This is a genomic window from Actinomadura pelletieri DSM 43383, assembly GCF_003634705.1.
Taxonomy (GTDB): Bacteria; Actinomycetota; Actinomycetes; order Streptosporangiales; family Streptosporangiaceae; genus Spirillospora; species Spirillospora pelletieri.
Window position 1 is genome coordinate 227,052 of sequence record NZ_RBWU01000002.1, and the last position, 55,811, is coordinate 282,862.

The 55,811-nt window shown below is 71.1% G+C and carries 56 protein-coding genes and 1 pseudogene (2 of these 57 cut by a window edge); 33 read left to right on the top strand and 24 right to left on the bottom strand.

Features of this window, described 5'->3' with window-relative positions; genetic code table 11:
• Positions 1–123, top strand: the final stretch of a protein-coding gene (locus BZB76_RS07815) for a thymidine phosphorylase (RefSeq protein WP_121433643.1). The gene continues 1,146 nt to the left of window position 1, outside the view; the window shows 123 of its 1,269 coding nt (coding positions 1,147–1,269); the start codon falls outside the window, past its left edge; its stop codon occupies positions 121–123.
• On the opposite strand, the gene BZB76_RS07820 is transcribed toward BZB76_RS07815, so the two are convergent.
• Positions 120–863, bottom strand: coding sequence for a siderophore-interacting protein (locus BZB76_RS07820; RefSeq protein WP_121433644.1), 744 nt, complete (start codon positions 861–863; stop codon positions 120–122). The two genes, BZB76_RS07815 and BZB76_RS07820, sit on opposite strands and share 4 nt — an antisense overlap.
• Positions 864–953: 90 nt before the next feature.
• Here BZB76_RS07820 and BZB76_RS07825 point away from each other — a divergent pair, with 90 nt between their 5' ends.
• Complete coding sequence (locus BZB76_RS07825) at positions 954–1,664, top strand: TetR/AcrR family transcriptional regulator (protein ID WP_121433645.1); 711 nt, start codon at positions 954–956, stop codon at positions 1,662–1,664.
• A 65-nt stretch (positions 1,665–1,729) separates the two neighbouring features.
• On the opposite strand, the gene BZB76_RS07830 is transcribed toward BZB76_RS07825, so the two are convergent.
• Both BZB76_RS07830 and BZB76_RS07835 read right to left on the bottom strand, forming a co-directional pair.
• Positions 1,730–2,362, bottom strand: coding sequence for a DUF4360 domain-containing protein (locus BZB76_RS07830; RefSeq protein WP_121433646.1), 633 nt, complete (start codon positions 2,360–2,362; stop codon positions 1,730–1,732).
• A gap of 131 nt (positions 2,363–2,493) precedes the next feature.
• Positions 2,494–3,381, bottom strand: a complete 888-nt coding sequence (locus BZB76_RS07835) for a MerR family transcriptional regulator (protein ID WP_121433647.1) — start codon at positions 3,379–3,381, stop codon at positions 2,494–2,496.
• Positions 3,382–3,577: 196 nt separating this feature from the next.
• On the opposite strand from BZB76_RS07835, the gene crcB (BZB76_RS07840) reads away from it, so the two are divergent.
• Both crcB (BZB76_RS07840) and crcB (BZB76_RS07845) read left to right on the top strand, forming a co-directional pair.
• Positions 3,578–4,048, top strand: coding sequence for a fluoride efflux transporter CrcB (gene crcB / locus BZB76_RS07840; protein WP_246006816.1), 471 nt, complete (start codon positions 3,578–3,580; stop codon positions 4,046–4,048).
• Entirely contained in the window at positions 4,045–4,419 is a 375-nt protein-coding gene (gene crcB, locus BZB76_RS07845) for a fluoride efflux transporter CrcB (protein WP_121433648.1), read from the top strand. Before crcB (BZB76_RS07840) ends, crcB (BZB76_RS07845) begins: the two co-directional genes overlap by 4 nt.
• 1 nt (position 4,420) lies before the next feature.
• On the opposite strand, the gene BZB76_RS07850 is transcribed toward crcB (BZB76_RS07845), so the two are convergent.
• On the bottom strand, positions 4,421–5,269 hold the full coding sequence (locus BZB76_RS07850; protein ID WP_121433649.1) for an SCO6745 family protein: 849 nt from the start codon (positions 5,267–5,269) through the stop codon (positions 4,421–4,423).
• Positions 5,270–5,379: 110 nt separating this feature from the next.
• Here BZB76_RS07850 and BZB76_RS07855 point away from each other — a divergent pair, with 110 nt between their 5' ends.
• Entirely contained in the window at positions 5,380–6,123 is a 744-nt protein-coding gene (locus BZB76_RS07855) for a TioE family transcriptional regulator (protein WP_211342893.1), read from the top strand.
• Between the two features lie 147 nt (positions 6,124–6,270).
• Positions 6,271–6,741, top strand: a complete 471-nt coding sequence (locus tag BZB76_RS07860; protein WP_246006817.1) for a BP74-related protein — start codon at positions 6,271–6,273, stop codon at positions 6,739–6,741.
• Positions 6,742–6,896: 155 nt separating this feature from the next.
• Here BZB76_RS07860 and BZB76_RS35205 read toward each other — a convergent pair whose 3' ends face one another.
• Complete coding sequence (locus BZB76_RS35205) at positions 6,897–7,043, bottom strand: hypothetical protein (protein ID WP_211342894.1); 147 nt, start codon at positions 7,041–7,043, stop codon at positions 6,897–6,899.
• Between the two features lie 15 nt (positions 7,044–7,058).
• Positions 7,059–7,601 carry a GNAT family N-acetyltransferase gene (locus BZB76_RS07865; RefSeq protein WP_121433652.1) on the bottom strand — a complete coding sequence of 181 codons (543 nt, stop codon included), beginning with the start codon at positions 7,599–7,601 and terminating at the stop codon, positions 7,059–7,061.
• A 167-nt stretch (positions 7,602–7,768) separates the two neighbouring features.
• Here BZB76_RS07865 and BZB76_RS07870 point away from each other — a divergent pair, with 167 nt between their 5' ends.
• On the top strand, positions 7,769–8,125 hold the full coding sequence (locus BZB76_RS07870; protein ID WP_121433653.1) for a cupin domain-containing protein: 357 nt from the start codon (positions 7,769–7,771) through the stop codon (positions 8,123–8,125).
• Positions 8,126–8,175: 50 nt separating this feature from the next.
• Here the strand turns inward: BZB76_RS07870 and BZB76_RS07875 are convergent, their stop codons facing one another.
• From BZB76_RS07875 to BZB76_RS07885, 3 genes are all read right to left on the bottom strand, one after another.
• Complete coding sequence (locus tag BZB76_RS07875; RefSeq protein WP_121433654.1) at positions 8,176–8,604, bottom strand: hypothetical protein; 429 nt, start codon at positions 8,602–8,604, stop codon at positions 8,176–8,178.
• A gap of 516 nt (positions 8,605–9,120) precedes the next feature.
• Positions 9,121–9,768, bottom strand: coding sequence for a maltokinase N-terminal cap-like domain-containing protein (locus tag BZB76_RS07880; protein ID WP_121433655.1), 648 nt, complete (start codon positions 9,766–9,768; stop codon positions 9,121–9,123).
• A gap of 44 nt (positions 9,769–9,812) precedes the next feature.
• Positions 9,813–10,580, bottom strand: a complete 768-nt coding sequence (locus tag BZB76_RS07885) for a TetR/AcrR family transcriptional regulator (RefSeq protein WP_211342895.1) — start codon at positions 10,578–10,580, stop codon at positions 9,813–9,815.
• Between the two features lie 142 nt (positions 10,581–10,722).
• On the opposite strand from BZB76_RS07885, the gene BZB76_RS07890 reads away from it, so the two are divergent.
• The 4 genes from BZB76_RS07890 to BZB76_RS07905 all read left to right on the top strand — a co-directional run bounded on the left by BZB76_RS07890 (position 10,723) and on the right by BZB76_RS07905 (position 14,316).
• Positions 10,723–11,703, top strand: a complete 981-nt coding sequence (locus tag BZB76_RS07890) for an ATP-binding cassette domain-containing protein (protein WP_121433657.1) — start codon at positions 10,723–10,725, stop codon at positions 11,701–11,703.
• Positions 11,700–12,530: an ABC transporter permease gene (locus BZB76_RS07895; RefSeq protein WP_121433658.1), complete on the top strand. Its 831-nt coding sequence runs from the start codon at positions 11,700–11,702 to the stop codon at positions 12,528–12,530. Before BZB76_RS07890 ends, BZB76_RS07895 begins: the two co-directional genes overlap by 4 nt.
• A gap of 78 nt (positions 12,531–12,608) precedes the next feature.
• Positions 12,609–13,700 carry an adenosine deaminase gene (locus BZB76_RS07900; protein WP_121433659.1) on the top strand — a complete coding sequence of 364 codons (1,092 nt, stop codon included), beginning with the start codon at positions 12,609–12,611 and terminating at the stop codon, positions 13,698–13,700.
• A 7-nt stretch (positions 13,701–13,707) separates the two neighbouring features.
• Positions 13,708–14,316 (top strand): PH domain-containing protein, encoded by a 609-nt coding sequence (locus BZB76_RS07905; protein WP_121433660.1) that lies wholly within the window; start codon positions 13,708–13,710, stop codon positions 14,314–14,316.
• Here the strand turns inward: BZB76_RS07905 and BZB76_RS07910 are convergent.
• The 3 genes from BZB76_RS07910 to BZB76_RS07920 are packed head-to-tail and all read right to left on the bottom strand — an operon-like array spanning position 14,288 to position 17,219.
• Positions 14,288–15,940: a phospho-sugar mutase gene (locus BZB76_RS07910; protein ID WP_121433661.1), complete on the bottom strand. Its 1,653-nt coding sequence runs from the start codon at positions 15,938–15,940 to the stop codon at positions 14,288–14,290. The two genes, BZB76_RS07905 and BZB76_RS07910, sit on opposite strands and share 29 nt — an antisense overlap.
• Positions 15,937–16,737, bottom strand: a complete 801-nt coding sequence (locus BZB76_RS07915; protein WP_121433662.1) for a purine-nucleoside phosphorylase — start codon at positions 16,735–16,737, stop codon at positions 15,937–15,939. The genes BZB76_RS07910 and BZB76_RS07915 overlap by 4 nt, the downstream gene beginning before the upstream one ends.
• A 29-nt stretch (positions 16,738–16,766) precedes the next feature.
• Complete coding sequence (locus tag BZB76_RS07920; protein ID WP_211342896.1) at positions 16,767–17,219, bottom strand: gamma-glutamylcyclotransferase family protein; 453 nt, start codon at positions 17,217–17,219, stop codon at positions 16,767–16,769.
• A gap of 121 nt (positions 17,220–17,340) precedes the next feature.
• Between BZB76_RS07920 and BZB76_RS07925 the strand changes: the two genes are divergently transcribed.
• The gene (locus BZB76_RS07925) at positions 17,341–18,726 is read left to right on the top strand and encodes an NAD(P)H-quinone dehydrogenase (RefSeq protein ID WP_121434554.1); all 1,386 of its coding nucleotides are present in this window, start codon (positions 17,341–17,343) and stop codon (positions 18,724–18,726) included.
• Here the strand turns inward: BZB76_RS07925 and BZB76_RS07930 are convergent.
• Both BZB76_RS07930 and BZB76_RS07935 read right to left on the bottom strand, forming a co-directional pair.
• Complete coding sequence (locus tag BZB76_RS07930; RefSeq protein WP_121433663.1) at positions 18,723–20,006, bottom strand: ArsB/NhaD family transporter; 1,284 nt, start codon at positions 20,004–20,006, stop codon at positions 18,723–18,725. The genes BZB76_RS07925 and BZB76_RS07930 overlap by 4 nt on opposite strands.
• A 43-nt stretch (positions 20,007–20,049) precedes the next feature.
• Positions 20,050–20,511, bottom strand: a complete 462-nt coding sequence (locus BZB76_RS07935; protein ID WP_121433664.1) for a CBS domain-containing protein — start codon at positions 20,509–20,511, stop codon at positions 20,050–20,052.
• Between the two features lie 312 nt (positions 20,512–20,823).
• Here BZB76_RS07935 and BZB76_RS07940 point away from each other — a divergent pair, with 312 nt between their 5' ends.
• On the top strand, positions 20,824–21,483 hold the full coding sequence (locus tag BZB76_RS07940; RefSeq protein WP_121433665.1) for a response regulator: 660 nt from the start codon (positions 20,824–20,826) through the stop codon (positions 21,481–21,483).
• Between the two features lie 116 nt (positions 21,484–21,599).
• Here the strand turns inward: BZB76_RS07940 and BZB76_RS07945 are convergent, their stop codons facing one another.
• On the bottom strand, positions 21,600–22,583 hold the full coding sequence (locus BZB76_RS07945) for a sensor histidine kinase (protein ID WP_170180544.1): 984 nt from the start codon (positions 22,581–22,583) through the stop codon (positions 21,600–21,602).
• A 167-nt stretch (positions 22,584–22,750) separates the two neighbouring features.
• Between BZB76_RS07945 and BZB76_RS34630 the strand changes: the two genes are divergently transcribed.
• Positions 22,751–23,383, top strand: coding sequence for an SPFH domain-containing protein (locus tag BZB76_RS34630; RefSeq protein WP_170180545.1), 633 nt, complete (start codon positions 22,751–22,753; stop codon positions 23,381–23,383).
• On the opposite strand, the gene BZB76_RS34635 is transcribed toward BZB76_RS34630, so the two are convergent.
• The 4 genes from BZB76_RS34635 to BZB76_RS07965 all read right to left on the bottom strand — a co-directional run bounded on the left by BZB76_RS34635 (position 23,266) and on the right by BZB76_RS07965 (position 32,255).
• The gene (locus BZB76_RS34635; RefSeq protein WP_170180546.1) at positions 23,266–24,642 is read right to left on the bottom strand and encodes a hypothetical protein; all 1,377 of its coding nucleotides are present in this window, start codon (positions 24,640–24,642) and stop codon (positions 23,266–23,268) included. The genes BZB76_RS34630 and BZB76_RS34635 overlap by 118 nt on opposite strands.
• Positions 24,643–24,726: 84 nt before the next feature.
• Positions 24,727–26,490, bottom strand: a complete 1,764-nt coding sequence (locus BZB76_RS07955) for an acetyl/propionyl/methylcrotonyl-CoA carboxylase subunit alpha (RefSeq protein ID WP_121433667.1) — start codon at positions 26,488–26,490, stop codon at positions 24,727–24,729.
• A gap of 490 nt (positions 26,491–26,980) precedes the next feature.
• Positions 26,981–31,279 (bottom strand): FtsK/SpoIIIE domain-containing protein, encoded by a 4,299-nt coding sequence (locus tag BZB76_RS07960; RefSeq protein WP_121433668.1) that lies wholly within the window; start codon positions 31,277–31,279, stop codon positions 26,981–26,983.
• Positions 31,280–31,313: 34 nt separating this feature from the next.
• Positions 31,314–32,255: an NAD-dependent epimerase/dehydratase family protein gene (locus BZB76_RS07965; RefSeq protein WP_121433669.1), complete on the bottom strand. Its 942-nt coding sequence runs from the start codon at positions 32,253–32,255 to the stop codon at positions 31,314–31,316.
• Between the two features lie 117 nt (positions 32,256–32,372).
• On the opposite strand from BZB76_RS07965, the gene BZB76_RS07970 reads away from it, so the two are divergent.
• The 11 genes from BZB76_RS07970 to BZB76_RS36330 all read left to right on the top strand — a co-directional run bounded on the left by BZB76_RS07970 (position 32,373) and on the right by BZB76_RS36330 (position 42,988).
• Positions 32,373–33,137, top strand: coding sequence for a TetR/AcrR family transcriptional regulator (locus tag BZB76_RS07970; protein ID WP_121433670.1), 765 nt, complete (start codon positions 32,373–32,375; stop codon positions 33,135–33,137).
• Positions 33,138–33,300: 163 nt separating this feature from the next.
• Positions 33,301–34,236, top strand: coding sequence for a hypothetical protein (locus tag BZB76_RS07975; protein ID WP_211342897.1), 936 nt, complete (start codon positions 33,301–33,303; stop codon positions 34,234–34,236).
• Positions 34,237–34,238: 2 nt separating this feature from the next.
• Positions 34,239–35,129, top strand: a complete 891-nt coding sequence (locus tag BZB76_RS07980; protein ID WP_121433671.1) for a hypothetical protein — start codon at positions 34,239–34,241, stop codon at positions 35,127–35,129.
• Positions 35,130–36,428: a TadA family conjugal transfer-associated ATPase gene (locus BZB76_RS07985; RefSeq protein WP_121433672.1), complete on the top strand. Its 1,299-nt coding sequence runs from the start codon at positions 35,130–35,132 to the stop codon at positions 36,426–36,428. It begins immediately after the preceding gene.
• The gene (locus tag BZB76_RS07990; protein ID WP_121433673.1) at positions 36,428–37,369 is read left to right on the top strand and encodes a type II secretion system F family protein; all 942 of its coding nucleotides are present in this window, start codon (positions 36,428–36,430) and stop codon (positions 37,367–37,369) included. The genes BZB76_RS07985 and BZB76_RS07990 overlap by 1 nt, the downstream gene beginning before the upstream one ends.
• A gap of 5 nt (positions 37,370–37,374) precedes the next feature.
• Complete coding sequence (locus BZB76_RS07995; protein WP_121433674.1) at positions 37,375–38,292, top strand: type II secretion system F family protein; 918 nt, start codon at positions 37,375–37,377, stop codon at positions 38,290–38,292.
• 45 nt (positions 38,293–38,337) lie between these two features.
• Complete coding sequence (locus BZB76_RS08000) at positions 38,338–38,559, top strand: Flp family type IVb pilin (protein WP_121433675.1); 222 nt, start codon at positions 38,338–38,340, stop codon at positions 38,557–38,559.
• Between the two features lie 29 nt (positions 38,560–38,588).
• A complete protein-coding gene (locus BZB76_RS08005; protein ID WP_246006818.1) occupies positions 38,589–38,981 on the top strand; it encodes a TadE family protein in 393 nt (130 codons plus the stop codon).
• Entirely contained in the window at positions 38,978–39,409 is a 432-nt protein-coding gene (locus tag BZB76_RS08010; protein ID WP_246006819.1) for a TadE family protein, read from the top strand. Before BZB76_RS08005 ends, BZB76_RS08010 begins: the two co-directional genes overlap by 4 nt.
• On the top strand, positions 39,406–39,831 hold the full coding sequence (locus BZB76_RS08015) for a TadE/TadG family type IV pilus assembly protein (protein ID WP_121433677.1): 426 nt from the start codon (positions 39,406–39,408) through the stop codon (positions 39,829–39,831). Before BZB76_RS08010 ends, BZB76_RS08015 begins: the two co-directional genes overlap by 4 nt.
• Positions 39,821–42,988 (top strand): BTAD domain-containing putative transcriptional regulator, encoded by a 3,168-nt coding sequence (locus BZB76_RS36330; protein ID WP_281273855.1) that lies wholly within the window; start codon positions 39,821–39,823, stop codon positions 42,986–42,988. Before BZB76_RS08015 ends, BZB76_RS36330 begins: the two co-directional genes overlap by 11 nt.
• A gap of 10 nt (positions 42,989–42,998) precedes the next feature.
• On the opposite strand, the gene BZB76_RS08025 is transcribed toward BZB76_RS36330, so the two are convergent.
• The 4 genes from BZB76_RS08025 to BZB76_RS08040 form a co-directional block, all read right to left on the bottom strand.
• Complete coding sequence (locus BZB76_RS08025) at positions 42,999–44,123, bottom strand: YncE family protein (protein ID WP_147449368.1); 1,125 nt, start codon at positions 44,121–44,123, stop codon at positions 42,999–43,001.
• A gap of 392 nt (positions 44,124–44,515) precedes the next feature.
• On the bottom strand, positions 44,516–45,577 hold the full coding sequence (locus BZB76_RS08030; RefSeq protein WP_121433679.1) for an NYN domain-containing protein: 1,062 nt from the start codon (positions 45,575–45,577) through the stop codon (positions 44,516–44,518).
• A gap of 55 nt (positions 45,578–45,632) precedes the next feature.
• Positions 45,633–45,893, bottom strand: a complete 261-nt coding sequence (locus tag BZB76_RS08035; protein ID WP_121433680.1) for an acyl-CoA carboxylase subunit epsilon — start codon at positions 45,891–45,893, stop codon at positions 45,633–45,635.
• Between the two features lie 16 nt (positions 45,894–45,909).
• A complete protein-coding gene (locus BZB76_RS08040) occupies positions 45,910–47,502 on the bottom strand; it encodes an acyl-CoA carboxylase subunit beta (protein ID WP_121433681.1) in 1,593 nt (530 codons plus the stop codon).
• A gap of 65 nt (positions 47,503–47,567) precedes the next feature.
• Here BZB76_RS08040 and BZB76_RS08045 point away from each other — a divergent pair, with 65 nt between their 5' ends.
• From BZB76_RS08045 to BZB76_RS08055, 4 genes are all read left to right on the top strand, one after another.
• The gene (locus BZB76_RS08045; RefSeq protein ID WP_121433682.1) at positions 47,568–50,165 is read left to right on the top strand and encodes a phosphoenolpyruvate carboxylase; all 2,598 of its coding nucleotides are present in this window, start codon (positions 47,568–47,570) and stop codon (positions 50,163–50,165) included.
• Between the two features lie 40 nt (positions 50,166–50,205).
• Positions 50,206–50,394 (top strand): hypothetical protein, encoded by a 189-nt coding sequence (locus BZB76_RS35210; protein WP_211342898.1) that lies wholly within the window; start codon positions 50,206–50,208, stop codon positions 50,392–50,394.
• Between the two features lie 135 nt (positions 50,395–50,529).
• Positions 50,530–51,255, top strand: coding sequence for a DUF899 family protein (locus BZB76_RS08050; protein ID WP_121433683.1), 726 nt, complete (start codon positions 50,530–50,532; stop codon positions 51,253–51,255).
• Positions 51,252–52,661 (top strand): MFS transporter, encoded by a 1,410-nt coding sequence (locus BZB76_RS08055; RefSeq protein WP_211342899.1) that lies wholly within the window; start codon positions 51,252–51,254, stop codon positions 52,659–52,661. Before BZB76_RS08050 ends, BZB76_RS08055 begins: the two co-directional genes overlap by 4 nt.
• 32 nt (positions 52,662–52,693) lie before the next feature.
• On the opposite strand, the gene BZB76_RS08060 is transcribed toward BZB76_RS08055, so the two are convergent.
• Positions 52,694–53,467 (bottom strand): enoyl-CoA hydratase/isomerase family protein, encoded by a 774-nt coding sequence (locus tag BZB76_RS08060; RefSeq protein ID WP_121433684.1) that lies wholly within the window; start codon positions 53,465–53,467, stop codon positions 52,694–52,696.
• Between the two features lie 557 nt (positions 53,468–54,024).
• Between BZB76_RS08060 and BZB76_RS34170 the strand changes: the two genes are divergently transcribed.
• From BZB76_RS34170 to BZB76_RS08080, 4 genes and pseudogenes are all read left to right on the top strand, one after another.
• Positions 54,025–54,303 (top strand): hypothetical protein, encoded by a 279-nt coding sequence (locus BZB76_RS34170; RefSeq protein WP_147449369.1) that lies wholly within the window; start codon positions 54,025–54,027, stop codon positions 54,301–54,303.
• Positions 54,304–54,386: 83 nt separating this feature from the next.
• Positions 54,387–54,728 (top strand): annotated as a pseudogene (locus BZB76_RS36645) (ATP-binding cassette domain-containing protein); the annotation flags it as partial.
• Between the two features lie 124 nt (positions 54,729–54,852).
• A complete protein-coding gene (locus BZB76_RS35770; protein ID WP_246006820.1) occupies positions 54,853–55,071 on the top strand; it encodes a P-loop NTPase family protein in 219 nt (72 codons plus the stop codon).
• Positions 55,071–55,811, top strand: the 5' portion of a protein-coding gene (locus BZB76_RS08080) for a permease (RefSeq protein ID WP_121433686.1). Its footprint extends 1,419 nt past the window's final position; 741 of the gene's 2,160 nt are visible here — the first part of the coding sequence; its start codon is at positions 55,071–55,073; the stop codon falls past the right edge of the window. The genes BZB76_RS35770 and BZB76_RS08080 overlap by 1 nt, the downstream gene beginning before the upstream one ends.

The window sequence follows — 55,811 nt, forward strand, 5'->3', positions numbered from 1 at the left end:
CTACTGACCCTGCACACCGACGACGAGACCCGCCTACCCCGCGCCCTCGAATCCCTGAACGGCGCCTACAAGATCACCACCGGGAAGCCGACCCTCCTCCCCCTGATCATCGACCGTGTCTAGTGCAGGCCGCGCTTACCGGGCGCCCAGAATGGTTTGACCTTGATCGACGTCCGGGGCCATCCCCGGTCCCGCACCAGATGATCGCGGACCAGCTGGCACGTTCGAGCCTCCCCGGCCACATAGGCGGCCCCCGGGCCCTCGGGGAGGTCGAGCCGTGACACGGCGTCCAGCATGACCGTGGACGCCGTCGCGGGCCGCCCCTCGCGGTGCACGCGGTGCAGCCGGTGCGGTCCGGGCAGCGGCGGGTCGAGCTCGGGGGTCTCGCTCTCCACCACCCCGTAGACCCGCGCGGACGCGTCCAACTCCCGCAGCATCGCCCCGAACGCGACGGACGCGGTCTCCTCCCCGACGAACACGTGGTGATCGGCGTCCCGGACGAAGAAGTCTCCCTGCGGCCACCAGAACGTCACAGCGTCGCCGACCTGGACCGTCCGCGCCCACCGGAGCCCGATGCCGTCGCCGTCGTAGAGGTGCGCGCGAAGCTCCAGCGTCCGCGCGCCCCGGTCGAACTCCCAGATCGTGTAGGTGCGGAGGGTCTCGACCGGGTGGAGCAGCCCGTACATCGACAGCGGGTCGTGGATCTGGATCCGCACGTGCTGACCGGGCGAGTAGGGGAACGTGATCGGCGCCTCGGCGACGAGCCGGATCCGTTTCATCGTCGGCGTGACCTCCCCGACCTCGGTGACCGTCGCTCCGATCGCGTACCGGCCGACCAGGCGGTTCAGCGGGTTACGGGCCATGCTTCCTTACCCCTCATAGATTTTCTTAGAGGTATTAAGGAAACATAGAAGCCATAGACTGTCAACGCCATCGACCCCGAGAGGACGCCCATGAGCACCAGCCGCCGCGACCGGCTCCGGGACGGCACCCTGACGGAGATCCGCGAAGCGGCGCGCACCCTGCTGACCACCCGGGGCACCGCCGCGGTGACGATCAACGCGGTCGCGCGTGAGGTCGGCATGAGCGGCCCGGCTCTCTACCACTACTTCTCCGGCCACCAGGAGCTGGTCCAGGCCGTCACCGCCGACTTCTTCGCCGAACTCGCCGCGGAGATGCGGGCCGCCCGCGACGCCCGGCCCGGTGGCTCGACCTCCGCCCGCATCCTCGCCGCCTGTCGCGCCATGCGCGCCTGGGCGATCGCGCATCCCGCCGAGTTCGGCTGGATCTTCACCAGCCCCGTCCCGTCCTCGGTCACCCGGGCCCCGGACTCCGCCCGCAACCTCGCCGGCCGCGACTTCGAACGCGTTTTCCAGGACGAGATCGCGAAGCTGTGGGAAACGCGTCCGTTTCCCGTCCCGGACGACCTCCCACCCGCGATCCGGAAGCAACTGCGCGCCTACACGGAGAAACTCGGCATCGAGCTACCCGTCGAAGCCGTCTATGTGACGACGTCCTGCTGGATCCGCCTCTACGGCCTCCTGTGCATGGAGGTCCTCAACCAGCTCGACTACATCTACACCGATATGGAATTCCTCTACGAGGAATGCCTCCGCGACCTGTCCGCGACACTCGGTCTCGACTACGAGCCCCCACCCGCCTGACCGGAGCCGGACGGACCCCGGTTCCCGAGCCGCCGCTGCGCAGGAACCGGGGCTCGTGCGCGGGATCATGTGGGGCGGCACCTCTTGTAGAGGATCGGGTGGACCTCTTCACCCGCCATGGTCATGTAACTCGTCCTGGTCTTGTCGGAGGTGCCGAGGCTGACTTGCAACTCCGAGTCGATGATGAAAGAGCGCCGCTCCCCGCACGGACTGAAAACCGGGTCGGAGTCCGGCGGTTGGAATCGCCAGGGGCCGGAGAACGGGCCGTGCAGCGAATGGGTCTTCGGTGTGTTCGGTGTGCCCTGCAGGTGGTTGGACACCGTCAGAACACCGGAGGCATCCGGTTCGAGTTCTGCGTGGCCGCGGTAGTCGACGGCCGGCTTGATGGCGTAGCTGTAGCCCTGTGGAACGAGTACCCGCAGAAGAATTGTGCATCTCCTCCGCTCGGTCGCCGGGTTCGCGCCGCCGACCTCGACGCGTACCTCGTCCCGCTCGAGGGTGAAGCTCTGGTTGTCCGGCGAGATGGTGAGCGACATCGCTCCCGGCGTGCAGTCCGTGCCGCTGACCATCCCGATCTCGATGGTCACACCGTCGGGTGGGGGATCCGCGACTGCGGCACCGGCGCCCGTGGCGGTCAGGGCGGGCAGGGCGAGCGTGACGCCCAGGATGGCGGGCAGGGCGCGTCCGGTGTTCAACATGGCAGCCTTCCAGGTCGGACGTGGGGCACGGCCATGCCGTTTTTTCGGCACGGCCACGAAGATCCTGGCGGGCCCGAGAATCACTGATAGATTATTTCCGAGTCAGCAATTCTGTCAATATTCATTCTATTCTATTGATTTTCATATTTAACTTCGGTGTCCGGTGGGCGGACATGCGTGTCACCCAGGGGCTCGCGGGCGCGTCCGGGGAGCTCGCGGACCGGGCACTGTAGCTCGAACACCTGGAGGCCGTCGGCTGCGCCTTCCATGTGCACCTGCCGGTACACCCCCCAGGACTCCAGACCGCGCTCTTCGAGGACGACGTCGACGGTGAGCCAGGGGTCGAGGGTGTCCCCGGCCGCGCGGTGGTGCGTCACCACGGCACCCCGGTTCTCGGCGGGCACCTCGGCCAGTTCCAGCCCGGCCACCGGGTCGGCGCCCGGGGGGAGCGGTATGCCGACCGCGACGTCGATCTTCGATCCGTCGGGGCGGCCGTGGTAGGTGCGGACGCCACGGCCGACGAGGGGCGTGCCGGCCGCGGACAGGCGCGCGGCGAGCGTCTCGGACAGGGCGCTGACCATCGCGCCGATCTCGCTCGTGTCGTTCACCTCGCCACTGACCTGTGCGAGGCGAAGCGCGGGCAGTGGTCGCAGGTGCAGTGTGCCGGTGACCATGGTCAGCCCTTCCTCGATCGCTCGGAGCCGCCGTTCCACCTCCGCGAGCCGCCGCCGGTCGCGTTGGACGCGCCGTTCCAGCTCCGCCTGGCGCAGACGCAGCATTCCGCGGAGCCGCCCGGCGGAGACCCGGTCGTCCAGCAGGGCGCGGCACTGGTCCAGGGTGAACCCGAGTTCCTTCAGCGCCACAAGACTGTTGACCCGTCCGACCTGCGAGGGGGTGTACCAGCGGTAGCCGGTCGCCGGATCGACCCGTTCGGGCACCACCAGTCCCACGGTGTCGTAGTGCCGCAACATCCGGACCGAGACCCCGGTGCGGCGGGCGAGTTCTCCGATGCTCAACATGACGGCCCCACTTCAGACCATGACACGGTGTCAGGGTCAACCGCCGCCCGCTGCGCACACTCCGACGACGCGCTCCTCGGGGCGAGTTCAGGGCGGTTTGTGCTGGTGGGGGAAATGTTACGGTGGCGGCGGTGGGCCGGAAACGGTCCCTCCTTTGCCGCCGGTGCCGGGCGACGCGCGAGTGGAGGTGCCTCCTGTGACCGAGCCCGTCGACCCCGACGTCGAACCGGCGGTGCCCGCCCAGCGGGTGCGGGCGTCGGTGGTCGCGGCGGTCGCGGCAGGTGGTGGCCTGGGCGCGGCGGCCCGTTACGCGGCGTCGCTGATCTGGCCCACCGGTTCGGACGCCTTCCCGTGGACGACGCTGGGCGTGAACGCGGTCGGCTGCGCGGTCATCGGCGCGTTCATGGTCATCATCAGTGAGGTGTGGGTCGCCCATCGCTTGGTGCGCCCGTTCTTCGGCACCGGAGTGCTCGGCGGTTTCACCACGTTCTCCACCTATGCCGCCGACATTCAACGCCTGCTCGACGGCGGTCATGCCCGAACCGCCCTGGCGTACCTGGCGGGCACGGTTCTGGCCGCGCTGGCGGCGGTGTGGTTCGCGGCGACCGTCACCCGCCGCCTGATCGCTTGGAGACGGCCGGGCCACGTGCGTGGGGGCGTCCGGTGAACTGGTTCCTGATGGTGGCCGGTGGCATGGTCGGGGCCGTGTTGCGTTACCTGACCGACCGGGCGGTCCAGGCCCGGCACGACACCGCCTTTCCCTGGGGCACGTTCACCGCCAACGTGACCGGCTGCCTGGTCATCGGGGTGCTGACCGGCGCCGTCGTCCACGGCGCGGCGTCCGAGGACGTGCGGCTGCTGCTGGGGACGGGTCTGTGCGGGGCGTTGACGACCTACTCGACCTTCTCGTTCGAGACGCTGCGGCTGAGCGAGTCCGGAGAACGGTTCTTCGCCGCCGCCAACGTGATCGTCAGTGTCGTCGCGGGACTGGGCGCGGTGTTCCTCGGCGCCGCACTGGCCGACGCGGTGTGGGCCTGACCTACCGGGCCGGACGGGGGAGACCGATCGGGTTGGGGAAGGGGATGTCACCGTTCTCGGCGACGGCGCGGGCGACGGGCGCGAGCAGCCGGTGGAGGGCGGCCGGGTCGTCCAGCGCCTGGTACGGGGGTGCGGCCAGGGCGTCGGTTCGGCGTTCGATGTCCGCTTTGAGGGTTCGACCCGCGTCGGTGGCGGTCTCCCCGTCCACGAGCCCACGGGCGGCGAGGGCGGCGGACGCCTCGTCCCATTCCTCCTGCGACCAGCCGCGGCTGAACCTCAACAGTTCCCCCGGAGTACCGCTCACGGCACACGCCAGGACGTTGCACTCCAGACCGTTCAGCCCCTCGGCCGTCAGCACCGCGACGTGCCCGTCGCCGCGATGTTCGCGAAGCGCCGTCGCCGACTGCCAGAGCGCCTCCACCGGGTCCTCGGGCGATTCGAGATCGCGGTTGGCGGCGAACAGCACCCGTCCGGCTCCGTCCGCGGCCTCGACGACCGCGCGCAGCTTCGGCGCCGCCTCGGCCGCCACGCCGTCGATGTCCGGCACCGCCCGCCGGAGCGCCTTCGCCGCGGCGACGCCGCGCACCGCCAGGATGCTCTCGGGGGACGCGAAACCCCAGGCGTCCGGTACCGCGCGGCGGACCCGTGCCGGGTGGAATCCATAGAAGGACGCCTCGATCACCGCGGCGGGGACGGGCCCCAGCGGAGCCCCGCGACTGCCGAAGTAGCCCATCCAGAATCCCCTGAGCCCGACCTCCTTGTTCGCGGCCAGGCATTCCGGGGCGAAGTACGTCACCGCGTGCAGGGGTTCGAGGGCCGACCAGAAGTCCCGCGCGATGGATACGTCCATTCCGGCTCCTGTCTCTATGCAGATGTCTCAATCGTGCCATTGGAATTGGGTTGAGACCGAGGCGGGTCGGAAGCCCGTCCGTAAGGTAGAGTCACCGCACGGTGATCACCATGCGACCAGCCGACCTCGCGCGCCGGCACGGGATCTCGACCCAGGCGGTCCGCAACTACGAGCGGGACGGGTTCATCCCGCGGGCCGAGCGCACGCCGAGCGGCTACCGGATCTTCACCGAGGTGCATGCGGCGGCCCTGCGCGCCTACCTCTCGCTCGTCCCCGCCTACGGCTACGCGGCCGCCGGTGAGATCATGCACGCGGTCCACGACGACGAACTCGACCGGGCGCTGACGATCATCGACCGGGGCCATGGCCGGCTGCTCCGCGACCGGGACACCCTCGCCTCGGTGCGCAGCGCCGTCGACCATCTGACCGCGGAGCCCGACGCCCCACCCGAACGACCGACGGGCCCCGAGACATGGATCATCGGCGAGCTGGCCCACCGGCTCGACGTCACCCCGGCGACCCTGCGGAAATGGGAGAGCGTCGGAATCCTGGCCCCGGAACGGGACCCGCGCACCGGCTACCGCGTCTTCCGCCCGAGCGACGTCCGGGACGCCGAGCTGGCCCATCTCCTCAGACGCGGCGGCTACCCCCTGGAGCACATCGCCACCGTCGTCCAGCAGGTCCGGTCGGCGGGCGGCACCGACGCCCTGGCCGCTTCCCTGGACGACTGGCACCGCAAACTGACCGCGCAGGGCCTGGCCATGCTCAACGCGGCCGCGAACCTCAACGACTACCTGACCTTGCTCGACCCGCCGCGAGAAAGCCGAACTCTCCCCGCGTCCGAGAGGTCGTGACCCGAAGCCGCTTACACCATGGGCGGTGCCAACGATAGAAAATTGCCGCAAGCGGACACGAAGAGTAGTCGATCACAAGCTCTGGGTAAGCAGATCTCGGGTCGCACCAGAGCGCCCCACCGAACTCCCACGGAGGGAACTGTGCACGTGTCAACCTCCCGATCCGCGCCGCGTCAGGCGATGTCCCACCTGCGGGTCCTCGCCGGGGCGATCGCCCTGGCGGTCGTCGCGCCGCTGATTCTGCTCGGCGGCGCCCGGCCCGCCGCGGCCGACCCGGTGGCGTACTTCGTCTTCACCGACATCACCCGGCAGGAGGCCGTCGTCCAGCTCACCGACTCGGCCAACATCGAGCACGCACGGGCGCTCGTCAGCGGCCAGACCGCCGACCAGCCGCACATTCTCGGCCGGATCATCAAGCGCACCGCCCCCTACAACCCTCGTTGGAGCTTCCACTACGACCCCGGCACGGTCCGCTTCTTCGACGTCGCCATCGAGGTCTGCGACGCCACCATCCCGTACGTCGAGGACCATCTCGACGAGGCGGGCGGCGCGTTCCTCCCCGGCCTGGTGTGGTGCCCCTGGACGTCCCGCCTGGTGAAGGAGATACCCGCCCCGTGACGCCGCACGGCGCGCTGCCGCGCCGGTGATGTCGCACCCGTCCGCCCGGGGGTCGAGCCCGGCCCCCGGGCACCCGCGGACACTCCGAACCCGGGAAGCTCAGGCGATACGGCGGCGGGCCGGGTCCTTCTGGTCCTGTGGCAGCGCGTCGGCGGTCAGCAGGTGCGGCAAAAGGTCTCGATGCCCGTCACCGCGGCCACCTTCCACGGATTGGCCCGAGGTTTGCCGATATTGACCGATAACAGCTTCACACGGCGACGATACGTACCGACCGGCGCGCCCACGAAGCAGATTTCTCGCATGGCGCCGGCCCACCGTCAGGTGTCGCCGTCAGTAGAGGTGCGGAGTGTGAAGAGGGACAGACGCAGGCGGTAGACGTCACCGGGCAGCGGTCCCTGTTCCCGCCAACCGAGGCTGCGGTAGAGGTGGGCGGCGGGCGCCTGCGCGTGGGTGACCAGCCATGCGGAGTCCCGCCCGCGGACGATGTCCTGCATCAGCCGGCGGCCGATGCCCCGTCCCTGGACGTCGGGATCGACGAACAGTTCGGCGACGGCGAAGGACTCGCCGATGAGTTCGTCGGCACGCTCGGCACCGAACGCGGAGACCACCGCGCGTTCCATGCGGTCGTCCTGCCGGACATTCCGGGTGGGCCAGCCATAGGCCATGCCCACCAGCCGCTCGGCGTCCATGACGGTGATCGCCGTGAAACCGGGCCGAGCGGTCGCATCGGCCAGTTTGTCCGGATAATCGGAAAGCTGCTGTGGCGTCTCCGACCACGGCGGACAGCCGTAGCACCGGCAGTAGAGGTCGATGATCTGCCCGCTGATCGCCATCGCACGCCGACCGTCAAGCCATTCCATCGGAGCCTCCTGCTGCGACCTGATCGCTGATGCAGCAGTATCGCAACAGGGGCGGCCCGGTGGCCGCCAGGGTCCCCGCGCCCGCGGCCCGATCGTGGGCCCGCACGTCTTGACGCAGGTCAGGCCCAGTGCAAGCGTGAAACTGATGGTGAAAAGGGGGACCCATCATGACGGAAATCAAGAGCATCGAGAAGCCGGACGACCGGCGCGACTTCCCCAGGGGGCACCTCGAAGTCGTCAACCTGACCGGGCTGGTGTTCGGTAAGGCGACGTTCGAGCCCGGCTGGCGGTGGACCGAGTCGGTCAAGGACATCGCGGGCACGGACCTCTGCGAGGTCCACCACAACGGCTACTGCGCCGAGGGCCGGATGCGCATCCTCATGCGGGACGGGTCCGAAGGGGAGGTCGGCCCCGGCGACGTGTTCGTCGTGCCACCCGGCCATGACGCGTGGGTCGTCGGCGACGAGCCGTGCGTGGTGTTCGACTTCGCGGGCGGCATCGGCGAGTACGCCAAGTCCGGCTGACGCCGACCGCCTGTGCCGGGGGCGGTGCTCCGCCCCCGGCGCCCGTCAGATCACCACGGACAGACCGGAACTCCGTCGAGTTTGGCCTTGCCCCGGATGTAGACGTTGCTGAGGTATCCGGCAGGGGCGTGCGGGTTGTCCGCGTAGCTCCACCACTCGCTGGAGTAGCCGCCTTCACGGACCAGCTGGCCACGCTTCTGGCAGTAGACGGCGATTTCCTGGCGGGAAACCTTTCTCACGATCCGGGCGCAGTTGGCGACGGACGGGTAGTCATCGCACGCGTCTCCGGGATTCCACCGAATATTGACGTTGCTCGCCCAGACGTACACGCCGTACACGTCGGCGTTCGGGCGCACGGTGCCCGCCTTGGGCTTGACGGGATCGTCGGCGTGGGCCGTTCCGCTCAGCCCGGTGAATCCGGTAGCCATGACGACTCCCGCGGCGGCGATGCCGAAGGCCTTCCTGACATTGAGGGTCATCGGTGTCTCGTCTCCCGTTGTCGGGCTCGCCGGTCATGGCGAGCCCGACCAGCTTCCGGCTTCACCGGGGACGGACACAGGGTGGCAACGGGACATTAAGCGGACGTATTGGCCGAGACAAGAGGCTTCCCGGTCAGCGCGCCGTTGACCAGACCCCCGCACGCACCCGAAGTCAAGGGAAACCCCACCGGCACACCTCACGCCAGAACTCCGGTCTCGTTCCCCGGCACCACCGCCACGCCCGCCCGCCGCCGCATCACCCGGGTCTTGTGCTGAGTGGTGCACGACTAGGCGTGCAGGGCGGCGAAGGGACTGTGGTGCTCGGTGCCGCCTCGGATGCGGTTCAGGTGGCCCCCGGACGTGGCCGTGGTTCGTGCCCGTGGCCTTGGCCGGGTCCGCGCCGCTGTCGCCGTGCGGAGGGGGTCCCGCCGCTACAGCTGACGCCGGGAGCCTCGTTTGGTTATCCGGTGGCGTCCGCATGCCGCGTTGCACTAGTTCATGTCGAGTGATGCTCGACTAGGGGTGTAGGGCGGCGAAGGGGCCGTGGTGTTCGGTGCCGTCGGGTGTGGTCCAGGTGGCGTTGACGTGGGCCGTGGAGTTGGGGGGTTCGTCGTTGCTGAGGACGCGCCTGACGTGGACGGTGAGCGGGCCGTGCGGCTTGGTCTCCAGTAGGGCGTTGGTGCTGTCTTGGTTGTCCTGTACGAAGGTCAACGTGACCATGGTCGAGTGGACGTCGCCGGTGTAGTGGCTGGTCACGGACGGGTCGGGGGTGTCGCTCACGCTCTGTTGCTGTGGCTCGGCGCGGCCCTGGAGAAGGGCGAGTAGTTGTGCCAGCAGGACCGGGTCGTGTGTTCCGTCGTACATCCAGCGGCGCCCGAGGATCCCGTGCTCTGCTGTGCCGATGAGCGCGTTCTCGGAGCCGTCGAGTGGGGCGCCTCGGTAGGTGACCGGTACGTGGTAGGCGACAGGGCGTTCACCGGAGGTGTCGGTGACCACCATGAACTCGATGCCGACCTCGCCGTCCGGGTCGTCGAGGCGGAAGCCTCCGGCCTTGTTCAGGTTGGGGCCGTCCGGAGCGCCCGCGTACCAGGGGCGGGCGGGCAGCCATGCCGCGAGGAGTTCCAGCTTGCCGGGCGTCATGGTGGTGTTGTGGATGACAGCCATGGTGCCGAACCTATCTGGTTGGTTGTTGCCGCAATCGTCGGCACTCACCGCGGTGTGGCGTCCAGGAGGCGCGCGAAGCCGTCATGGAGGCTGTTGAGGCCGAACTCGAAGAGTTCTTCGTAGGTGAAGTCGAAGGTCTTCTCGTCCAGGCTGGCCATGGTCGGGAAGTCGCCGCTGTGTAGGACGGTCTCCAGCGTCGGTGCCTGCTGCGCCCAGAACTCCTCGTTGCTGAGGCCCGTCCGCGCTTCGGCCCGCAACTCGTTGATGTGGCCGCGGACGACGCCGTTCGCGTAGTCGTGCTGGACGGCGATCATCATCATCAACGTCCGGTCGGAGGCGCCGGTGCGGCGCAGGAGACCGAGGACCCGGTCCAGGCCGCGCACGGCGTTGGGTCCGAGGATCGGGCGGCTCTGGTCGACGTACGGATACCAGGGATGGTCGAGGCACAGCCGCCAGTAGCCACGGGCCTCCTCGGTGAGGATCTCGCGCCAGCCCGTCTCGTCGTCGATGTCACACGTCGGATCAGGGACCTCGACGACCCGGTCGAGCATGAGGTCGAGCAGTTCGCTCTTGGCCGGGACGTAGCGGTAGAGCGTCATCGTGCCGACGCCCAGCCGGTTCGCGACGCGGCGCATCGACAGCGCTTCGATCCCCTCGGTGAGGGCGATCTCGTCGGCGACCTCGACGGCGGCCTCGACGATCTGGTCGAGGGTGAGCGCGGGCGGTCGGCCACGGGGAGGCCGGGTGCGGCCGGTCCACAGCAGTCTCAGGCTGAGCCCGAGATCACGGTCGTCGCCGTGCTCCGTCGTCATCATCCGTCCTGATCTACCCGTGTCCGGACTCCCGGCGGGTCGCTTGACAGAACGCTACCGCGTCGCGCGGTAAAGGCCCCGCACCCACTTCGAGTATAGTGTACGCTAATTTGCGTAGGGCATACGCGAAATAGGAGGCGGCATGCCGGAACACGCGATCCTCGCCGAGGGGATCCGCAAGAACTACGGGGAGAAAAAGGCACTCGACGGGTTCGACCTGAAGGTGCCGAAGGGCATGGTCTACGGACTGCTCGGCCCGAACGGGGCGGGAAAGACCACCGCCGTCCGCATCCTGACGACGCTCGTCCGGCTGGACGGCGGCCGTGCCGAGGTCGCCGGGCTGGACGTCGCCACCCAGGCGCGGCAGGTGCGGCGGCGCATCGGGCTCGCCGGACAGCACGCCGCCGTGGACGAGATCCTCACCGGGCGGCAGAACCTGCGCATGTTCGGCCGCCTGTTCCATCTGGGCAAGAAGCGCGCGGCCGAGCGCGCCGAGGAACTGCTGGAGCAGTTCGATCTGCTGGAGGCCGCCGACAAGGGGATCAAGACCTACAGCGGCGGTATGCGCCGCCGCCTCGACCTGGCCGCCAGCATGATCTTCGCGCCGGACGTGCTGTTCCTCGACGAGCCGACCACGGGCCTCGACCCGCGGGGTCGCAACGAGGTGTGGGACGCGGTCCGGTCCCTGGTCGCGCGGGGCACGACCGTCCTGCTGACGACGCAGTACCTGGACGAGGCCGACCAGCTCGCCGGGCGCATCGCCGTGATCGACCGGGGCCGGGTCATCGCCGACGGCCCGCCCGAGTCGCTGAAACGGCTGATCGGCGGCGACCGGATCGAGGTCGTGGTGCGCGACCCCGCGAACCTGTCCGCCGCCGCGGCGGTCGTCGCCCGCGTCGCGTCCGCCGAACCGGAGATCGACGAGACGGCGGGACGGGTGCACGCGCCGGTCGCCGAACGGGTGGCCGCGCTGACCGACGTCGCCCGCACCCTCCAGGACGACGGCATCGCCGTCGAGGACATCGGTCTGCGGCGCCCCACGCTGGACGAGGTGTTCCTGCGCCTCACCGGGCACCGCGCCGACGACGACGAGCCCGCGACGAAGGAGAAGGTGCAAGCGTGAGCGTCGACGCCAAGATCGCCGACGACGAGGGTGTCGGCACCCGGCTCTACTGGGCCGTCGCGGACTCCTGGACCATCGTCCTGCGGGGCCTGACCCACTACGTCCGACAGCCGAGCAACATCGCCTGGCAGCTCGGCTTCCCCATCGTGTCGGTGCTGCTGTTCGGGTACGTCTTCGGCAGCGCGATGTCGGTGCCCGGCGGTGGCGACTACCAAGAGTTCCTGATGCCGGGCATGTTCGGCATGACGATGGCGTTCGGTTTCATGAACACCGCGTACATCGTCGTGTACGACAAGGCGCGGGGCGTCACCGACAGGTTCCGGTCGATGCCGATGGCGCCGTCCGCGGTCGTCACCGGACGCGGCGTCGGCGACCTGTTCGGCGCGTCCCTCGACCTGGTGGTGCTGGGTCTGACGGCGCTGGCGATCGGCTGGCGCTCCAGCGGCGGAGTGGTCCACACCCTCGCCGCCTTCGGGCTCCTGTTGCTGCTGCGCTTCGCGCTGATCTGGATCGGGGTCGTTCTCGGCCTCCTCGTCCCCAACGAGGAGGCGGCCGGGAGCCTGTTCGCGGTCGCGTTCCCCTTCGGAATGATCTCCAGCGCGTTCACGGCGCCGTCCCTGATGCCGGACTGGCTCGGCACGATCGCGCTGTGGAACCCGGTCTCCTCGACGGTGACGGCGTCCCGCGAACTGTTCGGCAACCCGGTCGCGACGGGCGACACCTGGATCGAGCAGCACGCGCTGCTCATGGCGATCGTCTGGCCGGTCGTCATCACGGTGATCTTCCTGCCGCTCGCCGTCCGCCGCTTCCAGCGCCTCAGCCGCTGAGACGCGATGGTCCGCGCCATTCCGACGCCTCCGGCGATGGCGCGGACCTCGCGGGCGGGGCCGGGGTAGGTTCGGGGCATGAACGTTCGGCCGACTCTTGAGGAAATCCGGCGGGCGCCGAAGGTGCTGCTGCACGACCACCTGGACGGCGGCGTGCGGCCCGGAACGGTCGCGGATCTGGCGAGGGAGTCCGGCTACCCGGACCTGCCCACCACGGACCCCGACAACCTGCGGGAATGGTTCGAGGCCGCCGCCGACTCGGGATCCCTGGAGCGGTACCTGGAGACGTTCTCGCACACCGTCGGCGTGATGCAGTCCGTCGAGGCGCTGACGCGGGTCGCCTACGAGTGCGCCGAGGACCTCGCCAACGACGGCATCGTCTACGCGGAGGTCCGGTACGCGCCCGAACAGCATCTCCGCAACGGGCTGTCGCTGGAACAGGTGGTGGAGGCCGTCCTCGACGGGTTCGCGCGCGGCGGCCGGGAGTTCGGCATCAGGGTCGGGACGCTCGTCACCGCGATGCGGCACCAGGCGCGCAGCATGGAGATCGCGGAACTGGCCGTCCGGTACCGGGACGCGGGCGTCGTCGGGTTCGACATCGCGGGCGCCGAGGCCGGATATCCACCGACCCGGCATCTGGACGCGTTCGAGTACCTCCAGCGGGAGAACGCGCACTTCACCATCCACGCGGGGGAGGGGTTCGGGCTCCCGTCGATCTGGCAGGCGATCCAGTGGTGCGGCGCCGACCGCCTCGGCCACGGCGTGCGGATCATCGACGACATCGAGGTGGACGGCGACGGGGCCCGCCTCGGACGCCTCGCCGACTATGTCCGGGACAAGCGAATCCCGCTGGAGATGTGTCCCACGTCCAACATCCAGACGGGCGCGGCGAAGTCGATCGCGGAGCATCCGATCGGGCTGCTGCGGCGGCTCAGCTTCCGCGTCACGGTGAACACCGACAACCGGCTGATGAGCGGCACGAGCCTGTCGGAGGAGTTCGCGAAGCTCGTCGAGGTGTTCGGCTACGGGTGGGACGACCTCCAGTGGTTCACGGTGAACGCGATGAAGTCGGCGTTCGCTCCGTTCACCGACCGGCTCGAACTGATCAACGGCGTGATCAAGCCCGGTTTCGCGCAGCTCAAGTGGAGCGGCACCCGTCCCCTGGCATGATCGGGCCATGACCATTCGTTCCACGGGCGCGCGGGTCGCGGCGTACGCGTGGCTGACGTTCGCCGTCCTCAACCTCGTCGACCTGGTGTTCGGCATCACCGGCGACCCCACGTACTCGCTGACGGTCCTCACCATGGCGATGGTGCTGCTCCTCGGCTCCGGGATCGCCTACACGGTCGGGCTGCGGCCCGCGATCATCGGGGACGACGAGGCGGTCACGATCCGGAACCCGCTACGGGAGACCCGGGCGCCCTGGAGCGCGGTCCGGCGGATCGAGGGCACGAACGCGCTGACGGTTCGGTTCACGGGCCCGGACGGCGCGGAGCTGGAGACCCGGGCCTGGGTGCATCAGACGTCGCCGCGCGCCCAGGCGAAGGCGGAGGCCCGCGCCCGCAAAGAACAGAACCGGGGACCGGGCGTCGACCTGCGGGGCCGGACACCGGCGGGCTTCGCGGCCGAACAGTTGAACGAGATCCGGGAGCGGAACCGCCCGAAGGAGAAGGGCACGGATAAGCCCGCCCGTGGGGCGGTCAGATGGTCGGTACCGGCGGTGGCGTCGCTGGTCGTGCCGCTCGTGGCGGTGATCGTCATCCCGATCGTGGAGGCGATCCGCTGAGGATCGCGGCGACGTCGGTGCGTAGGGCGTCCAGGTCGGTGGTGGCGAGTGCGCGGGCCGTGGTGATGTCGCCTTGGACGGGTGTGACGGTCTCCAGGTAGCACTTGAGTTTGGGTTCGGTTCCGGACGGTCGGACGATGAGGCGTGCCCGTCCGGACAAACGGAACCGCAGTCCCTCGGTCGGGGGGAGGCCGTTGACTCCGTCGGCCAGGTCGTCGAACACTTCGACCGTGCGTCCGCCGAGTCGGGTCGGGGGATCGGTGCGCAGCCGGGTCATCACGGTCGCGAGCTGGGCGGGGTCGGTGGCCCGGATGGACAGTTGTGCGGTGGCGTGCAGTCCGTATCGGCGGGCTTGGTCGTCGAGGAGGTCGAGCAGGGTGCGGTCGTCGCGGCGGGCCTGGGCGGCGATGGCGGCGACCGCGAGTGCGGCGGTGATGCCGTCCTTGTCGTTGACCAGCACCCCCCGGTCGTCACCGACGCTGTAACCCAATGCCTCTTCGTAACCGAAGACCAGCCGGTCGGAAGGCCGGGCGGCTTTCATGATCCATTTGAAGCCGGTGAGGGTCTCGGTGTGGCGGACGCCGTGCGCGGCGGCGATCGAGCGCAGCAGCGACGAGGACACGATCGTGGTGGCCACCAGCCGGTCAGGGCCGGTGGTGTGGTTCAAGATGTGTTCGGCCAGCAGCCCGCCGACCTCGTCCCCGGTCAACACCCGCCACCCTCCGGCGTGGGGGACGGCGACGGCGCAGCGGTCGGCGTCGGGATCGTTGGCGATCACCAGATCCGCCCCCCGCGCCTCAGCGAGCGTGACAGCCAGGTCGAGGGCGCCGGGTTCTTCGGGGTTGGGGAACGCCACGGTCGGAAAGTCCGGATCCGGATCAGCCTGCTCCGGCACGACGATCGGAGCAGCGAACCCGGCGCGTACGAAGGCGGTGAGGAGGGTGTCGCGTCCGACCCCGTGCAGGGGTGTGTAGACGATCGACAGATTCGGGTCGGGTGGGCCGAGTTCGAGGGAGGCTACGGCGTCCAGGTACAGGTCGGTGTTGTCGTGGACGGGCCAGGAGTCACCGAGGGGGAGGGTGTCCACGCGGTCGATGGTGTCGATCGCGGCGGAGATCTCGGCATCGGTGGGTGGAATGATCTGGGCGCCGTCGGACCAGTACACCTTGTAGCCGTTATCGCGGGGCGGGTTGTGGCTGGCGGTCACCATCACCCCCGCCACCACATCCTCGAAGGCGCGCGTGAAATGCGCCAGAACGGGTGTGGGAACGGGTTGGGCGAACACCTCGGGCCGCAACCCCGCTCCGGCCAGGACGGCGGCGGTGTCGTGGGCGAACCGTCGTGAGCCGTGCCGGGCGTCGAACCCCACGATCACCCGCCCACCCGACGGCAGACACCGGCCCAGGCCTGCGGCCGCGCGCATCACCGTCACCCGGTTCATCCGGTTCGGGCCCGCACCCAACTCCCCCCGCAGCCCCGCCGTGCCGAACTCCAACCGCGCCCCGAACCGCGCCGACAACGCCGCCTGGTCGCCGGTGTCCAGGATCGCGCGGAGTTCGGCGCGGGTGTCGGGGTCGGGGTCTTGGGCCAGCCACTGCTCGGCGGCGGCGCGTAGCTCGTTCACAGTCGCGGTACCAGCGTGGCCAGCAGGGACCCCATGCGCCCGGCGGATGCACGGCCCGCGGCCAGGACCTCTTGGTGGTCGAGGGGTTCGGCCGCCAACCCGGCCGCGATGTTGGTGACCAGTGAGATTCCCAGGACCTCGGCGCCGCCACGCCGCGCCTCGATCGTCTCCAACACGGTGGACATCCCGACCATGTCCGCGCCCAATGTGCGCAGCATCCGGATCTCGGCGGGCGTCTCATACGACGGGCCCCGCAACGCCGCATACACCCCCTCCGACAGGTCCGGGTCCGCTTCCTTGGCCAACGCCCGCAACCGCCCCGAGTACGCCTCGGTCAGATCGAGGAACGTCGCGCCGGTCAACGGGTTGGCGCCCGACAGGTTGAGATGGTCGGCGATCAGGACGGGATCACCGACCTGTTGATGCTCGGGCCGCAACCCACCCGCCGCGTTGGTCAACACCACCGTCCCGACCCCGGCGGCCAGCGCCGTCCGGATCGGGTGCACCACCGCGTCGACGCCGTGGCCTTCGTACAGGTGGGTGCGGCCCAACAACACCAACACCCGGCGCCCGGCCGTCTCCACCACCCGCACCCGACCCGCATGACCCTCCACGGCAGGTCGGGCGAAGCCCGGCAGGTCGGTGACCGGGAACTCGGCGACGGGCTCACCCAACGCGTCCGCGGCCGGCACCCACCCCGAACCCATCACCACAGCCACATCGAACGAACCCGAAGACGTTCGGGCCCGCAACTCCTCCGCGGCCTCCGCCGCCACCGTGAAAGCGTCGATGCTCACAGCGCCGACATTACCGGCGCCGTCCCGGATCAGTCGCCGAGCGAGGTGCAGGGGCGGGTGCGCAGGTCCTTGACGTAGTCGTCGGGGGCGCCCGCCTTCTCCGCCGCGTCCGCGAGGATGCCGAGGTAGCGCGCGGACGGCAGCCCGCCCTCATAGTCGTCCAGGACGTACGTCCAGCACAGTACGTCGCCGTCCAGCGTCTGCACCCGCACCCTGATCTTGTGGTGGACGTCGAGTGAGGCCCCCTCCCAGGCGTCGAGTTCCTTCTCGTCCCAGGCCGGAACGTCGTAGATCACGACGAAGACCTGCTCGGACTCGTCCTCGACGACGGTCGCGAGGGCGCCCTCCCAGCCCTTGTCCTGCCCGCCGAAGGTCAGCCGCCAGCCGGTCAGCCAGCCGGTGCCGCGCATGGGCGAGTGCGGAGCCCGGCTCGCCATCTGCTCGGGGTCCATGTTGGAGGCGTACGCCGCGTACAGTGCCACGCTTGCCAACGTTACGCCACGCGGGGATAGCGGGGGGTGTCCCCTCGGGGATGGCGCGCCCCGGGCGTTCAGGGGAGGGGCCGGGACTTTTCAGTGCGATGAGTAGGAAACAATGGAAGACGTGACCCGAATCGTGATCATCGGCGGAGGACCGGGCGGATACGAGGCCGCGCTCGTCGCGGCGCAGCTCGGCGCCGACGTGACCGTCGTGGAACGGGACGGTCCTGGCGGCGCCTGCGTGCTCACCGACTGTGTGCCCTCCAAGACGCTCATCGCCACCTCGACCCGTATCGCGGTCATGTCGGAGTCGGCGGGTCTCGGCCTGCGCTTCAACGGCGGTCCGGACGGGATCGTCGGCGCGCTGGAGGCCGACCTGGCGACCGTCAACAAACGTGTGAAGGACCTCGCGCGGGCCCAGTCGTTCGATGTGGCCGAACGTCTCGCCTACGAAGAGGTCAAGATCGTCCGTGGTGAGGCCCGGCTGGTGGAGCCGCATGTCGTCGCGGTCGGCGACCGGCGTATCCGCGCCGACATCGTGCTGCTCGCGACGGGCGCGACACCGCGGGTGCTGCCCGGCGCGGAACCGGACGGCGAGCGCATCCTGAACTGGCGCCAGCTGTACGACCTGCCGGAGCTGCCCGAGGAACTGATCGTCGTGGGGTCCGGTGTGACGGGCGTCGAGCTGGCCGGGGCGTACCTGTCGCTCGGGTCGCGGGTGACGCTGGTGTCGTCGCGCGACCGGATCCTGCCGACGGAGGACGCGGACGCCGCGGCCGTCCTGCAGGAGGTGTTCCTGCGGCGCGGGATGAACGTGATGTCGCGGTCCCGGGCGGCGGGCGTCGAACGGTCCGGCAACGGCGTGATCGTCACGTTGGAGGACGGGACGAAGGTCGAGGGCACCCATTGCCTGATGACGGTCGGGATGATCCCGAACACCCGCGGCATCGGCCTGGAGGACGTCGGCGTCCGCTGCGACCCGCGCGGGTTCGTGGAGGTCGACAAGGTGTCGCGGACGTCCGTCCCGCACATCTACGCGTCCGGTGACTGCACGGGCGTGCTGATGTTGGCGTCGGTCGCGGGCATGCAGGGCCGTATCGCCATGTGGCACGCGCTGGGCGAGGCGGTGCAGCCGTTGAAGCTCGGCTGGGTCGCGTCCAACATCTTCACCGACCCGGAGGTGGCGTCGGTGGGTGTGACACAGCAGATGGTCGACTCCGGTGACGTCAACGCCCGGACGGTCATGCTGCCGCTGTTCACCAACGCGCGCGCCAAGATGCAGGGCTTCGAGGACGGCTTCGTGAAGCTGTTCTGCCGCCCGTCCACCGGGATCGTGCTGGGCGGCGTCATCGTGGCGCCCAGGGCCAGCGAACTGATCCTGGGCGTCTCGATAGCGGTCCAGCAGCACCTCACCGTCAACCAGGTGGCCCAGACGTTCGCGGTGTACCCGTCGCTGTCGGGCAGCATCACCGAGGCGTCCCGCCGCCTGATGGCCGAGCACGCGTACTAGGAGAAGTACCGGAGCGCCACGTACACCCAGGCCATGAAGGTGCTCAGTATCGTGATGCCGATTCCGTAGCGGGTGAACTGCCAGAAGCTGATCGGGTGACCGGTCCGGGCGGCGATGCCGATGGCGACGACGTTGGCGCTCGCGGCGACCGCCGTGCCGTTCCCGCCGAAGTCGGCCCCCAGGGCGAACGACCACCACAGCGCGTCCGCGGTCTGCGGGTCTGCGCCCTCGGCCATCCCCTCCACGATCGGCGCCATCGTCGCCGTGTACGGGATGTTGTCGAAGAACGCGCCGAGGACGGCGGAGCCGAACACCAGGCTGGTCGCGGCGGCGAAGTAGTTGTCGCCGATGGAGTCCGCGGCCCAGGTGCCGATGTTCTCGATGACGCCGGTGTGCCCGAGGCCCGCCACCATCACGAACAGCCCCATGAAGAACACCAGGACGCCCCATTCGACCTCTTTGAGGACGTCCTCGACCTCGACGTTCGTGACCAGCAGCATGACGCCCGCGCCGATGAGCGCCACGATCGACGGCTCCACGTGCAGCACCGAGTGCAATGAGAACCCGACGATGATCAGCCCGAGCACGACCAGGCATCGGGTCAGCAGCCGGGGGTCGGTGATGGCCTTGCGCTCGTCGAGCGCCATCACCTCGTCCACATACCGCTCGTCGTAGTTGAACGACTTGCGGAAGATCCACCGCGCCATCACCACGAACGTGACGAAGATGATCACGACGATCGGCGTCATGTGCATCAGGAAGTCGTTGAACGTCAGGCCCGCGCGGCTGCCGATGATGATGTTCGGTGGGTCGCCGATGAGGGTGGCGGCGCCGCCGATGTTGGACGCCAGCACCTCGGCGATCAGGTACGGCTGGGCGGGGATGCGCAACCGGTTGCACACCACCACCGTCACCGGTGCCACCAGCATGATCGTGGTGACGTTGTCCAGGAACGGCGAGGCCACGGCGGTGATGCCCATCAGCATCACCAGCAGCCGGTACGGCCTGCCCCGCGAGCGTTTGGCCGCCCAGATCGCCAGGTACTCGAACAGTCCGGTGCCCTTGATGACCCCGACGACGATCATCATGCCGAGCAGCAGGAAGATGACGTTCCAGTCGATGCCCTCGTGCTCGGCGTAGAAGACGTCGGCGCCCGAGGTCAGCCCGAGCACCGTCATCAGGCCTGCCGCGATCAGCACGACCTTGACCTTGTCGACCTTCTCCGTCGCGATGAAGAAGAACGCGACGACGAAGATCGTGAGCGCCACGACAGCGCTCACCGCGCACCCCCTGGGTGCGCGGTGCCGAGAGGCGGAAGGTCGGTCAGCCCTCGTCGGGTCTGGCCAGCGCGAGCGCCGACAGGAGCCGGTCCAGCGTGATCGCGCCGGCCAGCCGCCCGCTGTCGTCGACCACGGCGACCAGCGGGCTGCGCTGCCGCGCCATCAGGGTGGCGAGCTCCAGCAGCGTCGCGGACGCCTTGACGACCGTGGGACGGGGAGGGTGCGCGCCGAGACAGTCGTCGACCGTCCGGTCGCGCAGCTCGTGCCAGAAGACGTCGGCGTGCGCCTCGTCCACGGCCCGGGTCAGCGCCGGGTCGTCCTGGTAGGCCGCGGGCACCGCCAGCCGCAGCACCTGCGTGCCGGGCAGGACCGTGCGGGGCCGCTGTTCCCCGTCGATCACGATGAGGCCGGGAAGACGGCCCAGCGCCATGACCTGGATCGCGTGGGCGATCGAGTCGCCCAACGTCACGGTCGGCACCTGTACGGCGATGTCCCGCGCTTGCATGGTGGTGGTGTCCTTCCGGCTCCCGGAGAGCCTCGTTCCTCGCGCTGATAGATCCCTCCTCCTGGCGCCCGGGAAGGGCCCGTCGCAGGACGGGCGCCGCCGCGCCGTGGGCAGGGGACGGTGTGCTCCGCCAGATCGTGGTGCCATGCGTCCGCCCCTTTCCGCGTACGCTGTCCAGTCTTTGCGGCGGCGGGCCGAGTCGATATCGGGTCTGATCCCCATATCGAGCTGGAGGAATCATGTATTCGCAGCCGGCGGGGAGGTCCCGCGCGATGTCGAGCCTAGGATGAGGACGAGACCGGAGGTGATCGGGTGCACACTCGCGGGTCCGCCACCCGGATTCTGCTGGCCGACGACCACGCGCTGGTGCGCCGCGGGCTGCGGCTGATCCTGGACGCCGAACCCGACCTGACCGTGGTCGCCGAGGCCGCCGACGGCGCGGAGGCGATCGAGGCGTGCGGCCGCGACGGCGTCGACCTCGCGATCCTGGACATCGCCATGCCGCGCATGACGGGCCTGCAAGCGGCCCGGGAGATCTCCCGCCGCTTTCCCGACGTCCGGACGCTGATGCTGTCGATGTACGACAACGAGCAGTACCTGTTCGAGGCGCTGAAGGCGGGCGCGTCCGGGTATGTGCTGAAGTCCGTCGCCGACCGTGACCTGCTGCACGCGATCCGCGCCGCGATGCGCGGCGAACCGTTCCTGTACCCGGCGGCCGTCACCGCGCTGATCCGCGAGTACCTCGCCCGCGACCGGGACGGCGACGCTCCCGCCACCCTCCTCACGCCTCGCGAAGAGGAGATCATCAAGCTGGTCGCGGAGGGCTACTCGTCCAAGCGGATCGCGGAGACGCTCACCATCAGCGTCAAGACCGTCGACCGGCACCGCGCGAACATCCTCGGCAAGCTCGGCATGCGCGACCGACTGGAGTTGACGAAGTACGCCATCCGCGTCGGCCTCGTAGAACCCTAGAACCTCAGCCCGCGCGCGAACGCGTTGGCCGGGCGGATCGCGAAGCGATGCCGCGGTCGCACCAGGAACGGTCACGTGGCGAGCCGTTAGGCGAGCGGAGTGGGCCGGGCCTGCGATCAACTCAATGCGGCACGGCGGACGCCGCGTGGGGGGATGACGAGTTCGACTTTCGTGCCGCCGTTGTTCGCGGGGCCGATCGTGAGTTGTGCGCCGATGAGCATCGCGCGTTCCTGCATGCCGTGGATGCCGGAGCCGACCTTGGTGGGCGGGCCCGAACCGTCGTCGACGACCCGCAGCACGACACGGCCGTCGTCGTCCTGGGTCAGGGACAGTTCCGCGTTCCGCGCGCCGGAGTGCCGCCAGACGTTCGTCAGGCCCTCCTGCGCGATCCGGTAGATCACCAGTTCGGCGTCGGGACTGAGCCCCGCGAGGCCGGTCTGGACGCGGCGGGTCACGCGTGGGCCGCCGGTTCCGGAGAAGTCCCCGGCGAGCGCGGTGAGCGCGCTGGTCAGGCCGAGGTCGTCGAGGACGCCCGGACGCAGCCGGCGGGCGACCCGGCGGACCTCGTCCAGGCTCGACCGGACGGTCTCCTGGACGTTGCGCAGCTCGTCCGCCACCTCGTCCGGCGCCCGGTTCACCACCGACTTCAGTTCCAGCAGCACAACGGTCAGGCTCTGCCCGATCTCGTCGTGCAGTTCCTGCGCGATGCGGCGGCGTTCGGCCTCCTGCGCGTCCAGGACGACGGCGGTGCTGATGCTGCGGTCGGCCTCCAGCCGGTCGAGCATCGCGTTGAACTCGTCGACCAGATGGAACAGGTCACCGTTGCGGCCCGCCTCAAGGCGGTCACCGGACCGCAGCGAGTCGAGCCGCGCCATCAGGGCGGTGAGCCGCTCCAGGGGCGCGAGGCTGGCGCGCAGCAGGATCGCGTTCGCCGCCATCATCACCGTGAGCCCGACCACCAGCACGGGAAGCTCGCGGAGCAGCACGAACGAGGACACGGTGACGGGCGCGACGGCCAGCGCGGCCGTGCCCACCGCGAAGATCAGCCCGTTGATGCCGAGGATGCGCCAGTAGAGTGCCGAGGCGGGTGTCCTGCTCATGGGTCCACGTGACCGCATCACACCTCGCGTTGTCCATGCGTGACGCCTCGGGCGGGGATGCACGGTGCGCCCCGGCCGAAATGGGCGACGGGCCCGATGGCGGAACCGTGTTCCGTCGCCGACGGTGGAAGGGGATCGCACGCGCGGCCGAACCGGAGGTGGGACGGATGAACGTCATCGCCGCGGCCCTGGTGGTCCTGGGGCTGGGAACGATCACCGTCGTGGCGTCGGGCCTGCGGGTCGTCGAGGCGTCCGAGCGGCTGGTCGTCCGGCGGTTCGGGCGGGCGCCGGAGATCCGCGGGCCGGGGGTGCGGTATCTGCTGCCGCTCGCCGACAGCGGCGTCCGCGTCCCGGTGCGCCTCCAGCCGCTTCATGTCTGGTTCCGGGCCACGACGCGGGACGCCGTCCCCGTCCGGGGTCGGGCGCTCGTGACGATGCGGGTCGACGACCCCGTCCGGTACGCCCGGACGGGGTCGCCCCACGCGGCCATGCAGGCGATCATCGAGACCGTGCTGCGCGATGTGATCGCGGACCGGGACCTGGCGGACCTGCCCGCCCTGCTGGCGGACGGCGGGGACGACCCCGGGCCCGTCCTGCGCGTCAACCGGGTCATGCGGCCCCTGGGAGTGGTCGCCGTCCTGGTGTCCCTGACCGACGCGACGGTCCCGGTCCGTCCGCACGATCAGAAGCCGCCGAAGTCGCCGCCGCCGCCGAAGCCGCCGAAGTCGCCGCCGCCGAAGTCCCAGCCGCCGCCGATGTCGCCGTCGCCGCCGAGGCCGCCCGCGGCGTCACCGCCGTAACCGCCCCAGCCGCCGCTCATCATCGAGCCGAGCATGGTGCCGATCATCAGACCGCTGAGCAGGTCGAGCCCGCCGTAGCCGGCGTAGTAGCCACCCGCGTAGGGCGCGTACGCGGGGCCCGCGTTCCAGTAGGGACGGCGTCCGCCGCCGTACGGCACCATGCGGACGTCCGGGTCGGCCCCGTGCTGGACGGCGCGTGCGTCGGCCGCGCATGCCGGGACGGAACGTTCCGTGCCACCGGGCGGCGCCCACAACACGTCCTGGACGGACGGCCCGTGCTGCGGGTTGAAGAAGCAGGGCGCGCGGCGTTCGGGCACGGGCTCACCGGCCAGCCGGGCACGTGTCGCGGTCATGTAGTAGCGGCCGTCCTCCAGCGCGGTCGTGACGGCCTGCATGTCTTGGGGCCTGGCGGCGCGCTCGGTGGACCTCTTGGCGTCGTCGTAGGAGTTCATCGCGCGTTCGTAGTCGGCGCGGATGTCCGGGTCGAGCCCGGAGTCCATGACGTTGAGATCGAGGCGGGCGATGTCCTCGCCGAGGAGCGTCACATCCTCCTGCACACCGGCCTTGAGGTCGGCCATCTCCCGGGCCTCGCGCTCGCGGCGCCGCCTGCGGGCGACGAGGAACCCGCCGGTCACCAGCGCGACGACCGTGACGAGCACGCCCAGCATGACGAACCCGGCGATCGCGTTCGACCGGGACCCGTCGTCGACCTTCTGCTCCGCGAGGTCACCGAACTTGATCAGCCGGTCCTTCAGCGACTCGCCGTTGGTGCGGGTGACGAGCTGGTTGATCTCCGTGGAGTCGAGCTTCTTGGAGATGCCGCCCATCCGGCTGCCGTCCGCGGTGATCGCCACGAACGTCTCGCCCTTGCCGACACGGTCGGCGATGGCCGGAAGCAGCTGCCTGACCTCGGTGGGGGTGATGTCGTTGCGGACGACGACGGCGCGGATGTCGGCGTCGGAGTCGCCGCCGAGGGCCGTCTTGATCTCGTTCTGGTCGGCGGGCGAGAGAACGTTCCCCGCCTCGCTCGTTATGTAGAGCCGTGAGTCGATCAGACCCTTGGCGATCTGCCCCACGGTGTCGTTGGGCGCGGCGGCCCGAACGGTGGTCTGGACGATGGCCGCGTTTCCGGTGGTGGTCTGTGCGGTGTCAGCCTGTGCGGGGGCGGAGAAGGCGAACGCCGGCAGGGCGACGGCGGCGACGATCGCCGAGACGGCGCCACGGCGTGCCATCCGCATGGCCCGGTTGTCGGTGCTCATGCCTCCAGTCTGCCTCGCCGTCGGCCCCGACAATCGGACCGGCACCGCGCATTTTTACCGGAACGGGGGTATTCGACCGGCAGGTCAGTCCTTGATCTCGCAGATGACGGCCCCGGCGGAGACGGTCTGGCCGACCTCGGCGGACAGGCCGGTGAGCGTCCCGGACTTGTGCGCGGTGAGCGGCTGCTCCATCTTCATGGCCTCCAGGACCACGACGGTGTCGCCCGCCTCCACCGTTGCGCCGTCCTCGACGACGATCTTGACGATGGTGCCCTGCATGGGGCTGACCAGGGAGTCGCCGGACGCCTGCGCGCCGCCGCCCTTGGTGCCGCCGCGCCGCCGCGCGGGCTGCGCCCTGCCGGTGGCGCCGCCGGGGACGGCGCCGAGGCCCGCCGGGAGGACGACCTCGATGCGGCGGCCGCCGACCTCCACGGTGACGCGCTCCCGCTCGCCCTCCTCGGTCTCGGCGGCGACGGGCGGCTCGTGGGGCGGGATGCGGTTGTCGAACTCGGTCTCGATCCACCGGGTGTGGACGGAGAACGGCGTCGTGTCGTCGGACGGGACGAACGCCGGATCGTCCAGCACGGCGCGGTGGAACGGCAGGACGGTCGGCATCCCCTCGATGACGAATTCGGCGAGCGCCCGGCGCGACCGCTCGACGGCCTGGCGGCGGGTCGCGCCCGTCACGATCAGCTTGGCGATCAGGGAGTCGAACGCCTGCGGGACGGCCTGCCCGGCGCCGTAGCCGGTGTCGAGACGGACACCGGGCCCGGTCGGCGGTTCCCAGGCGGTCAGCGTCCCGACGGCCGGAAGGAACCCGCGGCCGGCGTCCTCGGCGTTCAGCCGGAACTCGATCGAGTGGCCGCGCGGTTCGGGGTCGCCGTAGCCGAGTTCCTCGCCGCTCGCGATGCGGAACATCTCGCGGACGAGGTCGATCCCGGCGACCTCCTCGGTGACGGGGTGTTCGACCTGGAGGCGGGTGTTGACCTCAAGGAACGAGATCGTCCCGTCCTGGCCGACGAGGAACTCGCACGTGCCCGCGCCGACGTACCCGGCCTCCTTGAGGATGGCCTTGGACGAGCTGTACAGCAGTTCGACCTGCTCGTCCGACAGGTACGGCGCCGGGGCCTCCTCGACGAGCTTCTGGTGCCGTCGTTGCAGCGAGCAGTCGCGGGTGGAGACCACGACCACGTTCCCGTGCTGGTCGGCGAGGCACTGCGTCTCCACATGCCGGGGCCGGTCGAGGTACCGCTCGACGAAACACTCGCCGCGCCCGAACGCGCCCACGGCCTCGCGGACCGCCGACTCGTACAGGTCGGGGACCTCGTCGAGCGTCCGGGCGACCTTCAGGCCGCGTCCACCGCCGCCGTACGCGGCCTTGATCGCGATCGGCAGCCCGTGCTCCTCGGCGAACGCGACGACCTCGTCGGCACCGGACACCGGATCCGTGGTCCCGGCGACGAGCGGCGCGCCGACCTTCTGAGCGATATGCCGGGCCTGCACCTTGTCGCCCAGCGCGGTGATCGCGGCGGGAGGCGGACCGATCCAGGTCAGCCCGGCGTTCTGCGCGGCGGTCGCGAAGTCGGCGTTCTCGGCGAGGAACCCGTATCCGGGATGGACGGCGTCCGCGCCCGACTCGGAGGCGATCTTCAGCAGCTTCTCGATGTCCAGATAGCTGTCGGCGGCGGTCCGCCCGCCGAGCGCGAAGGCCTCGTCCGCCACCCGCACGTGCAGCGCGTCCAGATCGGGTTCCGCGTAGACGGCCACGCTGGTCAGGCCGGCGTCGCGACAGGCGCGGGCAATCCGGACCGCGATCTCACCGCGGTTGGCGATCAGGACCTTGCGCACGTGGGTCTCCTCCCCTACGACCTGACGCAGTCTAGATAATCGCCGTTCCAGGCTTTCGTAAGCCCCTCCCCATGAGGGCGCGACCGCCGGGGGCGCGGATCCGACCGCCGGGACGCGCGTCCGCGGGCCCGGGACACCGGGGCCGTACACACCGAAACATGAAGAATTCTCTGAAATCGCCTTGACGAGGAGTAACTAACCCCGTCACAACGCGTACCGGACGGGCCCATGTGGCCACATCCGGACACGCCATCAGAGAAGGAATGGCCGGAAGTGAGGACGATTCGCCTTCGGACACTGGATCGGCGTGATCGTCGGGGCGTAAGCTGTCGCCATTCTTCGGGCCGCGCATGGAAACGTTCCACGGAACGGCGGCGAATGCCCGACCACGGGGCCGCCGCCGACCGATGACTCCCCACGAGCCGCGGGTCCCGGCCCATCCCCCCGAGGCCGGGACCCGCATCCCGACAACGGGTTCCGGCGCGAACGGTCAGTCGGCGCCGGCGGGCGGCGGCAGCGCCACCTGGATCCGTGTGGCGACGCCCGCCGCGACGAACAGACCGCGACCCGTGGGGCCGCCTCGCGGGACGCTCCGGGGCAGGGGCAGGCCGAACAGCTTCCCGTCGTCCGGTGACTCGACCGACAGCAGCACGCCGGAGCGGGAACGGCGCGTCTCGGCGAGGAAGCCGCGGCCGTCCCGGCCCAGACCGTCGGTGGTGCCGCCGATGATGACGGCGTGGTCGCCGTCGCGGGCGGCGCGCAGGACGTCGCGGAGCGCGCCGTCCAGATCGGTCCCGTCGAGCATCTCCGCGTCGTCCACGACGACGGCGTAGCGGTGCTCGTCGCCGATGGCCTCGGCGAGGTCGTCCGCGCCCGCCCCCGAGGTCAGCAGCCCGAGCACGCCCGGGTGCCCGGACAGCAGCCGCAGCGGCGAGCGGCGCGGCGTGACCAGCACGACCGGGACGAGCCCGCCCCCGACCGCCGGGTCGAGCAGCGCGTGGGCGATCGTGCGGAGCGTGGTGGAGCGGCCCGACCGGGGCGGGCCCGCGACGGCGAACCCCGGGCCGTCGTGGCGCAGGTCGATGCCCACCGGGGCGAGGGTGTCGCCGCCGACGCCGACCAGCGCCCACAGCACGGACGGCGCGAGGAACTCCCGGTCCAGTGACATCGCCTCGCGGTAGGTGACGCGGACGGGCAGCTCGTCCACTCGCAGCGGACGCCGCCGCGGCGGCAGCCGCCCGTAGCGGGACACGCAGCCGCGCGCGATCTCCTGGAGCGCCGTGACCTGCGCCGCCGCGGACGGATCGGCGCCGAGCAGGCCGATCTGCGACTCGTGCGGCGCAGCGCCCGGCGCGACCGGTTCCAGGGCCCGGCCGGGCGGCATCGCGGCGGGGACCTGCCTGGCGTGGAGACCGCCGTAGCCGTAGTCGTCGGCGTCGGTCATGCGAAGGATGAGGGTCCGGTCGACGACGGTGGACAACTCCCCGCCGAGACCCGAGCGATCGCCGGTCACGACCGCGCGCAGGCCCACCGCCGCGCCCTCGCGCAGCAGCCGTATCGCCTGGTCGACGAGGCGACCGTGGTCGGCCTGCTCGAACTCGTCGAGGAAGCCCTCCCAGCCGTCGAGCAGCAGCACCATCCAGGGGAGACGGTCGGTGGCGGCGACCGCCGCGCGCTGCTCGGCCAGCGACCCGAACCCCGCCTCGGCGAACACCCGGACGCGCCGCTCGACCTCGGCGGTCAGCGCGGCGAGCAGCCGTTCGCAGCGGTCGGGCTGGTCGCGGGTGACGACCGCGCCGCAGTGCGGCAGGGCGGTCAGCGGCAGCAACGCGTTCGCGGCGCAGTCGATCGCGTACAGGTGCGCGTCGTAGGGGGAGCAGGCCGAGGCGAGGGACCCGGCGATGGTCCGCAGCGCGGTCGAACGGCCCGACCGCGCGGACCCGGCCACGTACAGGTGGCCGCCGGACGTGAGGTCCAGGGCCAGGTCCTCGCGGGACTGGACGGTGGGCAGGTCGGTCACGCCGAACGGGATCGGCGGCACGTCCACCACGGAACCGCCGGCGGCGGTCCTGGGCTCCAGCGTGAACCGCTCCGGCAGCGGGTTCAGCCACGGGGACGGCTGCCGGGCGATGCCCGCGCGGCGGACCGCCTCGCCGATCGCCTGGACGAGCACGCCGAGGTCGGTGGCCTCGGCCCCGTCGCCGTCCGCTCCCGCCGCGGCCTGCCGGGGGACGGGCGCCGGGTGGCCGAGCCGCCGCCACGGCAGCGGGACGACGGTGGGTTCGCGTTCGGCGGACCCGGCCCCCGCCCCGGCCCGAGGACGGCGGCCTCCGATCCGCGCCACCTGCACGGGCTGCGGCGACGACGCGCCGGGCCGGACGAAGCAGCTCCCGGGGGTGGCCTCGGAGATCCGCGCGGCGTCCGGCGAGCCGAGGACGTCGATGGACTCCTCGGCGCCGCCGACGCGCAGCGCGATCCGCAGGTCCGTGGCGGCGCGGACCTCGTCGGTGACGGCCTCGCCGGGCCGCCGCGTCGCGAGGACCAGATGGACGCCGAGGGGCCCGCCGCGCCGCCCGACGTCCACCAGGCCGGACACGAACCCGGGGGCCTCGGCGACCATCGCGGCGAACTCGGCGACGACCAGCACGAGACGCGGCAGCGGCGGCAGACCGGAGTTCTCGGGGCGGAGGGCGTCATAGTCGTCGACGTCCTTGACGCCGGCGTCGAGCAGGACCTCCTCCCGGCGGCGCAGCTCGGCGGCGAGGGACTCCAGCACCCGTTCGGTGGCGTGCCCGTCCAGGTCGGTAACCACGCCGACCGTGTGGGGGAGGTGGGCGCAGTCGCGGAACGCGGCGCCTCCCGGGTCGATGAGGACGAACGTCATCTCGTCGGGCCGGTTGGCGGTGGCGAGCGACGCGACGAGTGTCCGCAGCAGCTCCGACACACCCGCCCCGGGCGTTCCGGCGACCAGGGTGTGCGGGCCGTCCACCCGCAGGTCGATCTCGTACGGCACACCGGACGCGACACCGACGGGCAGGCGGGTCGTGCGGCCCCCGTCGCGCGTCCACGACTGGAGGATGTGCTCGGCGGTGGGCTCCGGCATGTCGAGCAGGTCCAGCAGCCGCACCGGGGACGCGGCGGGGCCCGCGGAGTTCGGGGGCGACTGTTCCCGGACGGGCGCCAACGCACGCGCCACCCGTTCGGTCCAGGTGGGGGAGACCTGGTCGGCCAGCGCGACGACATCGAGGCCCGCGCCCCGGACACCGATCATCGAGGGGCGCCGTGGGTCCCACGTGACCACGGCGCGGCACTCCTCGGGGAGCGGGTGGCCCGCGTCCTCCACGCAGATCGCGTACAGGCCGTACTCGGCGCCCCGCGCCAGCAGCATCGGCATTCCCGGCAGGCGGCGCAGCGCGCGGGCCCCGTCCAGCACGATCAAAATCGCGTACGGGGTCGGGTCCGTCGGGGCGGCGCGGCGGCGTTCGGTCACCCGGATCGCCAGTTCGGTGACGCGGTGCGCGGTCGTCTCCGGGTCGGTGCCGACGAGGGCGACGCAGTCCTCACCCTCGCGCGGGCGGCCGTGCGGCAGCCACCGCACCCAGTTCCACTCGTCCCCGGCGTCCGGGTCGTCGGACAGGACGACGACGGCCAGGTCGTCGGGACCGTGCAGCGCGGCGGCCTGCGCCACCATCCATCGGGCCAGCGCGCGGGACGCGCCCCGCGGGCCGGTCAGCCCGACGACGCCGAGGTCGCGCAGCGGCAACGTCACCGGCACCAGACGCGCCTGCGGAACCGGAACCTCGGTCGCGTCCCCGTGCAGTTCTATGTGGGCGGGAAGGTCGGCGAGCCCGACCCGCAGACGCAGCGCGTCGGGGTCGGTGCGGCGGCGCTCCCACAGCCGCCGCCGGGGCCCGGTCGCGGTGAGCAGCACCTCGGCCGGGTCGGGGTGCAGCGCGCGCCGCTCCACCTCGTCCTCCCGGCGCAGCCGCTCCATCTCCACATCGAACTCGGCGGTCCTGCGCCGGTACTCCTTCAGGGACCGGCGTCCGAACAGCCGGAGCAGGTCGAGCGGCCCCCGTTCGGGCGGTCGCGGGACCTCCAGGCCGCGCTCGTGTCGGACGTCGTTCGGCCGGGGCGGCCGGTTGAAGGCCAGACCGCCGTCCGGCAGGGGTTCCAGGTGCGCGTCCGGTGCGGTGCTCGGCGCGACGGACAGGACGGTGGACCCCACCGACAGCAACCCGCCGACGGGCCACACCGCCCGCTCGACCAGCGGCCGTCCGTCCAGGACGGCGCCCTCCGTCGACGGCTCCACCTGCACGGACTCGCGTCCGACCGTGAGTCGCAGCGACCGGGGCGGCACGGACGGATCGTCCAGCGCGACGTCCACGTCCCGTCCCGACCCGATCGTGCTGACCCCGAGGCCCAGACGGTGCACCGATCCGGCCGCCGGACCGCCGACGACACGGACCTCGACCAGCCCGGTCGGCTCGGTGAGGACGGTCGCGGCGGCGCCGCGCCGCTCCACGGCGACGACCGCGCCGTTCCGCAGCTCCTTGACGGCGACGGCCTGTGGATCCAGCATCCGCCCGTCGATCCACAGCGCGCGCCGCGACGGCCCGTCCCGTACGCCGCGTCCGCCCAGTCCGCCCAGCTCGTCCCGTTCGCCCTGTTCGTCGAGGAGGACCGCGCCGAGTGAGCGGGCGACGCCGTCCACGGTGGTCTCGGAGTCGACCTCCATCACGACGTCCCGCGGCCCCTGGCCGGTCAGCGCCGTGAAAGAGATCCGCATCCGTGCCCTCCGATGTCCCGCGAACGGGGTCAGCTTAATTACCCCGCGCGGACCGCTCCCGGTGATCGGCGACGATCGTGTGGAGGGCGTCGTCGAGCGGCGTCGGGCTCATCCCGAAAGTGGATTCGAAGGCTGATGAGTCCAGGATGTACGGCTTGTCGAACTGGTACCGCGTCTCCCGCAATTCCTTCACCATCGGCGACACGACCCCGATCGCGTTGAAGAGGGGGCGCGGCAACTCGTGGACGCGAGGTGCCGGCGCGTCGGCGATCTCGCACAGCCGCCTGGCGACGTCGATCGCCGAGACGGCCGGACCGGTCGGGACGTGCCAGGCCCGGCCCCACGCGCGCTCGTCCGTCCCGGCGACGGCGAGGGCCTTGGCGACGTCCGGCAGGTACGTCCAGGCGTGCGGGATCGACGGGTCGCTGAGGAACATGACCCGCTTGCCCGCCAGCAGCGGCTTCACGAACCGGGTCTCGCCGAGGTACGCCTGGTCGGTGCTCCCCGGCCCGTAGTAGTCGGACGCGCGCAGCTCGGTCGTCCGGACGCGACCCGCCTCGTGCGCGGCCAGCAGGTCCCGCCACATCGCGGCGCGCACCCGGCCCTTGACGCCGGGCGCGGCGAGCGGCAGGTCCTCGGTCATCGGACCGTCCACCGGCCCGTACCCGTACAGGTTGCCCAGCGTCACCAGCACGGCCCCGGTGTCCTCGGCGGTGCCGAGGAAGGACGCCGCCATCGGCGGCCAGTCCCGGGTCCAGCGGTGGTAGGCCGGGTTGACGCAGTTGTAGAGCGCGTCGGCCCCTGCGGCGATCTTGGTCAGCCGGGCCCGGTCGGCGGCGTCGGCGGCGATCCTCTCGATGCCTCTCGGGCCGGAGCCCGACCGGGTCACGACGACCACGTCGTGTCCGCCCTCGACGAGCCGCCTCGCCAGGTGGGCGCCGACCTGTCCGGCGCCGACGATCACGTGCTTGCCCATGTCCACTCCTCGGTGATGTGTTCAGTGCTCTGTTATGTGAGCAATGCTCTCGCTGGAGAGCGGTGATGTCAAGAGCGGTGCTCTCGTTTCTGTGCGCTGCTCTGCTACGCTCGCCCCATGAGCGCTGGGCGTACGGCACGGGAACGGGTTCGGGCGGAGCTGATCCGCGAGATCATGGACGTGGCGAGACGGCAGTTGGCCACCGCGGGCGCCGCCGGGTTGTCGCTGCGCGCGATCGCCCGCGAGCTGGGCATGGTCTCCTCGGCGATCTACCGGTACGTCGCCAGCCGCGACGACCTGCTCACCCTGCTGATCGTCGACGGGTACAACGCGGTCGGCGAGGCGGTGGAGCGTGCCGACGCCGAAGCCTGCGCCGAGGGGAACGCCGACGACTTCGCCGGACGATGGCTCGCCGTGTGCCGGGCCGTCCGGGAATGGGCCCTGGCGCACCCGCACGAGTACGCGCTGCTGTACGGGTCACCCGTCCCCGGGTACCAGGCGCCCACCGACACCGTTTCGCCCGCCACCCGCGACAAGGTCGTCTTCTCGCGGATCGTCGCCGAGGCGTACGCGGCGGGAGCCGTCCGACCGGGCGAGGCGGACCTGCCGCCGGTGTCGCCCACGCTCGTGGAGTCGCTGGACCGGGTGCGGGACGCCGTGGGGCTGGACGTCCCCGATGACGTGATCGCTCGTGCCCTCACCGCTTGGGCGGGTTTGTACGGAACAGTCAGTTTCGAATTGTTCGGGCAATTCAACAACGTGATCGACGAACGGGCCGACTACTTCGACCACACCGTGACGCTGCTCGGCCGTCTCGTCGGCCTCGTCGGCCTGCCGGGGCCTGGCGGGCGGTCAGTGACGAATGTGACTGATGGTAAGTAGCATCGTGATCAACGAATATGCAGGTCATCGCGCCAGGTCCGGATAATGGCCGCTTCACTCCACCGAATCCATTGACGTGACCTTGCCGCCCCCGCAAGCATGGAACGCTCGGTGATGCGCGGACCCCCGGGAACGAGGTCCGCGGGAGGGCGGGAAGGAGCGCGTGGGCAGCGCGATGAAGTCCAACCAGTCGACCATCTCCGGCGGCGGTGGTGCGGCGGTCTCGTCCGGCGGTTCGGCGGGGCTCGGCCGTTCGGGGCTCGGCACCTCGGGAGGGCAGCGGCTCCCCACCTCCCCGCGCGAACGCAAACCGGCGCTCGCGGCGCTCGCGGTGCTGCTGATCCTCGGCGGCGCCCTCGCCAGCGCGTACCTGGTGATGGCGAGCGGCGAGCGGGTGTCGGCGATCCGGATCGCGCAACCGGTCGCGGCCGGGCAGCCGATCCCGGCGAGCGCTCTCGAAGAGGTCCAGATCGGCGACACCGGAATCGAGTTCCTCAACTGGTCGGAGCGGGGGAGGGTGCCCCGGCACACCGCGGCCGTCCCGCTCGTCAAGGGCGCGCTGCTGACCAACGGCATGATCAGCCCGCTGGACGCGCCGTCCAGCGGACGTCTCATCGTCGGGCTGGCGCTGAAACCGGGACAGTTCCCCTCCGACGGCCTCGACATCGGCAGACACGTCCTGCTCTACGCGGTCGGCGGCGGCACGAACGGCGGGCCGCGTCCCGGAACCGTGCTCTCCCGCGACGCGATCGTGATCGGTATGGGCGCCGACGACGGCGGGCGCGGCGGTCTCGGCGGCCCCCGGCTGCGGTCCGAGCAGACCAGCGTGGACGTCGCCGTCCCCCCGGCGGACGCGCCGCTGGTGACGCAGGCGGCCTCCGCCGGGACGCTCGCGGTCGCGCTGGTCCCGCCCGGGGCGAACGTGGCCGTCCCACCGCCCGCCAAGGCCGTCGAACCCGAACCCGCCGAGCCCGACCCCGCCAGGCCCCCCGGCCCGGGCGGGCAGACGCCCGGCCCCGGCGCGACGCGCAACCCCGACGGCACCGTGCCCGTTCCAGGTAGGAGCGGTGCACCGGGTCCAGGCACAGGCGGTAACTGACCGTGGCACTCATCGCGCTCGCGGCCGACAAGGGGGCACCGGGCGTCACGACCGCGGCCGTCGCGCTCGGCGCCGTGTGGCCGCGTCCCGTGCTGGTCGCGGAGTGCGACCAGGCGGGCGGCGACCTCGTGTACCGGCTCCCGGCCGAGTCCGGGGACGACGCGGCGGGCGGCGTGCTCAACCCGTCCCGCGGCCTGCTCAGCCTCGCCGCCACCGCCCGCCGCGGCCTGCGTCCCGACCAGATCGCCGAACACTGCCAGCGGCTCGTCGGCGGGCTCGACGTGCTCGTCGGGATCACCAACGCCGAGCAGGCGCAGGCGATGACCTGGCTGTGGCGTCCGCTCGGCCGCGCGTTCGCCGGGCTCGCGCCCGTCGACGTGATCGCCGACTGTGGGCGGCTCGGCGCGGACTCGCCGCTGAACGACCTGATGCGGGAGGCCGACCTGGTCGTCCTGCTCACCCGCGCCACTTTGGAACAGGTCGCGCACCTGCGCGAACGCGTCGCGGCGCTGTCCTCCGACCTGGGCGGCGGCCCGCCCGTCGGGGTGCTCGTCCTCGCCGACCCGCGCGACTTCCGCGCCTCGATCGCCGAGGTCGCCCGCATCCTGGCCGGGGCCCGCCGCCGTCAGGACCAGGACGCCGCGGCAGGGCATCCGGCACCGGACGTGACCGTCCTCGGCGGCCTGGCCCTCGACCCGAAGGGCGCCGCGCTGCTGTCGGGCCACTGGGGCGGGCGGCTGGACCGCTCACTGCTGATCCGCTCCGCCCGCGAGGTCGCGGGCGACCTCGTCGGACGCCTCCCCTCCGCCGGCGCACCGCCACCGCCCCCGCCGTCACCGTCCGGACCGTCCGCGACGTCCGCGCAGGCCCCGGCCGTGCAGGGGAGGCGATAGATGGACCACGGGCTCGTCAAACGGCTCCGTCAGGAGGTCGGCGACCGGCTGGCGCAGCAACGCCGCCTCGATGCCGCCAACGGCCTGCCGTCGATGACCGGCGAGGACGAGCGGCAGTTCGCCCGCGCGCTCATCGGCCAGGTTCTGGAGGAGTTCGCACGCGGCGAGATCACCTCCGGGAGGCGTCCGCCCAACGCCGAAGAGGAGGAGGCGCTCGCCGCCGGGGTGCACGCGGCGCTGTTCGGCGTGGGCCGGCTCCAGCCGCTGCTGGAGGACCCGGAGATCGAGAACATCGACGTCAACGGCTGCGACCGCGTGTTCATCGGCTACGCCGACGGGCGCGAGGTCATGGGCGAGCCGGTCGCCGAGAGCGACGAGGAACTGGTCGAGCTGATCCAGATCCTCGCCGCGTACAGCGGGCTGTCGTCGCGCCCGTTCGACACCGCGAACCCGCAGCTCGACCTGCGCCTGCCGGACGGCTCCCGGCTGTCGGCGGTGATGGACGTGACGGTCCGTCCCGCGCTGTCGATCCGCCGCGCCCGGCTCGGCAAGGTGTTCCTCGCCGACCTGGTCGGCAACGGCACGTTCCCGCAGGAGCTCGCGCACTTCTTCCGCGCCGCCGTCCACGCCCGCAAGAACATCATGATCGCGGGGGCGACCAACGCGGGGAAGACGACGCTGCTGCGCGCCGTCGCCAACGAGATCCCGCCGAACGAGCGACTCATCACCGTCGAACGCGCCCTCGAACTCGGCCTGGACGCCTTCCCCGAGCTGCACCCGAACTGTGTCGCGTTCGAGCAGCGGCTGCCGAACCCCGAGGGGCAGGGCGCGATCTCGATGGCGGAGCTGGTGCGCCGGTCGCTGCGCATGAACCCGTCCCGCGTGATCGTCGGCGAGGTGCTCGGCGACGAGATCGTGACGATGCTGAACGCGATGACGCAGGGCAACGACGGGTCGCTGTCGACGATCCACGCGAACTCGTCGGTGGAGGTCTTCAACCGCATCGCCACGTACGCGATCCAGTCGGAGGAGCGGCTGCCCGTCGAGGCGACGCACATGCTGATCGCGGGCGCGATCGACTTCGTCGTGTTCATCGAGAAGCGCAACGACTACGCCTCCGGCGGGCGGCTGCGCCGCTTCGTGTCGAGCGTCCGGGAGGTCACGGGCGTGGACGGGCGGGTCCTGTCGTCGGAGGTGTTCGCGCTGGGGAACGGCGGCCAGGTCGTCCCGGCCGCCCCGATCCAGTGCGTCGCGGAACTCGCCGAGTACGGATACGACCCGTCCGCCGGAGGCTGGTGATGTACACGCCGGACGTCCTGCTCGCCATCGTCGCGGGCGCCGTGGCGGGCGCCGGGCTGATCCTGCTCGTCGCCGCGCTGCGCGGGCTGCCGGTCGGAACCATGCCCGGCGGGCGGCGGCTCCCGCGCGGACGCCGCCGCGAAGACCTCGTCCGGACCTTGACGACCCGCACGGCCGTCGCCGTCGTCGCCGGAATGGCCGTCCTGGTCGTGACGCAGTGGCCGATCGCCGCCGTGGGCACCGGCGCGCTCGTCCTCGCCTGGAACGGCCTGGCGGGCGGCGCGTCCGAGGAACGCCGCGGCATGGCACGCCTGGAGGGCCTCGCCGCGTGGACGGAGTCGCTCCGCGACACCATCGCCGGGGCCGTCGGCCTCGAACAGGCCATCCCCGCCTCGCAACGCGCCGCCGCGCCCGCCCTCCAGCAGCCGCTCCGCAACCTCGTCGACCGGCTGCACACCCGCGTCCCGATGCCGGAGGCGCTGCGCCGGTTCGCCGACGACCTGGACGACCCGTCCGCCGACCTGGTGATCGCCGCGCTGATCCTCAACGCCAGGCTCCGCGGCCCCGGCCTGCGCGACATGCTGGGCGCGCTCGCCACCTCCGCCCGCGCCGAGCTGGACATGCGACGCCGGGTGGAGGCCGACCGGCGGTCCACGCGGCGCAGCGTCCGGATCGTCGTCGCCGTCTCCGTCGGGACGGCCCTGGCCCTCGCCGTGTTCAACCACTCCTACGTCGAACCGTACGACGACTTCCTCGGGCAGCTCGTCCTGTGCGTCGTCGTCGCCCTGTACGGCGCGGCGTTCCTGTGGCTGCGGCGCCTGTCGAAGTACGAACTGCCGGGCCGTTTCCTCAGCGAGCCCCGCAAACCGGCCGAACCGGGCGTGCCGGACGAGGTGCCGAGCACCGTCGCGGGCTGGCAGGGAGGCGGTGGCGCGCCGTGAACGGTATGAACGCCGCGCTGCTCGCGGGCTCGGTCAGCGGCCTCGGCCTGTACCTGCTCGTCCGGGCGCTGTTCCCGCAGCGTCCCGGCCTCGCCGCCCGGATGGCCGCGCTCGACGCCACCCGCCGCCGCGACCTGGAGGAACAGCGGGCCGGACGGCTGTCCCCGACACTGGAGAAGGTCGGCGGCGTCCGCGCCAGGCTCGGAAAGGAACTGGCGCGGTTCTACGAGTCGCGGGGCTGGCGGCTGCGTTCGGTCCGCGCCGACCTCGCCATCACCGAACGGTCGCTGGAGGCGTTCCTCGCGACGAAGTTCCTGCTGCCCGCCTTCGCCCTGCTGTTCATCCCGCTGATCGTCGCGTACTTCACGCTGCTCGGGCTCGGCTCGTCCGTCGCGGTCCCGGTCTGGATCTGCGTGCTGTTCGCCGCGATCGTCTTCTTCTTCCCCGACATGCAGCTCCGGCAGGAGGCGCAGGCCCGCCGGCAGGACTTCCGGCACGTCGTCGGCGCTTTCCTCGACCTCGTCTCCATGAACCTCGCGGGAGGACGCGGCGTCCCCGAGGCGCTGATGACCGCCTCGAACGTCGGCGAGGGCTGGGCGATGCACCGCATCCGGGACGCCCTGTCCAACGCCCGCATCACCGGTCAGACGCCATGGCAGTCCCTCGGCCGGCTCGGCGAGGAACTCGACATCACCGAACTGCGCGACCTCGCCGGCGCGCTCGCCCTCGTCCAGGACGACGGCGCGCAGATCCGCAAGTCCCTCGCGGCACGCGCCGCGTCCATGCGCAGCCGCGAGCTGTCGGAACTGGAGGGAAAGGCGGGGGAGCGCTCCCAGTCGATGCTCGTCGCGCAACTGTTCCTGTGCGCCGGATTCCTGATCTTCCTTGCCTACCCGGCCCTGATGCGGGTGCTCGCCTCATGAAACCCACCCCCGACACCACAGAACCGGCCCACTGGAGGTGCCACGATGAGTCAGCACAACCCGTTCAACGATCCCACCGTCGCCTATCTGCGCGCCGTGCTCGGCACGCGGCTCGCCCGGCTGCGCTCCGACGAGGAACGCGACCGGGGCGCGTCCGCGATCGAATGGGCGATCATCACCGCGATCCTGGCGCTGCTCGCGATCACCATCGGCGCGATCATCACCCGGAAGGTCACGGAGAAGGCCAACAACATCAACACCGGCTGAGGCCCCGCTCCGACGCCGGGGTGTCGTCGATGGAGTGGGCGCTGCTCACCCCCGTCCTGATCCTGCTGATGTTCATCGTCGTGCAGTTCGCCATGGTGTTCCACGCCCGCCATGTCGCGCTCGCGGCGGCGCAGTCGGGCGCCCGTGTCGCGCGGACCTCGCCCGTCGGCGGCGGCTGGGAGGACGCGGCGGCCGTGAAGGCCCGCGACGATGCCCGCGCCATCGGCCCCGAACTGCTGGACGGCCTCCAGGTCCGCACCGGCGAGGCCGCCGACGAACGCTGGGTCGAGGTCAGCGGATACGCGGTGTCCGTCATCCCGTTCATGCGGTTCCACGTCTCGCAACGCTCGCAGGGGCCGATCGAGTGCTTCCGCCCGGACGTCGGCGACGGCACCTCGTGCCAGCGGGGAGCGGGCCCATGAGACTTCCCGACCGCGGCTCGATGTCCCTGGAGATGGTGCTGGTCACCCCCATCTTCGTGGTGTTCTTACTGTTCCTCGCGGCGGTCGGGCGGATGGTGGACGCGCAGAGCCAGATGGACGGCGCCGCCCGGGACGCGGTGCGCGCCGCGTCCATCGCCCGCAGCGCCGCGTCCGCCCGGAACCTCGCCGCCGACACCGCCGCGTCCGGCCTGCGGAACACCTCCTGGTGCGCGGGCGGGCCGAGCGTCCAGACCGACGTGTCCGACTGGCGGCCCGGCGGCCGGGTCGGTGTGACGATCACCTGCGATGTGGACCTCGGCGACCTGTCGTTCATCGGGCTTCCCGGGACGAAACGCCTGCGCGGCGAGGCGGTCGCGCCCATCGACACGTTCACGTTCCGCGGCACCGACGCCGGAGACGAACCATGACCGATCGCGAGCGGGACCGGGGCACGATCGCCCTGTACACGGTGTTGTTCACGCCGATCGTCCTGCTTCTGGCGGGGCTGCTGGTGGACGGCGGCCTCGCCATCCACGCGCGGCAGCGCGCCGCGGACATGGCCGAGCAGGCCGCCCGCGCGGGCGCCGACCAGATCGACACCGACGCGCTCCGGCGGACCGGCGAACCCGTCCTCGACCCGGGCCGGGCCCGCGCCGCCGCGTGCGACATGCTCACCGCCTACCGCGACCAGGTCACCGCGTCGCGGTGCGACGCCGACGAGCAGGAGGTGGTCGTGACCGTCCAGATCACCGTCCGGCCGCAGTTGCTCGGGATCATTCCCGGGCTCGGGGAGTTCCGGTTGACGTCCGGCGCGACCGCGCGTCCCGTCACGGGAGGCGATGGGCCGTGAGCCGGAGAGCGAACCGTCCTACGATGAGGGCGACGTCCACGCGTGGTGCAGGCAGGGACCGGCGAACGGCAGGGGCGCTATGGTGACGCGGCACGGGCAGAGAAATCCGGGCACCTCCGGCGGGCGTGGGGGGCCGTCCCATCGCAGGACACCGGTCAAGGTCGGACGCAGCGCGGGCGACGTGCTGGCCGGGATCGGCTCGATCATCGCGCTGACGGCGCTGGTGGTGGGCGTCCCGATCGCGTTGCTGGTCATGTTCGGGTCGCCGTTGCCCGACCAGATGCCGTCCACGTCCGACCTGACGGGCCGGGTGGGGCCCGGCGCGCTCATCGACATCCTGGCCGCGCTGGTGTGGCTCGCCTGGATCCAGCTCGCGGTCTGCGTGGTCGTCGAGTTGTACGCGGGGATCCGCGGCGTCGGCGTCCCCGCGCGGGTCCCGCTGGCGGGCGGCGCGCAGTCGCTGGTGCACCGGCTCGTCGTGGCCGCGCTGCTGCTGTTCAGCGCCACGTCCGTGATGGTCCCGGCGCTGTCGGGGGTCGGCGGCCTGACGCGTTCGGTGGCGCACGCGGAGGAGCTTCAGCAGCCCCCGGCCGCCGCGCCGCAGAGCCAGGCCATGGCGGGCCGCACCGAGCAGGTCGCCGCGCAGAACCCGGTGGACGAGTCGGCCACCACCAAGATCTACCGGGTGCAGCCGCCGGAGGGACGCCACCACGAGAGCCTGTGGGAGATCGCCGAGAAGTGCCTGGGGGACGGGCGCCGCTACAAGGAAATCTTCAAGCTCAACAACGACCACGTCCAGCCGGACGGTTCACGGCTCACCATCGCCAGCCTGATCCGACCGGGCTGGATTCTGGAGATGCCCGCGGACGCCAAGGGCGCGAAGGTCATTCCGACCAAGGACCTCCAGGACTACTTCCGGCACGGTCACGCCGTCCCGGACAAACCCGCCAAGCCCGCCAAGCCCGCCAAGCCCGAGAAGCCGCAACAGCCGCAGCAGCCGGAGCGGCCCGCGCAGCCGGAGCCGCCGCGCGAGTCGGCGCCGCCGACCCCCAAGCCGCAGCAGCCCGCCCCACCGCCCACCACCCAGAAGCCCGCCACACCGCCGCCCACCTCCGAAGCTCCGGCGACGTCGCAGCCGCCCGCCGCCGCCAAGCCCCCGGCTTCGAAGGCCCCGGCTTCGAAGGCGCCGGCCGCCAAGCCCCCCGCGTCCAAGCCCCCCGCGTCGCAGACTCCGGTGTCGCAGTTGCCCGACACGCAGCCTTCGGCGTCGCAGGAGGACACCGACCGGCTCGACATCGGCTGGCCGCACGGGCTCGCGGCCGGTGCGCTGATCGGCTCCGGGCTGCTCGTCGTCCTCGGTCGGCGCCGCCGCGCCCAGATGTGGAACCGCGAACCCGGCACCATGATCGCCCGGCCGGAGGGCGGGGCGGCCCTGGCGGAACGGGCGCTGCGGCTCGGCGCCGACGACGACGCGGCGCGGCTGCTCGACCTCGGGCTGCGGCATCTGTCGAAGTCGATGGCGGCGGGCGGCCGTCCGCTGCCGACCGTGTACGGCGTGCACATCGCCGGCGCGCAGAGCCTCGACCTGTGGATCGCGCCCGCCGACCGGAACCCGCCCGCGCCGTGGCAGGCGTTCGACGACGGGCAGGTGTGGCGTCTGTCCGGTGACGCCCTCGCCGGACTCGAGTCGTCCGACCTCGGTGACGTCCTCGCGCCCTATCCGGGCCTGGTCTCGATCGGCACGAACGACAACGGTCGCATCCTCGTCGACCTGGAGGCCGCGCACGGGCTGATCGCGCTGCGCGGCCCCGACGACGTCCGCCGCGCGGCGCTGTCGGCGATCGCGATCGAGCTGGCCACCAACCGTTGGTCCGACCACATGCGGATCACGCTCGTCGGGTTCGACGGTGGGCTCGGCGAGGGGCTGCGGGAGATCGCCCCGGACCGGGTCCGGTCCGTCGCGACGCTCGCGGACGCGCTGCCCGAGCTGGAGGGACGCAGCGAGGAGGTGCGGCAGGCGCTCGCCGCGTCCGGGGTCGACTCGGTCCTCACCGGAAGGTGTCGCGGTGTGTTCGGCGAGGCGTGGATGCCGCACTACCTGATCATGGCGGACCAGCCGTCGGAGGAGGACGCGGACCGGCTCGTCGCGCTCGCCCGCACCGGCACCCGGATGGCCGCGGGCTACCTCGTCGCCGGTGACGTGCAGGGCGCCACCTGGACCTGGGACGTCGATGCCGCCGGACGCCTCCAGGCCGGCGTCCTCGGCTTCGAGGTCGACGCGCAACTCGTCGAGGACGACGCCTACCGCAACGTGTTCGACCTGTTCAGGACGGCGAACCGCAACGATGCCGTCCAGCTTCCCGGCCTCGCCGGTGGCGCGGAGCCGCCGACCTCGCAGCAGTCGTCGGTCGACATCCGCCTGCTCGGCCCGATCGAGGTGGACGCGCCCGGCCCGATGGACGAGGACCGCCGCGACCTCTGCACCGAACTGCTGGTGTATCTGGCGGCGCACCCGGAGGGCGTCCACCCGACGGTGCTGTCCGGCGCGATCTGGCCGCGCGGGGTCCCCGCGGGCGTCCGCGACGCGTGTGTGGCGCGCGTGTCGGACTGGCTCGGCCGGGACGCGCGGGGCCGCCCGAACCTGTACTACGACGAGCGCGGCCGGATCAGGCTCGGCTCGGAGGTGCGGGTCGACCTCGACGTGTTCCGCTGGCTGGTGTGGCGGTCGGCGGCCGAACCCGCGTCCGAGACCGCCTACATGTCGTACGCGCTGGACCTCGTCCGGGGGCCGCTCCTCGCGGGCCGTCCGCGCGGCCGGTACACGTGGCTCGCCGACCATGTGCTGGAGTACGAGGCGTCCGCGCGGGTCATCGACGTCGCGCACCGGCTGGTCCTGCTGCGGCTGGACGAGGGTGACGCGCGCGGCGCGGTGAGCGCGGCACGTGCCGGGCTGCGGCTCGCCCCGGACGACGAGGGCCTGTGGCGGGACCTGCTGCGCGCCACCCACGCCACCGGCGACGTCGCGCAGGTCCGGGTGATCGTGGACGAGATGCGCGGCCGCATCGCCCGGGACCCGCTGTTCGACCGGCTCCAACCCCAAACGGAGGCGCTGGTGGAGGAACTGCTGCCGGACTGGGGCGGCGTCAGATCGCGTTGAGCAGCGCCCGTCACCCGCCCGGCCGCGGGTGCACGCGCAACGCCACCGGACGGCCCCCGACATCGACCTTCCGCAGCACGGTTCCCGTCCGGGTCGACACGGCGTAGACGAGCCCGCCGGGGTCGGCGAGCCACAGCGCCGACCCGTCCGGCGACAGCCCGCCCGGCGTCGCGGGCCCGCGCCCCGGCAGCGGCCACCGGGACTCCACCCGCCCGGTCACGACATCGACAACGGCGAGGACATCACCACCCACGACGAACACCCGGCGCTCGCCCCCACCGACGACCAGGCTCCGCGCACCCGGCCCGGTCGAAACGAACCCCAACGGCACGAACCGCCGTGCGTCCACGACCCACAAGCCCCCCGCAGCCGGATCGGCGACATAAAACACCGCCCCACCCGGCGCCAGCCGCACGTCACCGGGCCGGGCCCCGCGCGGCAGCCGGATCGTCCCGGCGACGCGGCGTCCGGCGAGATCCACGTGGACGAGCGTGCCCGCGGACGCGCACGTCGCGACCACCGCCGACCCGTCGTCGGTGAAGTCGGCATGCCCCGCCGCGCACGGCAACGGCACCGACGCCTTAGCCCGCATGGTCACCGGATCGCGGACGCCGAGACGACGCGGCCGACGGGTCAGGACCAGCGCATCCCGCCCATCCGGCGTGAAGTACAACGCGGCGGCGCCCTTCACCCGAACCGGACGGCCCCGTTCACCACCGTCCACCCCGACCGGAACGAGGACACCGTGCGCCCGGTCGGCGACCCACAGCCGCCGCGGGTCCGGGGACGGCACGATCCGAGCCGCCACCCCGACGCGGATACGGTCCACGGTCTGAAGCGTGCCGGGGTCGAGGACGTCGATGACCCGGCCATGCGCGACGTACAGCCGTGGCACCTCCACCCGCCCGTCCGGTACAGGCACAGGCACGGAGACGCCGGGCGATTCACGGACCGGACGCGGCGGCAGATACGGCGCCGGCCCACCGAGCCCGATCGCAGGGCCGTCCGGGGAGCCCTCACCGGGCCGATAGAACGGGACGGGCGACTCGCAGCCGACGAGCACACCGCTGGTCAGCGCAAGGGCAGCAGCGAACCGAAACGCGGCGGCCCGCGCTCTCCGTCCCTCCCCTGTCACGGCGGGGACCTTACCGGGAGACGACACCGAGTACGCGCACAATCGCGAAACGTGACACACCTTCACCGACCAGAACTCGTGTCAACGCAACCCCACCCCCGCACGCGAACGCGTAACCCGCCCAGCACAACAACCCCGAAGCCGAGCGGATCGCGAAGCGATACCGCGTTCGCCCAGCCCCCGGTTCGCAGCGAGCCATCGGAAGAGCGAAGTGACCCGGGCTTGCAATAAACACAGCCACCCCAGCCCGCGCGCGAACGCGTGACCTGCCCGGTGGAGCGATGCCGAAGGCGAGCGGAGCCGGGCAGATCGCGAAGCGATGTCGCGTTCGCACCAGGACAGGTCACGTAGCGAGCCGCCAGGCGAGCGAAGTGGGCCTGGCCTGCAATAAACTAGTCGGACTTGCCGATGCCGATGCCGAACTCGCGGTAGACGCGCTCCCAGAAGCCGTCCCGCAGCCAGGTACGGGCCTCCTGGTAGGGCCGCAGCGAGGAACCGAGTTCCTTCTCGGCCTCGATCAGCAGCTCCTTGTCGATGACCGGCGGCAGGATCGGGCCGGGGAGCAGGTCACGGATGTTGTCCCGCCCCCGCTCGAAGATCCACTTCTGGGCGACATGTTCGCCGATCTCCAGCATGTGGTCGCGTTCGGGGCCGAGCTTGCCCTCGGCGAGCTTGCCGTCCGTCACGGCGGTGGAGTTCATCGACGCGGCCACCGTCGCGGGCGTCGCGCCGCTCGGGGCCGGGACGCCGGCGCGGACGGTCGCGGGCGTCGGCTTGACCGCCGGGGGCCGTCCCGCGAACACCTGCGACGGGGAGGGGACGGGGTTCGTGCGCTGCGCGGCGGCAGCGGCGTCCCGCACGGCGGTGGTCGTTCCCGGGGCGGGCAGCAGTTTCGCCTTGGTGAAGTAGGGGCGCAGGAAGTCGGCGGGCAGCACCTCGACCGTGTCGGACTCCCACACCAGCCACTCGGCCTGGTTCGAACCGTGCGTCGGCTCGACCCCCCACAGGTGCACGCGGACCCCGTAGCGCTGCGCCGCCTCGACGGCGGGCAGCATGTCCTCGTCACCGGCCAGCAGTACCGCGTCGGTGATCGCGCGATGCCGGGCGAGGGCCTCGAGGTCGGCTCGGAGTTGGGCGTCCACACCCTTCTGCTGGCCCTGCGCGTTCAGGTTCCCCAGGCGCAGCTTCACCAGCGGCAGGTTCGCGATGACGCGCTGGTCGACGGTCGGCTGCCGTTTCGGTGCCGCGTCGAACCAGTAGACCCGCAGCAGTTCGCCACGCCGTTGTTCGTCGGCGTGATCGGTCAAAGCCTTGATCAGCTTCTCGGCGGCGACCCGGTACTCCCGTCTGGAACCGCAGCTGAGCAGCAGGGCACCGGAGGCCGCGTAGAGGTATCCCGCGTCGACGAAAATGGCGTAGCGCGCGGGCTGTGGGACGAACTCCGAGGTGGCCATGGCCTTCCACCTTATTCGTGCCGGGCCGTCGCTGGGCGTGAACCACCGTTGTCCGTCAGCGCGGCAGGGCGCTCGCCCGCCACGCTCCGGGGCCGCGAGGCCGCGGTCCGTCCGCGCCCGTGGCGCGCACGAGCCGGGTCCGATCGGCCCATCGGGACGGCCGGGACGCCCGGTTCGCCGCGTTCCTGGCGGCCGCGGCGGCGCGGGCGCGGGCGGTCAGCACGGCGACGAGCGCGGCGATTTCCTCCGGGCCCGGGTCGCCCCGGACGACCTGGAGGAACGGCTGGTCCGATGCGGTCACCAGATCTCTCCACATCCTGGGAGGGTCGCGGTCACAGCGGAATGTTCCCGTGCTTCTTGGGCGGCAGCGTCCGGCGCTTGTCCCGCAGCGCCCGCAGGGCCCGCACGACCTGCCCGCGCGTCTCCGACGGTTTGATCACGTTGTCGACATAGCCGCGTTCGGCCGCGATGTACGGGTTGGCGAGCGTGTCCTCGTACTCGGTGATCAGCTCGGCGCGGCGGGCGTCGGGGTCGTCGGCGGCGGCGAGTTCCCGCCGATACAGGATGTTCACCGCGCCCTGCGCGCCCATGACCGCGATCTGCGCGGTCGGCCACGCCAGGTTGATGTCGGCGCCGAGGTGCTTGGACCCCATGACGTCGTACGCGCCGCCGTACGCCTTCCGCGTGATGATGGTGACGAGCGGGACGGTCGCCTCCGCGTACGCGTAAAGCAGCTTCGCGCCCCGCCGGATGATGCCGTTCCACTCCTGGTCGGTGCCGGGCAGGAAGCCGGGGACGTCCACGAACGTCAGCACCGGGATGTTGAACGCGTCGCACGTCCGGACGAACCGGGCGGCCTTCTCGGACGCGTGGATGTCGAGCGTCCCGGCGAACTGCATCGGCTGGTTCGCGACGATGCCGACCGAGTGGCCCTCGACCCGCCCGAACCCGACGATGATGTTCGGCGCGAACAGTTCCTGCACCTCCAGGAACTCGCCGTCGTCCAGCACGTGCTCGATGGCGGTGTGCATGTCGTACGGCTGGTTCGGCGAATCGGGAATGAGCGAGTCAAGTTCCTCGACCGATTCCTCCGGGTCGACCGCGACATCGAACACCGGCGCGTCCGACAGGTTGTTGGACGGCAGGTACGACAGCAGCGCCTTGACGTACTCGATCGCGTCGTCCTCGTCCGACCCCTGGTAGTGCGCCACACCGGACCGGGAGTTGTGCGAGTGCGCCCCGCCCAGCTCCTCCATCGTGACCTCTTCGCCGGTGACCGTCTTGATCACATCGGGCCCGGTGATGAACATATGGGACGTCTGATCGACCATCACCACGAAGTCGGTGATCGCGGGGGAGTACACGGCGCCGCCCGCGCACGGCCCCATGACCAGCGAGATCTGCGGGATCACCCCGGACGCGTGCACGTTCCGCTTGAAGATCTCCGCGTACAGCCCGAGCGCGACGACACCCTCCTGGATCCGCGCGCCACCGGAGTCGTTGATCCCGATCACCGGGCAGCCCGTGGTCATCGCGTGATCCATGACCTTGCAGATCTTCTCGCCGAACACCTCGCCGAGCGACCCGCCGGACACGGTGAAGTCCTGGCTGAAAACCGCGACGGGACGCCCGTCGACCGTCCCGTACCCGGTGACGACACCGTCGCCGTAAGGGCGGTTCTTCTCCATCCCGAAGTTCGTCGACCGATGCCGTGCCAGTTCGTCGAATTCGACGAACGACCCTGGGTCGAGCAGCGCGTCGATCCGTTCCCGCGCCGTCATCTTCCCCTTGGCGTGCTGCTTCTCCACGGCCCGCGCCGAACCGGCGTGCACGGCCTCGTACCGGCGCCGCTCCAGATCCGCGATCTTCCCGGCCGTGGTGTGGACGTCGTAGTCCACCGGGGGTTCAGGGGCTTCCGTCGCCATGCCGGTCAGGTTAACCGGGTGCCGCCCGCACGGCCGCGTTCGGGGGACTCGTTACGCTGGGTCGAATGGCCACGAAGACACGTGACACCTTCCGGCAGGACATGCCCGAGCCGCTTCGCCGCGACGTCCGCCTGCTCGGCGCGATGCTCGGCGACGGCCTGGTGGAGTACGGCGGCCAGGACCTGCTGGACGACGTCGAACGCCTCCGGCACGCCGTGATTGCGGCCCGCCGCGGCGAGACCGCCGTCGACGATGTCGCGTCCCTCGTCGACGGCTGGACGCTGGAACGTGCCGAGCAGGTCGCCCGCGCGTTCACCGTGTACTTCCACCTGACGAACCTGGCGGAGGAGCACCACCGCATCCGCACCCTCCGCGACCGCGACACCGGCGACACCGTCCCCGGGTCGATCGCGGCGGCCGTCCAGGAGATCCCCGACGTGGACGCCTTTCTCGACGGCCTGGAGTTCCGTCCCGTCTTCACGGCCCACCCGACCGAGGCCCGCCGCCGCGCCGTGGTCACCGCGATCCAGCGCATCAGCGACCTGCTCACGAACCTGAACCTCACCCCCGGTGTGACCGAACGCGAGGAGATCGAGCGCCGCCTCCGCGAGGAGATCGACCTCCTCTGGCGGACGGCCCTGCGCCGCGCCGCCCAGATGGACCCGCTCGACGAGGTCCGCACGGCGATGGCCGCGTTCGACGAGACGATCTTCCGGGTGGTCCCGCAGATCTACCGCTCCCTCGACCGCGCGCTCGGCGGCGACGGCGACCACCCGCCGAAGGCCCGCCCGTACCTGCGGTTCGGCAGCTGGATCGGCGGCGACCGCGACGGCAACCCCTATGTCACCGCCCAGGTCACCCGTGACGCGATCATGATCCAGGCGGACCATGTCCTGCGCGCCCTGGAGACGGCCTGCGCACGAATCGGCCGCGAGTTGACCGTCCACGAGTCCACCACCCCCGCATCCCAAGACCTCCTGAACGCCATAGCGTCCGCCCGCACCGCCCACCCCACCCCCCTCGGCGAGATCGCCAAGCGCTCACCCGGCGAACCCCACCGCCAGTTGCTCCTCTACGCCGCGTCCCGAATAGCCGCCACCCGCGAACGCGACGCCGACCTGGCCTACACAACGCCGGACGAACTCCTCACCGACCTCCGCCTCGTCCAGAACTCCCTCGTCAAAGCCGGCGCGACCCGCCAGGCCTACGGACGCGTCCAACACCTCATCTGGCAGGTCGAAACCTTCGGCTTCCACCTGGCAGAACTGGAAATCCGCCAACACTCCGAACTCCACGAAAAAGCCCTGGCCGAGCTGGACAGCGACCAGTCCGACACCACCACCGAAATCCTCGAAACCCTCCGCGTGGTCGCCTGGATCCAGAAGCGCTTCGGCGTCCGCGCCTGCCACCGCTACATCGTGTCGTTCACCCGCTCCGCCGACGACATCGCCAACGTCCACACCCTCGCCGCCTCCCTCGGCGACAACGCCCCCACCCTCGACGTCATCCCCCTCTTCGAAACAGGCGAAGACCTCGAACGCGCCCCCCACGTCCTGGACGGAATGCTGCGCATCCCAGCCGTCCAAAACCGCCTCAACGAAACCGGCCGCCGCCTCGAAGTCATGCTCGGCTACTCCGACTCGGCGAAACAACTGGGCCCCACCACCGCCACCCTCCGCCTCTACGACACCCAGGAGGCCCTCGCCTCGTGGGCGGCCCGCCACGACATCGCCCTCACCCTCTTCCACGGCCGCGGCGGCTCCCTCGGCCGCGGCGGCGGCCCCGCCAACCGCGCGATCCTCGCCCAGGCCCCCGGCTCCGTCGCGGGCCGCTTCAAGGTCACCGAACAGGGCGAGGTCATCTTCGCCCGCTACGGCCACGCCGAAATCGCCAAACGCCATGTCGAACAGGTCACCAGCGCCGTCCTGCTCGCCTCGACCGACGCCGTCCAGGACCACGCCCGCGAGGCCGCCGCCCGCTTCCGCCCCCTGGCCGACAAGATCAGCGAAGCCGCCCGCGCCGCCTTCCGCTCCCTGGTCGAGACCCCCGACTTCGCCGCCTGGTTCGCCCAGGTCAGCCCGCTGGAAGAGATCGCCGAACTCCGCATCGGCTCCCGCCCGGCCCGCCGCAAGGCCGCCCGCGGCCTGGAAGACCTGCGCGCCATCCCCTGGGTGTTCGCCTGGACGCAGACCCGCGTCAACCTCCCCGGCTGGTACGGCCTCGGCAGCGGCCTCGCCGCCGTCTCCGACGACGGCCGCGACCTCACCGAACTCCGCGACGCCTACGACGCGTGGCCCCTCTTCAACACGCTCCTCGACAACGCCGAGATGAGCCTGGCCAAAACAGACCGCGCAATTGCCGAACGCTACCTGGCCCTAGGCGAACGCCCCGACCTCACCGAAACCGTCCTCACCGAATACGACCGCACCCACCGCCTGGTCCTGGCGGTCACCAACCACGACCGCCTCCTGGAGAACCGCCGAGTCCTCTCCCGAGCCGTAGAACTCCGCAACCCCTACGTGGACGCCCTCTCCCACCTACAACTCCGCGCCCTCAAGTCCCTCCGCAAGGGCGTCACCAACGACGAGGAACGCACCCACCTGGAAGCACTCCTCCTCCTCTCCGTCAACGGCGTAGCCGCCGGCCTCCAAAACACCGGCTGACAGTCTGTTGGGATAACGGTTCTGGCCTAGCGGGCCGCGAATGCAGAGAACCCCCGAACCCGATGCCGGATTGCTGGGGGCTCTCTGTTGTGCGCTAGAGGTCCTTGATGGTCTCGGCGAGGTGGCGGAAGTCCTCACGGCTCACGAGGATCGTGTGGGCGCCTTGACGTTCGACGAGCTTCGAGCGGTGGACGCCGCCCTGCTCACCGTGCTCGGGCTCACTCTCTGACCCTCAGGACGTCTGCTGCTGGCTGGGCGGGTGGCTTGGGGCATTTGGTTCCAGATTTTTTCCGGGTGATGTCGATTCGGGGAGGGTGCCCTTCGTCGGTGGGGCGAGAGTCCACCGAGAGGAAGGGAGAACCCGATGGACGCCATGCCTGAGATCGCCGACCGTGAGACCTTCCAGGCCCAGCTGGACGAGCTTCGGGTCCGGGAGAAGGCGCACACGCGTGCGGGCGACGCGATCGCGGCGGCCCGGCGGAGGCTGCCGATGGTCGAGGTCGACGCCACCACGCCGCTGGTCGGCGCGGACGGCCCGGTCACCCTGCTGGACGCGTTCGAGGGACGCCGCCAGCTGATCGCGTATTACATGATGTGGCACACGGGCCATCCGGCCGCGGAGCAGTGCGAGGGCTGCACGTACTACAACGGGAAGGTCCGCGAGCTGTCCTACCTGCACGCCGCAGGTATCACGTATGCGACCCTCTGCCAGGGCCCGTACGAGGAGAGCGTCCGGTACCGCGACTTCATGGGCTGGGACATGCCCTGGTACTCCGCCCAGGACTCCGCCGAGACGCTCCTCGTCGGACGCCGGGTCGGCATGTTCCACCTGGTCTGCTACCTGCGGGACGGCGACCGCGTCTTCGAGACCTACTGGACGAACGGCCGCGGTGTCGAAGCGCTCGACAACACCTACCCGCTCATGGACATGACCGTTTACGGGCGCCAGGAGGAATGGGAGGACTCGCCCGAGGGCTGGCCGCACGACGGCTCGATCGACGGCGGCTTCTTCCGCATCGACGGACGTCCCGCCTCGCAGTGGCCCCGGCTGGAGGCCGGACGTTCCGACGACCTCGGCACCGGCTCGTGACCCGGTTCAGCGCCAGGGATCGGTTGGTCCTGCTCGTCCTGCTCGGCGCGGGGTTCATGTTGTCCGTCGACTTCTCGATCCTGAACGTCGCGCTGCCGGAGGTCGGTGCCGGTGTCGGGTTGGGCGTGAAGGGGTTGCCCTGGATCACGTCCGCCTACGCGCTGCCCGCCGCCGGATTCACCCTGGTGTTCGGCCGCCTCGCCGACCTGTTCGGCCGCCGCAGGCTGTTCTTCGCCGGGATGGTGCTGCTCGTCGGGGCCTCGCTGCTCGGCGGCTTCGCCGTCAATCCGGAGATGCTGCTGACCGCGCGGGCGTTGCAGGGCTTCGCGACCGCGATGACGATTCCCGCGACGCTGTCGCTGATCACGACCATGTTCGCCGAGGGGGCGCTGCGTGAGCGTGTCCTCGGGTTGAACGGGGCGCTGCTGTCCGGTGGTTTCACCGTCGGCGCGCTGGTCGGCGGCACCCTGGTCGGGCTGTTGAGCTGGCGGGCGGCGTTCTTCGCGAACGTCCCCGTCGCCGTGGCCATCCTGCTGGCGACACCTGTGCTGATCGGCGAGAGCAAGGCACCCGGTCGGACGCGGCTGGACCTGCCAGGAGCGGTCACCGTGTCCGGTGGCCTGCTGGCCGTGATCTACGCGGTCATCGAGCGGAGCGTTCCGGCGGCCATCGTCGGCGTGCTGTTGCTGGGCGCGTTCTGGATGATCGAGCTGCGTTCGCCCGCGCCGCTCGCCCCGGTGCACATCCTGCGGCGGCCCACGGTGAAGTGGGGCAACTACGGCGGGTTCATGATCTTCGCGATGGAGCCCGCGATGATCTTCCTGATGACCCTCTACCTCCAGCAGGTCCTGGACCTGTCCCCACTGGCCACGGGGTTGATCTTCGGGATTCCCGGGTTGGCGTCGGTGGCCGCCGGGGTGATCGCCGGACGGGTCATCGGCCGTCTCGGCGGTCGCCGCGTCCTGACGGCGGGCCTCGCCGTGCAGGGGCTGGCGACCGTTCCGCTGATCTTCCTGGGGGCCGACCGGGCGGCGATCGCCGTCCTCGTACCGGCGCTGTTCATCGGGTTCTTCGGGCATGTCGGGGCGATCGTCGCGTTCACGGTGACCGCGACGTCCGGCCTGCCGGACGAGCAGCAGGGCCTCGCGACGGGCCTGGCCTCGATGACCCAGCAGGTGGCCCTGACCGTGGGCATCCCGGTGATGGGCGCGGTCGCCGCGTCCCAGAGCGGGGAACTGGCCGGTATCCATCTCGCGCTCGGCGTGATCGTGGCGGTGACGCTCCTCAGCGTCGCGATGCTCTGGTTCGGGCTCCGTCCACGCGACCACGACGGCCACGGGAACGCGGAAGCGCCTGTCAGCACGCGTCCGACGGCGAACGAAAGGATCGTGAGCATGCCCTCCTAGACGAGACCCGCTCCGCCGGGCTCTGAGCGGTTCTAGGACGGCCAGAGCGGGGGCCGCTTCTCGTTGAAGGCGGCGATGCCCTCGCGGCGGTCGGCGGACAGCGCGGCGGTGCGCCAGGCGTTCTCCTCCAGGTCGAGCCCCGCGTCCAGGGGGACGCCGCCGCCGAGCCGCAGGACGCGCTTGGCGGCCCGGACGGCGACCGGCGAGTTCCCCGCGATCCCCCCGGCGAGTGCCAGGGCCTCCTCGCGGGCCTTTCCCGCGGGCACCCTCCGGTCGGCGAGGCCGTACTCCACGGCCTCGTCGACCCGGAGGCGGCGGCCGGTGAACACCAGGTCGGCGGCCTTGCCCGGCCCGAGACGGCGCAGCGCGAGCTGGGTCCCGCCGCCGCCCGGGACGAGCCCGACGCTCACCTCCGGCAACCCGAACACCGCCGTCTCGTCCGCGACGATCAGGTCGGCGGACAGGGCGAACTCGCAGCCGCCGCCGAGCGCGAAGCCGTGCACGGCCGCGATCACCGGCTGCGGCAGGTTCAGCACGCCGCCGAACGCGGCCCGGAACACGGGCCGCTGGGCGAGCAGCTCCGCGTCCGTCATCGCGTTGCGTTCCTTGAGGTCGGCGCCGACACAGAACGCCTTTTCCCCGGCCGCGCTCAGCACCACCGCACGCACGGAATCGTCCGCCGCCACATCCGCGCACACCGCGGCGAGCCGTCGCGCCATCGCCGTCGACAGGGCGTTCAGCGCCTCCGCCCGATCCAGCACGATCTCGGCGACATGCCCCTCGGCCCGCAACTTCACACCGTCCATGAATCGGCACTGTACTAAAGCCGAAGGTGAGTATTTGCGGTCAAGTTCCGGCGGGTAAATGAGTTAGGCGCCGGTGGGCGACGTCGGGGTCAAGACCAGGTGACGATGCCGTGGTCCGCGCCGCCCGAGGCGAGAGTTCGGACGTCCGGGCTGAAAGCGAGGTTGGTCGGCCCCCGCACGCCTCCACGAAGGCCAAAACCACCGCCGGGCTGGGCAACTGGTCCCCTCGTGGGGCCCGGGCCAATGTCGCCATCGCTTATCCGATGCGCCTCACCAGTTCGCGATAGGTCGGCCGACCCGCTCTCTCCCGTGATTTTCGCAGGTCAGATGCGAATTTCTGTGTCGGCCACGCAGTAGGATGAGAATCTGCTGCCCCGTCCCATGAAACTAATTTTGACCAATATGAACCGGACGGGTTGAGGTAGCCTGATTCGAACTGTGTCCCGATCCGGTCAATGTCGCTTACCGTGACGATCGATCACCTGAATTGCAGGAGCGCGGTCAGTGACTGAGTCTGTGGGCGGAGTCGGGTCACCGGGTCTCGCGGCCGCTCGATTGTGTCCTGCCTGGCAGGGGTTGACGAGATCAAGGGCAAGGTCTCGGACTGGAGCAAGGGCACCAACAAGAGGGATGCCGTCAAAAACTTGGGTGACGACGAGTTCGCGGTCAAGGCCGAGTACAGGAGGACGCACTCGCCCAGCAAGACCCTGAACGTCTGGAACAAGTCCGGTGCCGGGACCACCATCACCAGTGGTCCGGGCACGAAGACAATCAGCCTCCTGGCATGCCACCAACGGCGCGCTCAGAAGGACAAGTGCGGCAAGTGGGTTGCCTGACCTACTTCAGTGATGACCCCGGGCCAGTACTGGTCCGGGGTCTTCCCCGTCCGGCCCAAGAGCCCTGAGAGAAGGAATCGGTAATGAAACCAGACGATCAGACGAACGGCGCATTGCGCATAGCGGGGCTGACCCACGCGGTGTCGGACCGGCCCATCTTCACCGACCTGGAATTCACGGTGCGCTCCGGTGAGTCGGTGGCCGTCGTCGGGCCCAGCGGCAGCGGCAAGACGACGCTCCTGATGTGCCTCCTCGGTCTGATCAAACCGAGCGCGGGACGGGTCGAGGTGGCGGGCGCGGACATCACCCGGCTCTCCACCCGAGCGCTCGCGGCGCACCGGCGCCGACATCTCGGCGTCGTCTTCCAGTTCGGAGAGCTGTTACCAGAATTAACCCCACTCGAGAACGTCGCACTGCCCGCGCTGCTCGCCGGCAGGAATCACCAGAAGGCGTACGCGTCCGCCGAACGCCTCCTGGGGGACCTCGGCGTCCCCCCAGGACAACACCATGACGGGCCTGCTGTCGGGTGGCGAACGGCAACGTACCGCCGTGGCACGTGCACTGATCAACGAACCGGCCGTGATGTTGGCGGACGAACCGACCGGGGCGCTCGACTGGACGACGCGCGACGCCGTGGCGAGCACGCTCTACTCCTTGGCGCGCGACCGTGACTGCGCGCTCCTGGTCGTCACCCACGATCCGGCGGTGGCCGGTCGTGCCGACCGGCGGCTCCGGCTGGACGCCGGAAAACTGACCGAGGTGGCCTGATGATTCGTCGGAGCCTCTGGTGGCAACTGCTGCGCATCGGCTGGAACATCGGGCGCGGCGCTTCGGGCGACCGGATCCGGTTCATCGCCCTGTTGCTGGCGTCGGCGACGCTGGCCCTCATCGCGTCCACGGCCGTGGCCGCCGTGGCGGTCGTCGACGCACGCGACGGCGTCGAGCGAACGCGGGGCCCGTTGTTCGCCGACGACGGCGAGCCGGCGACCGCCCTGTGGAGGGTCGAGTTCGACACGGTCGACCAAGTCCAGCACTCGGTGGTGTTCGTGGAGCCGCTCACCGCGTCGGCCGCGCCGCCGCCGGGCCTTCCGCGATGGCCGGCCCGAGGAGAGGCGTACCTGTCGCCGGAACTCCTCCGGCTCGGCGCACCCGAGAACATCTCAGCCAGGTACGGCCACCTGGCGGGTCTCGTCCAACGAAACGGGCTCGCCTCGCCGGGAGAGCGAATCGCCTATGTGCGACCTCCCCACCCGAATCTCCGGTCGGACGACTGGTTCAAGATCACTGGCTTCGGCCAGGCCGTCGGGTTGGGCGAAGCGCAGGCCGCGCGTCCGCTGTCCATGTTCCTCGACGCCCTGATCGGCCTGCTCGCGGTTCCCGCGGTAGCCCTGCTCGTGGTCGCCGCGCGCTGCGGCTCGACCGCCCGAGATCGTCGCAGCGCCCTGTTGCAGGCGCTGGGCGGGCTGGCGCGGCACCGCGCGGTGGTCAACCTTGGTGAGGCCGCGCTG

Coding starts and splice junctions, on each gene's coding strand:
- BZB76_RS07820 (WP_121433644.1), bottom strand. CDS start 863: ATGGCCCGTAACCCGCTGAACCGCCTGGTCGGCCGGTACGCGATCGGA.
- BZB76_RS07825 (WP_121433645.1), top strand. CDS start 954: ATGAGCACCAGCCGCCGCGACCGGCTCCGGGACGGCACCCTGACGGAG.
- BZB76_RS07830 (WP_121433646.1), bottom strand. CDS start 2,362: ATGTTGAACACCGGACGCGCCCTGCCCGCCATCCTGGGCGTCACGCTC.
- BZB76_RS07835 (WP_121433647.1), bottom strand. CDS start 3,381: ATGTTGAGCATCGGAGAACTCGCCCGCCGCACCGGGGTCTCGGTCCGG.
- BZB76_RS07850 (WP_121433649.1), bottom strand. CDS start 5,269: ATGGACGTATCCATCGCGCGGGACTTCTGGTCGGCCCTCGAACCCCTG.
- BZB76_RS07855 (WP_211342893.1), top strand. CDS start 5,380: ATGCGACCAGCCGACCTCGCGCGCCGGCACGGGATCTCGACCCAGGCG.
- BZB76_RS35205 (WP_211342894.1), bottom strand. CDS start 7,043: ATGCGAGAAATCTGCTTCGTGGGCGCGCCGGTCGGTACGTATCGTCGC.
- BZB76_RS07865 (WP_121433652.1), bottom strand. CDS start 7,601: ATGGAATGGCTTGACGGTCGGCGTGCGATGGCGATCAGCGGGCAGATC.
- BZB76_RS07870 (WP_121433653.1), top strand. CDS start 7,769: ATGACGGAAATCAAGAGCATCGAGAAGCCGGACGACCGGCGCGACTTC.
- BZB76_RS07875 (WP_121433654.1), bottom strand. CDS start 8,604: ATGACCCTCAATGTCAGGAAGGCCTTCGGCATCGCCGCCGCGGGAGTC.
- BZB76_RS07880 (WP_121433655.1), bottom strand. CDS start 9,768: ATGGCTGTCATCCACAACACCACCATGACGCCCGGCAAGCTGGAACTC.
- BZB76_RS07885 (WP_211342895.1), bottom strand. CDS start 10,580: ATGACGACGGAGCACGGCGACGACCGTGATCTCGGGCTCAGCCTGAGA.
- BZB76_RS07890 (WP_121433657.1), top strand. CDS start 10,723: ATGCCGGAACACGCGATCCTCGCCGAGGGGATCCGCAAGAACTACGGG.
- BZB76_RS07900 (WP_121433659.1), top strand. CDS start 12,609: ATGAACGTTCGGCCGACTCTTGAGGAAATCCGGCGGGCGCCGAAGGTG.
- BZB76_RS07905 (WP_121433660.1), top strand. CDS start 13,708: ATGACCATTCGTTCCACGGGCGCGCGGGTCGCGGCGTACGCGTGGCTG.
- BZB76_RS07935 (WP_121433664.1), bottom strand. CDS start 20,511: ATGCAAGCGCGGGACATCGCCGTACAGGTGCCGACCGTGACGTTGGGC.
- BZB76_RS07945 (WP_170180544.1), bottom strand. CDS start 22,583: ATGAGCAGGACACCCGCCTCGGCACTCTACTGGCGCATCCTCGGCATC.
- BZB76_RS34630 (WP_170180545.1), top strand. CDS start 22,751: ATGAACGTCATCGCCGCGGCCCTGGTGGTCCTGGGGCTGGGAACGATC.
- BZB76_RS34635 (WP_170180546.1), bottom strand. CDS start 24,642: ATGAGCACCGACAACCGGGCCATGCGGATGGCACGCCGTGGCGCCGTC.
- BZB76_RS07960 (WP_121433668.1), bottom strand. CDS start 31,279: ATGCGGATCTCTTTCACGGCGCTGACCGGCCAGGGGCCGCGGGACGTC.
- BZB76_RS07965 (WP_121433669.1), bottom strand. CDS start 32,255: ATGGGCAAGCACGTGATCGTCGGCGCCGGACAGGTCGGCGCCCACCTG.
- BZB76_RS07970 (WP_121433670.1), top strand. CDS start 32,373: ATGAGCGCTGGGCGTACGGCACGGGAACGGGTTCGGGCGGAGCTGATC.
- BZB76_RS07985 (WP_121433672.1), top strand. CDS start 35,130: ATGGACCACGGGCTCGTCAAACGGCTCCGTCAGGAGGTCGGCGACCGG.
- BZB76_RS07990 (WP_121433673.1), top strand. CDS start 36,428: ATGTACACGCCGGACGTCCTGCTCGCCATCGTCGCGGGCGCCGTGGCG.
- BZB76_RS07995 (WP_121433674.1), top strand. CDS start 37,375: ATGAACGCCGCGCTGCTCGCGGGCTCGGTCAGCGGCCTCGGCCTGTAC.
- BZB76_RS08000 (WP_121433675.1), top strand. CDS start 38,338: ATGAGTCAGCACAACCCGTTCAACGATCCCACCGTCGCCTATCTGCGC.
- BZB76_RS08005 (WP_246006818.1), top strand. CDS start 38,589: ATGGAGTGGGCGCTGCTCACCCCCGTCCTGATCCTGCTGATGTTCATC.
- BZB76_RS08010 (WP_246006819.1), top strand. CDS start 38,978: ATGAGACTTCCCGACCGCGGCTCGATGTCCCTGGAGATGGTGCTGGTC.
- BZB76_RS08015 (WP_121433677.1), top strand. CDS start 39,406: ATGACCGATCGCGAGCGGGACCGGGGCACGATCGCCCTGTACACGGTG.
- BZB76_RS36330 (WP_281273855.1), top strand. CDS start 39,821: ATGGGCCGTGAGCCGGAGAGCGAACCGTCCTACGATGAGGGCGACGTC.
- BZB76_RS08030 (WP_121433679.1), bottom strand. CDS start 45,577: ATGGCCACCTCGGAGTTCGTCCCACAGCCCGCGCGCTACGCCATTTTC.
- BZB76_RS08035 (WP_121433680.1), bottom strand. CDS start 45,893: ATGTGGAGAGATCTGGTGACCGCATCGGACCAGCCGTTCCTCCAGGTC.
- BZB76_RS08040 (WP_121433681.1), bottom strand. CDS start 47,502: ATGGCGACGGAAGCCCCTGAACCCCCGGTGGACTACGACGTCCACACC.
- BZB76_RS08045 (WP_121433682.1), top strand. CDS start 47,568: ATGGCCACGAAGACACGTGACACCTTCCGGCAGGACATGCCCGAGCCG.
- BZB76_RS35210 (WP_211342898.1), top strand. CDS start 50,206: ATGCAGAGAACCCCCGAACCCGATGCCGGATTGCTGGGGGCTCTCTGT.
- BZB76_RS08050 (WP_121433683.1), top strand. CDS start 50,530: ATGGACGCCATGCCTGAGATCGCCGACCGTGAGACCTTCCAGGCCCAG.
- BZB76_RS08060 (WP_121433684.1), bottom strand. CDS start 53,467: ATGGACGGTGTGAAGTTGCGGGCCGAGGGGCATGTCGCCGAGATCGTG.